The organism is Kribbella hippodromi (assembly GCF_039531045.1).
GTDB classification, from domain to species: Bacteria; Actinomycetota; Actinomycetes; order Propionibacteriales; family Kribbellaceae; genus Kribbella; species Kribbella hippodromi.
Genome location: NZ_BAAAPH010000031.1, coordinates 1 through 55,939, shown reverse-complemented (window position 1 = coordinate 55,939; position 55,939 = coordinate 1). Strand labels below are relative to the sequence as shown.

The following is a 55,939-nucleotide window of genomic DNA, read 5'->3' as shown; positions in this document are numbered from 1 at the left end:
CGCCGTACCCGAGCGCGATCGGCAGGAAGCCCCAGGCCGACAGGCTCAGCGCCCCGCTCGCGATCAGTACCGCGGTCGCCGCCAGCCCGATCGAAAACATTGCTGCCGGCAACTTGTACGCCGGCCCCGCGAGCGCGCCGCCGATTGCCTGCGCGGCGACCGTACCCGCGATCAGCAGCGGGATCGTCCCCGTCGCCGCACCGGTCTCACTGGCCAGCAACGGGAAGTACTCGTCGAACGCCAGGAAGCCGCCGAGCAACGCGACCAGCAGGACCGCGCGCCGAACCAACTGGGTCGACGCCACCTCGGACACCCCGGCTCGAAGCATCTGAAGATAGTTGCCGAAGGCAGCTTTCACCCCCGGTTCGGCCGCCTCGCGGGCGTTTTCCACAGCACGGGTCTCCGGCAGCGACCAGGCGACGGCCGCTTGGGCGAGGCAGCTCAGCACGCTCACCACTCCGGCCAGCACGTACCCGCCGAGGTCGAAGAGCGGTGCGGCCAGCAGGGTTGCCGACAAGTTCATCACGAACCCGGCGGAGCGGGCGCGGCCCAGTAGCGCCGGAAAGTGCTCGGTACGATCGCGGGCGGCGAGCTCGTCGTACGCGAAGGCTTCGTACGTACCGGAGATCAATGCGCCCGACGTACCCCACAGGATGAAGCCGAGCGCGAACCCGGCGAAGGACGGGATCGTGATCCACGCCGCGTACCCGAGTCCGCTCAGCAGCGCACCGAGAATCAGCAGCTTGCGCCGCGAGTACGTGTCCGCCCAGGCGCCCGACGGCACTTCGAGCACGAACCCGGTCGCGGACCAGATCACGAACAGCGTCGAAATCTGGGCAGCCGACAGTCCGTGATCGTGGAAGAGCAGCTGGTACAGCGGGTACAGGGGGATGAAGTCGCGCAGTGCCTCGAACGCGACAATCCGGACCGACAGGCTTCGGTCAGAGCGTCAAAGGTGCGGGCTCGGCAATCTCATGCGTCGACGATACCCGGTAAATGGCGCGCGTACCCGGGTGATTTTCGGTCAGAGTAGAGCGATGGGACAGGTGAGCGAACGGTTCTGGGCGAAGCTGCCGGAGGGCAGCCGGGACGCTCTCGTCGGCGGGTTGAGTCAGTCGGAGCTGCAGTCCGTCCTGCTGGACGTGTCGCGGGAGCGAGCCGCGAAGGTGACGCCGGCGCGGCTGCTGCAGCGCTGGCAGCAGGACCGGTTCGTGCGGCCGTCGGCTATGGATCCGCGGCAGCTGGTGAAGACACAGCGGCGGTTGTGGGAGCTGCTGCCGGAGAAGTTCGCCGGGGTTCAACTGTCGCCGCTCACCCCGCTCGGTACGTCGTCCGCGATCGCCCCAATCAATCAGCACCAGGTGGTCAGTACGGTCCGTGGTACCGAGGTGGCGAGTGATCCGACCAATGAGCTGGCGATCGAGGCGGCTGTACGCCGCCGCGCGGGGAAGGACCGCGTACACCTGGCCGCGTGCCAGCGAGTCGTCCGTGCACAGGCGTTCGACCAGCCGTGGATGACCGCGCATTTCGAGCTGTTCGTGCTGGTGTCGAGCGCCCGCGACACCGGTTCAGGCCGTACGGAGGCGGAGCTGCTGATCGACCACCTCCGCTTCTGGCACTCCGTACTGGGCGAAAAGGCGGAGCTGGCGTTCACGTCCTTCAAGCCGTCAGCCGTCCAGGACCGCATCGAAGACACGGTCCGCCCCGCGCTCGACGTCCCGTTCACCGAAGACACGGAGCGTACGAAGGGCGCCGCGTACTACGCCGGCACCGCCCTTGGCATCGGCCAAGCCGGTACCGAACTCGGCGACGGCGGCTTCACCATCTGGACCGCCGACCTCCTCGGCGACGCGAAGGAACGCTGCCTCACGTCGTGCATCTCCACCGAGGGCCTGACCGCCACCGAAGTCTGAGCGGCCTTTATCGGAGCTTGAAGCGGCCGGGCGTCTAGCGGAGCTTGAGCAGCCCCGCGTCGGTTGGGCGGAAGCCGCACGCGTCGAGGTAGAAAGCGGTCAGGTGCGGCTCGAAGTCGACGTGCAGCCATTCGCAGCCGGCCGCCCGGGCCTCCTCGGCCGCAGTGCGAACGAGCTGCCTGCCGATCCCCTGGCGTTCGTGGTCGGGGTGGACGGCGGTGTCGAGTACGAACGCGTGCGCGCCGCCGTCCCAGCAGACCTGGACGAATCCGATCAGCTGATCGTTGCTGAAGGCACCTACCCAGGTCAGCGCCCATCGCTCCAACCGCTCGCGCCACAGCTGCACTTCCAGCTCGCCACCGAACGCGGCCGCATGCAGCACGGACAACTCCCGATCATCGACCGGGAAGCGCGCAACGTACTTCACAGCGCCTCCACAGCCGCTTGCAGGCGGGCGTTCCACCCGGCGGCCTCTCCCTCGGGCAGATCCGCCATGGTCAGGTAGCCCTGCACCATCACCGACGGCAGGACATGCTTCAGCCCGTCGACCTCGCCGTACGCGTCCAACGCCTCTTGCCAGCGGTCCGGCTCCACCGACGACACCAGGAACCACGCCAGATCGAGCACCCCGGGCGCGGCCGACACGTCCTCCCAGTCGAGGAACGCGACTTCACCGTTCGGTCCGGTGCGGAGATTCTGGGCGGACGCGTCACCGTGCACCAACGTCAGCACGCCGGCCTGGTCGACCGCCCGCTCGGCCTCGGCGACCTTGCCGACCAGGCGCGCACCGAAGTCGCGCACCGGCGCGCTCAGGTCACTTCGCTCGGCCAGCGCCGGCCACGTCTCGTCGTACAGCGCGGCGACCAAGTCCTCGCCGGCTCCGAGCGGGCGCAACCACGGCCAGCGGACGTGCGCTTGCCCGGACCAACGATCGTGCAGGTCGCGCAGCGCGCGTGCACCGGCGTCCGGCTCGGCGCCTTCTGCCCAGGCGGACAGATCTTCCAGTACCAACAGAGTGCCGTCCGCGGACGCCTCGGATTCGTAGCAGGCGGGCACGCGTACGCCGACGACTGGGGCGATCTCCCGGTAGAACCGCACCTCGGACTCGAAGATGTTCAAGACGGCCGGGATCGAACCAGGAGTTGCCGGTGACCGGCGTTTGATGTGGGGCACCCGGTCAGGCTATGCACAACCGCGGAAACCAGCAGGTGGTTTATCCACAGGCTGCTTCGGTGCTGATGAGTACAACGGTGCTGTCGGTGGTCAGATCCAGCCGGTCGCGGGCCGCGCGGACAGCGGCGAGGGTTGCGGCGCCGCTGGGGCCGGAGGAGATGCCGGCAGCCTTGAGGTCGTCCACAGCTTGGAGCGCGGCGTCGTCCTCGACCGTGACGGAGTAGTCCAGCCCGGAGCGCAGGACGGGCCAGGCGAGCGACGAGGGTGTGCCGCAGTTCAACCCGGCCATCACAGTCGCGCCCGTCGGTACGCTGACCAGCTCATCGGCAAGCAGGCTCGTCGTGATGCACGATGCGCTCGCCGGCTCAACGCCCAGAAGTGCAGGCGCGGCTGATCCGCTGCGGTAGTGCGTGACCGCTGCCTGCGCCACCGATCCGACACCCATCGGCACAACCACCAACTCCGGCCGCACCTCGATCTCGCGGAACAGGGTCGAGTATCCGTCCACGATGTGCCGCGGAATCACCTCGTACCCCGGCCAGGCCGAGTCCTGGATCAGCAACCGATCCCCCGCCGCGTACGCCGCCGCTTCCGCCACCGCGGCGTCGTACGAATCCGCCACCACGGTCACCGTCGCACCCTCGGACCTGATCGCCTCCACCGCGACCTCACCCACCACATCCGGTACGAACACGTGCGCCGCCAACCCGAGCATCGCCGCCCGGCGGGCGACCGCGCGACCGTGATTTCCATCGGTCGCGGTGACCAGTTCGGTCGTACCAGGATGATCCCGTACCGCGCGGTGGATCGCCCACCATGCACCCAGCGCCTTGAACGCGGGCAAGCCAAGGCGCTGCGACTCGTCCTTCACGAGCACCTGCCCGACACCGAGCTCGCTCGCCAGCGCGGGTACAGCCGTCAGCGGGGTCGGGCGGTACGACGGGAGGCTCTGGTGAAACGCGAGCACTTCGTCCGGAGCAGCTGTCGTACGCCACGACCTCGCGGCCGGGTTCTCGTACCAGCGGACCAACTAAGCGACCAGCGCGAAAGCCTGTGCGGAGGCGCGTGGGCCGGAGGGGATCTGGAGGTGCGAGCGCTCCTCGACGCGGATCGCCGCTGTCTGCAGGCGTACCGGCAGGGTCTGGCGGACCGCGGTGGCCAGGTCGAACTGCACCTCGGCCAGCAGGTCGGTCAGCTCGAGCTCGAGCGCGCGGCAGATCGCGGCCAGGATCTCCGAGGAGGGCTCCTTGCGGCCGCGTTCGATCTCGGACAGGTAGGGCACCGACACCTGGGCCAGCTCGGCGAGCTCACGCAGGGTGATCCCCCGCTCGCGCCGCAATCGGCGGAAGACGTTCCCGATCACCTGACGTAGCAACACGACTGGCCCTCCTCGCCTCCGATGTCCTGTACCGAGTGTGCCATCCCGATGCCCACGACCCGCCCTCGATCTGCCCTCAGCAGATTCTCCCCCGCACTTTGGGAAGCCACCGCGCGTTCTCGCGGCGTGAATATGCGTGGTGGCTTCACAAAGAGGGTCAGCGGAGGGCGGCGGCTAGGTCGGAGGTGAGGTCTTCGGGGTCCTCGAGGCCCAGGGAGAGGCGGAGGAGGGCGTCGGAGGGCTTGGCTTCGGCGGTGACGAGGCGGTGGGTGAGTGCGGCGGGGTGCTGGATCAGCGTGTCGACGCCGCCCAGCGAGACGGCGTGCGTGATCAGCTTCAGCCGCCCGGCGACCCGGGACGCCGCTTCGTACCCGCCGGCGACGGTGAACGCGAGGACCGCGCCCGGCCCGGACTGCTGGCGGCCGATCAGGCCCTGCGGGTCGGCCAGCCCCGGGTAGTACACGCGCTCGACCGACGGCTGCGCCGAAAGCCAGTCGGCGACCTTGATCGCGGTCGCCTGCTGGGCGCGTACGCGGACCGGCAATGTCTGCAGTCCGCGATGAAGCTCGTACGCCGCCATCGGATGCAGCAGACCGCCCGTGACCGCGCGGATCTGCCGCAGCCGGGCAACCCACTCCACACCGCCCGCGACGACTCCACCCATCACATCGCCGTGCCCGCCGAGGTACTTCGTCGCCGAGTGCAGTACCAGGCTCGCCCCGTGCCGAGCCGGTTGCTGCAGTACGGGCGTGGCGAACGTGTTGTCCACAAGCACCGGTACGTCGCCGGCCGCGGCCGCGATCGCCGCAATGTCGACGAGATCGACGGTCGGGTTGGCCGGCGTCTCGACGATGACCAGGCCGGTGTCCGGCTGGATCGCTGACCGGACCTCGGCGGGCCGGGCGTACGTGACTGTTGTCCCCAGGAGGCCTGTGGACAACAGGTGATCGGTGCCGCCGTAGAGCGGGCGGACGGCGACCACGTGCGGCGTACCCGCGGCGACGGCGGCCAGCAGGCACGCGGTCAGCGCCGCCATGCCGGAACCGAACGCGACCGCGCCGTCGGAGTGCTCAAGCTCGGCGAGGGCGTCCTCGAAGCGGGCGACTGTCGGGTTCCACAGCCGCTGGTAGACCAGGCTGCCGCCGTCCGGAGCGCGGCCCTGCGTGAGCGTGTCGTACGCCGCTCCGCCGGTGTCGACGCTCGGCAGCGGATAGGTGGTGGACAGGTCGATCGGCGGTACGTGGACGCCGAGCGCGGACAGGTCGTCGCGGCCGGCATGCACCGATCGGGTGTCGAGCTGGGTCATGACTGCCTCCTCACCGGGTTGTGCGGTGAGGTTGGAATATTCTGCAACTTTGACGCAATAGTTCCGAAGAAAATTCGTCCACAGGCTCATCCACACGCTGTGGATTCTGTGGATAGGCCCTACAGTGATGGCATGCCGAAGGATCGTCGGACGCCTGGACCGGCGCCACGAGCCACTCCCGGCACGGCTTCCGGGCCTGGCAATGGCACTGGCACCGCCGGGCTGGACGAGGTGGACCGGAAGCTGGTCGCGCTGCTCAGCGCGGACGGCCGGATGCCGAACAACGCGCTCGCCGAGGCGACCGGGATCGCGCCGTCGACCTGTCTGACCCGGGTCCGGGCGCTCCGCGAGCGCGGCGTGATCCGCGGCTTCCACGCCGACGTGGATCTGGCCGCGCTCGGTCAGCCGTTGCAGGCGCTGATCGCGATCCGGATCGGCGCGCACTCACGCGACGAGATCGACCGCTTCCGGAAGAAGGTCCCGCGGCTGCCTGGGGTGCTGTCGCTCTTCCATGTCAGTGGCGCCAACGACTACCTGCTGCACGTCGCGGCGGCGACGCCGGACGCGCTACGGGAGTTCGTGCTGGATCACTTGACGGCGGATCCGGCCGTGAGCCACGCGGAAACGAGCCTGATCTTCGAGCACGTCCGCGGAGGTTGATTACTGCTTCTTCAAGCCCCAGGCCTCGGCGAGGAGCTCGAAGGAGCGGCGGCGCTCGGCCGGGTTGTGGATGTTGGTGGTGATGATCAGTTCGTCGGCCCCGGCAACCTCGGCGCGGCGGCGCAGGTCGGCGGCCACTTGGTCAGGCGTGCCGGTCGAGACCAGCCCGGTCCAGTCTTCGATCGCGGCCAGCTCGGCGTCGGTCCACGGGTACGCCGCCGCTTCCTCGGGCGACGGGAGCGGACCCGGCCGGCCGGAGCGGAGGTTGAGGGTGGACAGCGCGTTGGCGCGGGCGAGCTGCGCGGCGCGCTCCTCGGTCTCGGCCACGATCGCGGCCAGTGCGAGGATCGCGTGCGGCTTGCCGTCGTGCTCGAGCCGCTGGAAGTTCTCCTTGTACGAAGCGATCACGCCGGACGGGTCGAGCGTGCCGAAGTGCCCGGCGTACGCGAATCCGGTACCGAGCGCGGCCGCCGCCTGACCGCCGTACGTGCTGGAGCCGAGGATCCACACCGGCGGCAGCGGTACGTCGTCCGGCTGCGCACTGATCGGCTCGAACGGGTGACCGGCCGGAAAACCTTCGGCGTACGCACGCAGCTCGGCGTACTGCTCGGTGAAATCGTCCGCGCCGAGCGCCTCGCGACTGCGGCGCAACGCGAGCGCGGTGCGCTGATCGGTACCGGGCGCGCGGCCGATGCCGAGGTCGATGCGGTCGGGGTACAAACCACCGAGGACGCGGAACGTCTCGGCCACCTTGAGCGGCGAATGGTTCGGCAGCATGATGCCGCCGGAGCCGACGCGGATCGTGGACGTGGCCGCCGCGACGGCCGCGATCATCACCTCCGGGCTCGTGCTCACCACGCTCGGGATGTTGTGATGCTCCGCCAGCCAGAACCGGTGGTACCCCGCCGCCTCCGCGGTCCGGGCCAGTTCCAGGGTCTCGTGCAGCGCCTGTGAGGGCCGCGAACCCGTCGGCACCGGCGAGAGGTCGAGCACGGACAGGGGCATCGATTCGGCGGTCACGTTCAACTCCCAACCACCACGCCGGCGAACCTATTCCGGATACGGGGTGGCTGCTCGGGCGTCGCGAAGACTGCGCGCCCACCAGGCGAGTTGCCGGAGCAGCGCCGCGGCGGCCGTGGACGTGGTCGGGTCGACCGGTTCGCCATCCACGAAGTCCTCCTCGCGGAAACCGAGGCTGTCGCGGATCGTCACCGCGTGCAGTTCGCCGAAGACCAGTCGGAGCTGCTCGGCCGCGCGCAGCCCGCCGGAGCGTCCGCCGTACACGACGAATCCGACCGGCTTCGCGTACCAGGGTCGCCGGACCGCGTCGATCGCGGTCTTCACATCACCCGGGTACGCGTGGTTGTACTCCGCCGTGACGATCATCACCGCGTCGGCGTCCGCGATCCGCACCGCCAATCCGTCGAGTGGCGCGACGCTCAGATCGACGAGATCGAGCTTGAACTCGTCCGCGCGTTCGGCCTGGCGGGCGAACCAGCGCGTCACCGCCGTACCGAACCGTCCCGGCTCGAGAGTGCGCGTCAGCACGACGAGCCGGAGCGGATGAACAGTCACAGCTCAGGACGTTAATACCTCAACTCGACTTGAGGTCAACCTGTCTCACTGTGACGGAGCCGACTCGGGCGGCGGTGGCGAGACCGGCGGGGACGGGTTCAGCCCACTCTGGGCCGCGTTCATCAACGGCGTCGAGTCGTCGAGCACGCCGACGGTTTGCCAGGCCTTCGTGACCGCCGCCAGCTGTGGAGCGTCGGCACCGAAGAGGGTCTGGGCCGCGGCCTGGGTGGCGGCGGCGAAGTCCTTGAAGCCGGCCGTGGCGGGCAGCGTCCCGGACGTGAGGGTGGCGTACCAGATCTTGCCGGCGTCGTCGTACGCGTTCCCGCCGATCCCGGTCGCGGCCAGGTAGAACGCATGGTTCGGGATACCCGAGTTGATGTGTACGCCGCCGTTGTCGTCGCTGGTGTCGACGTAACCGGACATCGTGGCCGGCTGCGGATCCTTGCCCAGCCGCGGATCGTCGTACGCGGTCCCGGGCGCCTTCATCGATCGCAGCGCGACGCCCTTCACCCCAGGCAGGAAGAGGCCGGCGCCGATCAGCCAGTCCGCGTCCGCGGCACTCTGACCGAGTGCGTACTGCTTGGTGAGCGACCCGAAGACGTCCGAGATGCTTTCGTTCAGCGCGCCCGATTGCCCTTCGTAGGCGAGGTTCGCGGTGTACTGCGTGACGCCGTGCGTGAGCTCATGCCCGGTGACATCGATCGATGCGGTGAAGTTGCCGAAGATCTCGCCGTCACCGTCGCCGAACACCATCTGCGCGCCGTTCCAGAAGGCGTTCGCGTACGCGCGGTCGTAGTGCACCGTCGACGTCAGGACCAGCCCTTTGCCGTCGATCGAGTCCCGGCCGTAGCACTCCTTGTACAAGGTCCAGGTCGCGCCGGTGCCGTCGTACGCCTGGTTGACCGCCTTGTCCTGGACCGGGGCATCGCCCTCGGAGCGGACCAGCGCGCCGGGCAGGTCGGTGCCGTTGTGCGCGTCGTACACCTTGCGTTGCCGGCCGCCGGGTGCGTCGACCGGACCGGCCGAGACGGCCGAAGGTGCCGGCGCGGCAGGGCGGGTACGAAGCACGGCGTCGTGCTGCAGCGACTGCCGATACCGGGCACGGAGGCTGGGGTCTCCCGCGGACCGCTCGAGCTGCTCGAGCAGGTACGGCGGGATGATCGAGTGGAACACCACTACAGCAAAACGCCGCGAGCGGATAAACTCAAGCATTTGTGGCCGCCGCAGCGTGACTTTTACTGCGTGTCATTCAAATGCGGCTGAAAACCAACGGGTGGTATTTTAACACGAGGGGTTGCAATTTGCCGAATCCGGTCGAGGCCGAACAGGCACACCTGATCACGTTCTACGCCGCGCTGGACGCCGAGCGCGCGCGGACCGAGGCACGCACCGACGACGAACAGCAGGTCCGGACCCGGAACGCGCAGGCCCTGCACCAGCGGGACGGCCGGATCCGCGACCTGAAGCTCCGGCAGGCCCGGTTGAATGCCGCCGAGGAAGGCCTCTACTTCGGCCGGCTGGACACCGCCGAGGGCGAAGTCCTGCACCTCGGCCGGCTCGGCCTGCACGACGCCGACTACGAACCGTTACTGGTCGACTGGCGTGCACCGGCCGCCCGGCCCTTCTACATCGCCACTGCCGTGGCGAATCACGGCGTCGTCCGCCGCCGGCACGTCCAGACCCGGTTGCGCCGCGTAGTCGACGTCCAGGACGAGCAGCTCGACCTCGACCGGGAGGCGGCCGACCCGTCCAAGCCCGGCACCGGCGTGATCGGTGAGGCCGTCCTGCTGAAGGCGCTGGAGGCGCGCCGGACCGGGCGGATGGAATCCATCGTCCAGACCATCCAGTCCGACCAGGACCGGATCATCCGCTCCGAACTGCCCGGAATCCTCGTCGTGCAAGGCGGTCCGGGGACCGGCAAGACCGCGATCGCGCTGCATCGAGCCGCATTCTTGCTCTACACCCATCGCGAGCAGCTGGAAAAGCGGGGAATTCTTGTCGTCGGGCCGAATGCGGCGTTCCTGCGCTTCATCGGGCAGGTTCTGCCGTCGCTCGGTGAAGACGGAGTTCGCCTGGTCACGATCGCCGAACTGTTCCCGGGCGTGACCGCGACCCGGCCGGAGAGCGCGGATGTGAAGGGCCGGACGGTGATGGCCGAGGTGATCGCGCAGGCTGTCGCTGATCGGCAGTGGCTGCCGGGCGAGCCGTTGCGCGTGACGGTCGACCGGACCGAGCTCACTCTGGACCCAGCGGTCGTCGCGGCCGCGCACGCGCGCGTCGGCAACCGGAACCTCACGCACAACCAGGCGCAGCCCTTCTTCCGCAAGGACATGGTCGACCACCTGACGGACCAGTACGCCGAGCTGATCGGCACCGATCCGCTCGACGGCGAACAGTTGCTCGATGAGTACGACCTGGCCGAGCTGCGCAAGGAGGTCCTCGCCGAGCCCGCCGTACAGGTCTTGCTCGATCAGCTGTGGCCGTTGCTCAGTCCACAGAAACTCCTCGAGGATCTGTACGGCGACGAGGCCCGGCTGGCGTCCGCGGCGCCGCAGCTGAGTGCACTGGATCGCGAGCACCTGCTGCGGTACGGCGACGACTGGAGCCCGGCCGACATACCGCTGCTGGACGAGGCCGCGGAACTGCTCGGCGACGACGGCACCGAGGCGGCGCGCGAACGAGCCGCTCGGGCGCGCGCGATCGCTTATGCACAAGGCGCTCTGGACGTACTCTCCGGCTCGGGATCGACCGACTTCGACGAGGACGACGACGCGGAGATCCTGACCGCGAAGGACCTGCTGAACGCCGAGGCGCTGGCCGAGCGGTACGAGGCGGACGACGACCGTACGCTGGCCGATCGCGCCGCCGCGGACCGGCGCTGGACGTACGGGCATGTGATCGTCGACGAGGCGCAGGAGTTGTCGCCGATGGCCTGGCGGGCGATCGCGCGCCGGTGCCCGCTGCGATCGATGACCGTGGTCGGCGATGTCGCGCAGACCAGTTCGATCGGCGGCGGTACGTCATGGGCGAGCGCGCTCGGTGAGACGTTCGGCGATCGTTGGCGGCTCGCCGAGCTGACGCTCAACTACCGGACGCCCGCCGAGGTGATGGAGCTCGCGAACGAGGTTCTCCGCGAAGTCGATCCGTCGGCCCGGGCGCCGGAATCGGTCCGGTCGACGGGCGTCAAGCCGTGGCACGTCGACGTACCAGCGGCGGAGCAGGCGCTCTATGTGTACAAACTGGCCGCAGAGGAGACGCACTACGGCGAGGTCGGCGTGATCACGTCACGCAACCGGCTCGAGCTGCTCCAGGAGGCGGTCGACGGGCTCAGCGGAGTCAGCGTGCTGACCGCCCGCGAGGCGAAGGGCCTGGAGTTCGACTCGGTACTGGTGGTGGACCCGGACGGAATCGTGATCGAGTCACCGCGCGGCCTGCGCGACCTGTACGTCGCACTGACCCGCTGCACGCAGCGCCTTGGCGTCATCGGCGAGCTGCCGGACGTGCTGAAGGAGTCAGCTTCCTGGGGATGAGTCCTTCCCGTGCCGGCCGAACAGCCGGGCCAGGTTCACGTCGAAACCCCAGCCGAGCGCCTTCGGCGTGAACAGCCTTGGCTCGTCGGGATTCCACCACCGGGACTTGAGCCGCTCCCTCGTCAGGGGCCGCCAGTCGTAGGGGACACCAAGGAACTTGCCGGTCTTACCGCCCATACTCCGACGATAGCTCGATCAGTGATCCGCGCAGCACTTTTGTTGGTGCTGCAGCTCGAATGGGATCAGGACGTCACCGGCGGCCGGCTGGACCTGCAGGACCAGGCGGCCGTCGCGGCGGACCGGGCGGAGGAAGTCGAGCGTGTCGATCAGCGTGTCGTCGCCGACCGGTACGCCACCGATGCCCTCCAGTTCGTCGATGCCACAGCGGGTACGCAACTCGGCCGCCGGTAGTACGCCGTGGCCTTGTTCGTGACCCGGCCAGCGCACCACGCGGCCCTTCGTACCGAGCGCGGCCTCGACCGCGGCGACGTACGCGCCCCGGACCAGGCGGCTCGGGCCGGCCAGCTCGGGCTCGGTGGCGCCTGGCCTGGTGATGGCCAGACCAACGTTGCGGTCAGCAACCACTTCCCGGATCGGCTCGGCCAGGTCGGCGGTACTGGTGAGCGAGACCGCGACGTGGGGCCGGTCGTCGCCCGACACCAGATGGGTGAGGGCGACGACCGGCTGGTCCACGGCCGCGATCAAGTCGTACAGCAGGTGGTCGGCCGCGGCCAGGTCCGTGCTGCCGGCATCGATCGCGATGATCACAAGGTAGTCCTTACTTCGGCAGGACCCAGATCGGGTTGGTGTAGAACCAGAGGTCGACCCAGGGGTCCGCGTCGCCGACCACGTCCAGTTTGGGGCCGGACGGGTCCACCGCGGCGCCCAGGTACCCGGGCTGGCTGCGGTTTCCGTCGGTACCCCGGACCCGGACGTACTGCGCTTCCTCGGCCCGGCCGAGCGGGTACACCAGCTCGAACGTGCCGCGCTTGCCCGAGGTGTCCCACTGCTTGACGACCTTGGTGTTCGGCGCGGTCATCGTGTCCTTGTCGCTGACCGGACCGGTGACCGATCCCTGGATCACGTCGACGCGGTTCAGCGTGGGCACGAAGTTCGACCAGTTCGGCATCGTCTGGGCGGTGATCCGGACGACCAGCTCGATCGCGCGGCCCTTCTTCACGATCAGTGCGCCACCGAGCGGTTCACCGTACCGTTTGCCGACCTCGCGTACCTCGACCTCGACGCCCTTCACCAGCGCGCCGTGATCGACCCAGACCCGGCCGTTGCGCAGGCCCTCCATCACCGCGAGGTAGTCGCGGCGGTCGGCGCCGACGTGCGTGCGGCTGTAGTACCCCGGCCAGAAATCACCGGCAGTCGTGTTGATCGCGTTGCCGTAGACCGGGTCCATGTACCGGCCGTCGCGATCGAACTGCGCCTGGGTCGAACCGTCCGGGCGGCGGGCGGTCTCGTTCCAGTTCACGTGCGAGTCGGAGTTCGCGGAGATCCACCACGGCTTGCCCTCCGCCAGCAGGCTGTCCCAGAGACCACCGACGGTCGCGGTCATCCAGTCGAAGCCGCCCCAGGTGCGGTAGCTCTCGGGCGGGTAGGCGGCGAACGAGTTCGGGTTCGGCGAGTTGCCGTAGTACCCACGGGCGCTGGCGCCGCCGAGCGGCTTCGGCAGACCGGCCGCCTGGTGACCGGGCGCACCCTCGAAACCGACCGCGATCCGCGGGTCGGCGTCGCGCCAGTTGCGGATCTCGTGCGGGCTGTCGATGCCGTTGCGGGCCGGGTGGTTGGCCAGGAACAGCGCGTCCGCGACGCGGCGCTTGTCGACCTGCTGACCGAGCCACTGGATACCCGACACCGCGAGTGCCTCGTTGGCCGGCGAGTTCGAGCTCGCGTTCTTCACGCTGCCGTCGTAGCTGTTCTCGAACTGCTTGAGAACGTCGACCTCCCGGCTGCCCGGGGCGACGAAGACCGTGCCGTGTTCCGCGGCCGGAATATTCCACTCCAGGCCCTGGAAGATCAGCGTGTCGCGGAGCTCGCTGCGGGCCGCCTTGATCTGCGGATTGACAAGGTCGACCCCGATCCGGGCGTGCGTCGCGCCGCCGTGATCGGTGATCACCAGCCAGTCCAGGCCGTACGCGGCGGCGTGCCGGGCCTGGTCGATGACGCGGTACATGCCGTCGGAGCTGAGCTGGGTGTGGATGTGGTGGTCACCGGCGAGCCAGACGTTCGGCCGGTTCCCGTGCTGTAAGATCCAGCCGTCCTTGATCGACTTGTTCGGTGCGGTCGCGGCGGCGAACTGCGCACCGCTGACGGCGAGCGCGGCCGTACCACCGAGAATGCCCGCGGACCGGAGCAGTCCGCGCCGCGACACCTCCGTCGGCGACAATTCGTGGTCCGGGACCGACTCGTCCAGCGCGGCGAGCGTCGCCTGGTCGAGCTCGTCGTTCGGCCGGTGCTGATCGTGATCGTGCCCATGTCCGTGGCCGTGGCCGTGGCCGTGGCCATGACCGTGACCGGCGGCGGGTGAGTGGTCGTGCGAGTGCCCCATCGGCTGCTGTCCTCCCTTGGCGGATTCGGCCGGATCATCGCCTTTTTCGATGACCACCAGGTGTTGCCGAGATGAACCGTTCCGGCAGAGTGGTCTAGTCACAGCCCGCGGCCCGCCCGTGTCGAAGAACGCCGGCCGGTTCCGACGTACGCGATGTCGGAGGTTGGCGAGAGGAGAGATTGTGACGAAGCCGGTGCTGAACAGCATGTTGCTGGGCACGACGGACCCGGAGCGGTTGAAGGCCTGGTACCGGGACGGGTTCCACGCGGAGGTCGACGGCTATGGGAACCTGGATCTGGGCGGGTTCGGGCTGGTGATCGAGCGGCGCGACGACGTGGCGGCGAAGAACGCCGAGCCCGGGCGGTACATCGTGAATTTCGCGGTCGAGGACATCGAGGTGGCGGCCGCACACTTGCGCACGCTCGGGGTGGAGTGGCTGGTGCAGCCCGAGGATCGCGGGGTGGGCTGGTTCGCGACGCTGGTGGACCCGGACGGGAACTACGTGCAACTGATCCAGATGAAACCCGAGTACTACGCCAATAAATGAGAAAAGTTCGCACCGGACTTGGGGGGCCGGTGCGAACTGGGATATCTCACGGTATTTGTCAGGCGCATTGGTGGAGAAAGTGGCGGCAAGCGAGGGGCAGAACGCCCACACTCGCTTGCCGCCCCTGGCCGGTGCCTTTGCTGGATCGAGGTGAGGCGACTCGACCTGGCCGGGTTCCGCGGTGGGTTGTCTGGTGAGGTACGGAACGAGGAAAGGGACCGGGGTCTTTTCTCAGCGGGGTGCTACGTCCCACATGCGCTCGCCGGGCAGGGGGTCGGGGAGCTTGTCGACGGCGGGCATCGGGTCGTTCGTGACCCAGAGACCGGCGAATCGGCGGCTCATGGCGTCTGCGTACCGCTCGGCCAACGCCGGCTCGGCGTTGTAGTCGGCGATGACGTGCTCACCGAACCAAACCCGCACGCGTCGGCGCTGAACGGTCTGGGTGGCGGTGGCGGTTGTCACTGGTCCTCCTGGCTGTTACTTCGAGGTGGGTCGGCCTGGAAAACGCGGGCGAGCGCGGTGCCGGTGCGCCGTGTTGTGTTCACCGTCACGTCAGATCCAACGGAGAACGCCGAGCCGAGGTCACGCCCGAATTCAGAATTTCTCGGCTTTTTCGGACCGCCCGGATCCGAATTGTTCGTCCGTGTGTTCGATTACTGAAAAGGACCCCGGACGGAGACGCCACCGTCAAGTACGAGCTGCTGCCCGGTGACGTACGCGGCCGCGTCCGACGCGAGGTAAACCACCGCCTGGGCGACCTCCTCGGACCGCCCGTACCGGCCGACCGGGATCTCGTCCACGACGTCCGTGATGGCGGCCGCGTTCGCCACCGCGGTCGCGATCGCGCCGGCCGCGGCGATGTTCATCCGGATGCCGTCGCGGGCGTACTCGGCGGCAACCGTCCGGGCCAGACTGAGCAGTCCGGCCTTCATCACCCCGTACGCGGCCTGCTCGGGTGCCGCCATGAACCCGGTGACCGAACCGACGCTGACGATCGCGCCGCCGGTGCCCTGATCGAGGAAGACACGAAGGGCGGCCCGGACCGCACGGGCGACGTACCGGAGGTTGAGCTCGTAGATCGTGTTCCAGTCCTCGTCGGCCATTTCATGCAGCTTCACCGCCGGTACGAACGCGACCTGCCCGCCGACCACGGTGACAAGTACATCGAGCCCGCCGAGCCGCTGCACCGCGGCCGCGATCATCGCGTCGAGATCCGCCACCGACCGGACATCACCCGACACCGGGTACGCCGTGCCGCCGCCGGAGCGGACCGCCTCGGCCGCTTCCTCGGCGCGGCCCGGATCGAGGTCCGCGACCAGCACGGACGCACCTTCGTTGCCAAGGGCTTCGGTCGTCGCACGGCCGATGCCGCCACCACCGCCGCCGATCACCAGGGCTCGTTTGCCGGTCAGTCGCATGGGTGGAGCGTAGGCCGGGAGAGGACCTGGAAGGGGGCTGAGTTATGTCATGAGATTCACAGGGATTCCTCAGGTAGGACACGCCGAAGCTGTCAGAAGCGGTCCGTACGCTGGAGCTGTGACCATCGAAGACGCTGGAATCAGGCCACTGACCGAAGGACCCGCGGAGGAGCGGATCGAAACGGCTCTGGTGGTGCCTGAGCGGGTCATCGGCGGTGTGGTCGCCTCTCCGGTTCGGCCCGGCCCGGCAGGTCTGACGGCGGTTCAGACCGAGCACCTGATCGGTGACGTCGGCGACGCGCTCCGGCTGCTCGACGCGGTCGAGCGCGTCCGCGGCCACGCCCACCCGTTGATCCTCGGCCTGCAGGACGCGGTCGGGATGAAGATGCCGGCCGCACTCGTACTGAACGCGATCGCCAACGGCCGCAGCACCCCCGGCGAGGTGGCGCAGCAGGTCGGGATCACCGCCGGCGAGGCCGAGCTGGCGATCGCCGACCTGGAAGCACTCGGCATGGTCCGGACCACTCCCGAGCTCGCCGTCACCGGCATGGGCCAGGCGCGGCTCTCCCAGCTCGACGGACTCACCGTCCGCATCCTCGACGTGGTCACCGGCATCCTCGGCCCGACGGACGCCGCCCACCTGGTACGCCTCCTGCACACCGTCGCCGACGGCCTGGAATCCGCCTCGGTAGCCGCCGCCGTCAACACCGCCCTCCCCCAAGCCGCCCTCCACAACTAGCCGCCGCGCCGTCCCGCGCCTCGCCGGGGTGGCTTCTCCACCGTTCTTGTGGGTTCTCTGCTCGTATGCCGGTGGAGAACCCACCACACGGGTGGATAAGCCGTGTCGAGAATCGGGTACTGGCGTCGACGTTCCTGGTACCAGCCAGCGGAGGAGGAACGTGATGTTGCGGGACAGTAAGGCGTTCAGTGGGTTTTCGGTGGGTGACGTCGCGGTGGCGAAGGAGTTCTACACGCGGACGCTGGGGCTCGAGGTCGCGGAGGAGCATGGCATGCTGCACCTGCGGGTCGCGGGCGGTACGCCGGTGCTGGTGTACCCGAAGCCGGATCATGTGCCGGCCGAGTACACCGTGCTCAACTTCCCGGTGCCGGACATCGAGGCGGCGGCGCGGGCGTTGACCGAGCGGGGCGTGACGTTCGAGCGGTACAACGACAAGCAGGACGAGCTTGGGGTGTTCCGCGGCGGTGGGCCGTTGATCGCGTGGTTCAAGGACCCGGCGGGCAACGTGCTGTCGATCATCCAGCAGTGAACGCGATCCCTTCTCCGCCTACGGGTGGAGAAGGGATTTCCATCTCCCCGGCGGACGGGGGTGCGACATAGGTTCGATCGAAGAAGCACACCTGTGTGAAATAGGAGCTCTTCGATGAACCACCTGACCGCAATCCTCGCGACCACAACCCTCCTGACCACCACCGCCGCTGCCCCAAGCACCCGCCACCCATCACCCCCACCACAGAACCGGTTGGGGGCGGCTGCAGCCGGGCCTGTTCCCCGGTTGACGGCGGATGTTGATCGGGATGGGCGGCTCACTCGGGCTGATGATGCGGGTAAAGGCAGTTGGGGTGGTGCTCGTGGGGCGATCTTCCTGCCTAATCTGGATGACGACGAGCATCGGTGTACGGTCGCGCCGGCCGAGCTGGATGCGCCAGGGCGAACCGTCGACGACAAGCTCGCCGCCTGCAACGATGCCGCCGACGACCGCATCAACGGTCCACGTGACGCAGCCGACCTTGCGCCCCTCGCGATCGATGCCGAACGCAACCTCTCCCCCAACGCCACCGGCCACATCACCATCACCCCAGCCGACAAGGCCCGCGTCTTCGTGAACGGCCAAAACTCGGCCGGCGCCGCACCGAACGCTTCGACGCCGGCCAGCTCCGCGCAGACCTTCCTGACAGCGGATCAGCTGCGGCGGGGCGTTCGCCTGCAGCTTGAGGGGCGGGATGTAGTGCGTGATCCGGCGGTGTGGAGCGGACAGATCACCGTCACGGTGACCGTTACCGACAACGGCCGCACCGCCGCCGACTCGGTAAAGATGCGGGTCGCCCCGCTGATGCTCCAGAACGATCTCCAGCGCGCGCAGACAGTACTCGCCGCGCAACCGGCCAAAGGACAAGGCTGGTGGGGCGGCACACCCCCGTACCAGCAAGGTGCTCCCGGCGACTGGCCGCGGTTCGCCAAGACGTTGCGCCAGGCAACCAGTACGACCGGTGCCGGGCTGCGCTTCCTGAAAGGCACGCCGGACGGCTGGAAGGACATGTGGACGCAGGACACGTTCGAGCCGGCCACGGTGAGCATGCCGGCTGTCGGCGGTGCGCACACGATGCGCATCCTGATCCGCTCCGGCAACCTGTGGGACTACCCGGAGAAGAACACCCCGCGCCCGGCCGGACGACTCTTGTACCGCGATCTGCGCGGCCCGGACGTCGGCGTCGTGCAGCAATTCGGCGACAACCAGGCGCCCGGCGTCGACGACCTGCTGAACATGGGCGGCAACCTCGAGCTCCTGCCGCCGTACCCCGGCTACCCGCACGGCCGCGTGTACTACGGATCAGGCGCGCGACGCCCCGACCCGACCTTCCTCAAGCTGATCACCGGCCAGGGCTATCAGTCGCCGCTCTCGTACGACACGTCCTGGCTTCTCGTCGGTCACGCGGACGAGACAGTGCACGTGGTCCGCGCGAACAACGCCCGCGGCTGGACTCTCGCAGTCGCCGACCCGCGCCTCGCCGTACGCCTCCTGCGCGATGTCCAACGCCAAGGTGGTGGCCGTCAGCAACTGTTTGCGGACACGAAGTCGGCGCACAAACCAACAGTCGACCAGCTCCTGAGCACCGGGCTCACCGGCAACGAGGCAGCGGCGAAGCACATCGACGACCAACTGAAGATCCTGCTGAAGGCGACCGGTCTGCGTACGAGCGAACTGGTCCGCCTGCCGGTGTACTTCACCCGCGTACCCGGCTACGACCGACTCAAGGCACTGACTCCGGGCCTGGTGAACGGCCTGTCGCTCACCGACCGGCAATTCGCCGCACCGGACCCGCACGGCCCGCGACTGAACGGACGCGACGTGTTCCGGCAGGCGACCGAGCAAGCACTCGCGAAGAACGGCGTGCGGGTGCACTGGGTCGAGGACTTCTTCTGGGCACACCTCGGTGGCGGTGAAGTGCATTGCGCCACCAACGCCCTCCGGGACACCCGCGGGACTACGCCTTGGTGGTCCGGAAACGCAGCGTCGGGAACGACGTCTCGATAAAGCCGAGTCCGCGGTAGAGGTCGATACCGTCATCGGTCGCGTGCAGCTCGACCTGGCCGACGGCGGTCTCGTCCCGGAACCAGTCCATCAACGCGACCATGCAGGCGCGAGCCAGGCCGCGCCTGCGGAAGTCCGGCTCGGTGCTCACGTTGTACACATGACCGCGGACTCCGCTCAGGTCGTGCGGCCCGGGCGCGTGGGCGTCGACATTTCCGGCCGCGCCCGCGACCACGCCGGCGACCGGGTCCTCGGCGACGTACGCCGCGAACGTGCCCGGCGATTTGAGCTGATCCACGAACCAGTCGCGGGCCGTGAGCTGCCACGGTGCGTCCGGTCCGCCGACCTCGAGGCCCATCGCCGCCAGCATCAGTGCGCGTAACCGGACCAAGGACTCCGCGTCGGCAGGCATCGCCCGCCGTACCTGAATGTCGATCACCTGCTCGATGATGCCAACTTTTTGCCTGCCGAGTTAGTCGTAGCAGCCATGGCCCCGAGCAGAGCCCAGCGAGCCGCGCGTGGAAACCGGGCACGCCGAGCGAGAACGCGGCGACGGTCCGCGATCGCCGCGCTCGCGATCGCGGTCATCGGTGTGCTGGTACCGGGGACGGCATACCTGGCGGCGCGGCGTACGCGGCTCGGCGCGGTGGTGACGGGAATCACCCTCGCGGTGTACTGCGCCGCCGCGTACGTCGCACTGCGCCAACGCGATGCGGTCGTTGCCTGGGGACTCGATGCGAATCGGCTGCTCTGGATCATCGGCGGCCTGATCGCGGTCGGTGTCGTGTCGGTGATCGTGCTGGTCACGTCGTACAAGATGCTCCGGCCGATCACGCTCGCACCCGTATCCCGGTTGTTCGGCTCGCTCGTCGTCGGCGTGGTCTGCTTCGCGCTGGCGGTCAGTACGGCGAGTGGTACGCAGAAACTGCTGGCGCAGCGCGAGCTGGTGCGGGTCTTCGCAGGCGACGGGGCCAAGAGCCAGACCCGGCCGACGATCGCCGCGAACAAGGACGTCTGGCGGCAGCTGCCGCGACTCAACCTGCTGTTGCTGGGCGCCGACGACGGCAAGGGCCGCGACGGCTCGCGGACGGACTCGGTGATGGTCGCGAGCATCGACACCAAGACCGGTGACACCTCGCTGATCTCGCTGACCCGGAACTTCATGCGGATGCCGTTCCCGGCCGATTCACCGCTGCACAAGAAGTTCCCGACCGGTTTCTGGGATCCGAAGCTCGGGGACGTCGAGCAGCCGGAGTTCTACCTGGACGCGATGTACCGGAACATCCCGAAGAAGTACCCCGGCATTCTCGGGCCGTCGGACAACGAGGGCGCGGACGTACTGAAGGTGTCGGTCGGCGAGGCGCTTGGGTTGAACATCCATTACTACGTGCAGATCAATCTGGCCGGGTTCGCGCAGGTGGTGGATGCGCTGGGTGGGATCACGGTGAACATCAACTACCCGGTTCCGGTGGGCGGGAACGACGACCAGAAGATTCCGCCGAGCCGGTACCTGCAGCCGGGGCCGAATCAGCCGCTGAACGGGACCGATGCGCTGTGGTTCGCTCGCGGGCGGTACAACGTGCCGACCGCGGACCTGGCGCGGCAGGCGCGGCAGCGGTGCACGTTCAAGGCGATCGTGGAGCGGGCGACGCCGCAGAACGTGCTCGCGAACTACGAGTCGATCGCGAAGGCGGGTGAGCAGTTGATTCGTACGGACGTGCCGCAGAATCTGCTGAAACACCTGGTCACGCTGGGGCAGCGGGTGAAGACCGGGAAGATCGCGAACATCGATCTGAACAAGCAGAAGAACTTCCCGAACGGACGGAACCCGAACTACGCGGGGATGCGCGCGATCGTGGCGCAGGCGACCGGTCCCAGCCGGCCGGCCGGGTCCGCTGGACCACACAAGACCACGACCGTCCCGCCGTCGACAGTCCCACCGTCCACCGCCGCACAACCGTCGGCAAACCCATCCCCCAAGCCCTCGCCCAAGCCGTCGGCGAAGGACACCGCCGACCTGACCTCGGCCTGCGCCTACAACCCCGGCCCACCCAAGTAGACCCTGGGTAGACCGGGCTGGTGATCGTGCGGTTGAGCAGTCGGAGTTGTCAGGCGTAGCGGACGCCGAGGCCGCCGTCTACTGCCCAGTTCGCGCCGGTGACGAAGGCGGCCGCGTCCGAGGCGAGGAAGCAGACGACCTCGGCGACGTTCTCCGGGGTGCCGATCCGGCCGAGTGGATGCACGCCGAGCGCCTTCTCCCGCTCACCCGGGATGGTGTCGAAGAACTCCTCCAGCAGGTCGGTGGAGATGTACCCCGGGCTGACCGCGTTCACCCGAACGTCATGCGGGGCGACGTCGAGGGCGAGCGAGCGGGTCATCCCGACCAGCCCGGACTTCGCCGCCGCGTACGGGAACATGCCCGCGGTCGTCAGCTGGGAGTGGATCGAGGCGATGTTGACGATCGAGCCGTGCCGGTTGTCGATCATCGGCTGCAGCACCTGGCGGGACATCAGGAACGCGCCCTTCAGGTCGACGTCGAACACATCGTCCCACTCGGCCACGGACATCTTCGCCGGGTCGGCGTACGAGTTCTTGCCGGCGTTGTTCACCAGTACGGTGGCCGGCCCACCGAGGTCGTCGGTCAGCTTGCCGACGGCCTGCCGGACCGACACCTCGTCGGTGATGTCACCGACCGCGGCCGCCACTTTCGCACCACTCTCGGCCAGCTCCGCGGTGGTCGCGGTCAACGCGTCCGGCAGGATGTCGATCAGCCCGACCGCGGCACCCTCCGCCGCCGCCTTCACCGCGACCGCCCGCCCGATCCCGCGCGCCGCCCCCGTCACCAGCACAACCTCGTTCGCCAACCGTCCGCTCACCAACATCTCCCTCACCTAGGCGTCACCAAAACCCTAGTCGGAACCAACGACCCACCGACCGCGCTCCCACACACCGATCACCCAAACCCCCGCACGCCGCCCCGCCCCGGTCGACCCCACGCACAGCACCCTCGTCGCCACCCGCCCACAGCAGCCGTCCGCCGCGTGCACACCTCAACTGCCTGCGCCCTTGGGGACCGAAGGACGGGTAGTCGTGGTCGGCTCCGCCAGTCCCTGAGCGTGCCGCACCGGCGCTCACCTGCCATCAACTCGCCCACCACCCGTTCGTCGGTACCGATCCCGTGGAAGCGCTGAGACGCCGTCCACAAGGTGACACCGCGACGCCACACCTCCGCGTGCACCACCCACCGCCCACACCCTCACCGCGTACGCCCGCCGCCCCGACTGCCTGCACCATTGGGTACCGAAGGACGGGTAGTCATGATCAGCTCCGCCGGACGCTGAGCGTGCGGCACCTGCGTTCGACGGCTCCTGGCCGGACCACTACCCGTCCTTCGGTACCGATCAGCCGGTTAACAGCTGGGATGACTTCAGCCCGCAGCTGACCCCGCCGAGTCCACCGCAACCTCCGCGCGCACCGCCGCCCGCCCGCCATCCATTTCAGAGGTTCACCTCCGAAGTTGTCCGTTCACCATCCGCATGCGGGTGGTGAACAGGTCGTTTGAGAGGTGAACCTCTGAAATGGAGGTTGGAGCCCTGCGGGTCCGGTGCGGAAGATGGCGCGGTCGCAACCTCCGCGCGCACCACCCCGCCCGCCGCCGTCCATTTCAAAGGTTCACCTCCGAAGTTGTCCGTTCACCACCCGGATGCGAGTGGTGAACGGGCCGTTTGAGAGGTGAACCTCTGAAATGGAGGTCGGAGCCCTGCGGGTCCAGTGCGGAAGATGGCGCGGTGGGAGGCGGCGTGGCGCGGCGGTGACGTGGTCGACCGTGGCGGGGCGGCGCGGCGCGAGGTGGCGAGGCGGAGGTGGGCGGGTGGTGTGGGGCGGGGAGCTGGGGTGGCGGGGAGGGCGGCGGCGCGGCGTGGCGGCAGGTGAAGTGGCGGGGGCTGGGGTGGCGGGGGCGGTTGGGTGGTTCTTGAGGTGGGGCGGGGTGGTCAGCGGGGAGTGAGTATGCAGAACTCGTTGCCGTTGGGGGGCGGGTGGTCAGCGGGGGGTTAGTACGCAGAATTCGTTGTTGTCGGGGTCGGCCATAGGGATTGCGTTCGGGGTGTGTTGGCGGGTGGGCAGGCGGCGGGCGCCTAGGGTGATCAGGCGTTTGGCCTCGGTTTCGGGGTTGCCGTCGGGTGGTGGGGCGACGTCGAGGTGCAGGCGGTTCTTCGGGGGCTTCGGGGCGACCGGTGGGCCGCCCCAGCTGATCTTCGAACCGCCGTCGGGCGACTGGATCGCGGTCTCCTCGTCCTGGTCCCAGACCAGCGGCCAGTCCAGCGCCTTGCTCCAGAAGTACCCGACCGCTTGCGTACCGTCCGACGACAGCGCCCCGATCGTCGCGGTGTTGGCCAGGAACTTGTTCCCCGCCGCGATCACACAGAACTCGTTGCCCTCCGGATCGGCCAGTACGACGTGCGTGATCTCCGGCCCCTGCCCGATGTCGAGGTGCCGACCGCCGAGCTCCAGCGCCCGCGCCACCGTCTCTTGCTGTTCCTCCGGCGTCTGGCTGGTCAGATCGAAGTGAATCTGGTTCGGCCGGTCCTTGACCGCGTCGCTCTGCAGGAACTGCACCCGGAAACCCGCCTTCCCCTCGGCCCGCAGGTACACCCCGTCGTCCTCGGCGACCTCCCGCCGCAGCACTCCACCCCAGAACCGCGCCAGCGCGACCGGATCCTTGGCATCAAAGGAGAGGGCGTACAGGTTGAGGCTCATGAGGTCTCCGATCGACTGGGATTCTCACCGTAGGTCGGTCCGGAGGCCCGTCGCAAAGGGAATTAACCGACCGAAGCGGCCGCGATCCGCGCGAAGCGATCGGCTGCCGATCGGGGCAGCGGTCGGCGGAGCAGTACGAGCTGGTGGTACAGCGGAGCGGTCGCGCACAGCAAGACTTGCTGCGGATCCGTACCCGCCGGGATCTCGCCGCGCGCGACGGCTCGGGTGACGACGAGCGCGCTGCGGGCGTACCGGTCCTGCCAGAAGGTGGTGAGCGCGCCGGCGGCTTCCGGCGTACGAAAGGAAGCGGCGATCACCGCCTGGGTAATCGACGGCCGCGCGGTCAGCGCCGCGTGTACCTCACGGTTCAGCGCGACCAAATCACCTTCCAGCGACCCGGTGTCCGGCGGCTCCCAGGCATCGTCCGCACCGGCTCCGAGCAGGTCGACCAGCAGTCCGGCCACCGTCTTCCAGCGCCGATAGACAGTCGTGCGGTGGACGCCGGAACGGGCCGCGACCGCATCGATCGTGAGCGCGTCATACCCGTGCTCGGCCAGCTCCGCCTCGACCGCGGCGAGCACCTCCGAGCGGACCCGGGCGGTCCGTCCACCCGGCCTGGTTGCGGGATCGGTCTCGGTCATGGCATGATCTTAACGCAACATTCGTCGCATTAGGGAGCAGCCAGTGATCTTCTGACCCGCCGTTCGCCAGCCCGAACCCGCGCGTCAGGAGGATTCCTATGTCTACCCAGCTGTCCCTGCACGACCTCACCAAGTCCTACGACCACCGCCTGGTCCTCGATCGGATCAGCTGCGCCTTCCCGCCGGGACAGGTCAGCGGCCTGATCGGCGAGAACGGTTCCGGCAAGTCGACCCTGCTCCGCGTACTCGCCGGGCTCGAAGCACCTACGGACGGTACGGCTACCGCCGCGGGGAGCATCGGCTATCTGGCGCAGGACAACCCGCTGCCGCTCGACCTCGACGTGGACGCGCTGGCCGATCACGCACTGGCCGACCTGCGCCGGATCGAGGCCCGGATGCGCGAGCTGGAAGGCTTGCTTGCCGACGGGCGCACGGACGTTCTGCCCGAGTACGGCGAGTTGCAGACCGTCTTCGAGATTCGCGAGGGCTACGACGCGGACGCACGCTTCGCGCGCGCAACGTACGGGCTGGGGTTGAGCGCGCTGCCCGGGGAACGCCGGCTGGCCGAGTTGTCCGGCGGCGAGCTGGCGCGGTTGCACCTGGCCGCCGTACTCGCGTCGTCGCCGGAGATCCTGCTGCTCGACGAGCCGACGAACCACCTGGACGTGTCGGCCGCGACCTGGCTCGAGGGTCATTTACGGTCCCGGCGGGGTACGACGGTGGTCGTCTCGCACGACCGCGCGTTCCTGGAACGAGTCGCGTCGACGCTGTTCGAGGTCGACGGCGACACGCATCGCCTGACCCGGTACGGGAACGGGTTTCAGGGCTACCTGCAGGAGAAGGCGGCCGAGCGGGCGCGGCTCGAACAAGCGCGGCAGCTGTGGGAGGACGAGGTGGCCGAGACGCGGGTACTCGTCCGCACCACCGCCGACCGGGTCGCGTACGGGCGGCCGATGAAGGACAACAACAAGGTCGCGTACGACCGGCAGACCGGCCGCGTCAACGAAGCGGAACGCAGCAAGATCCGGAACGCGAAAGAACGCCTGCGCCGGCTGGAAGCCGATCCCCCTCCCGTACCCGCGAAGCCGCTGCGGTTCAGTGCGTCGATCCGTACGACCGGTGAACCGGCCGGGCTGGATGCGGTCGGAGTCGCGGTCGCGGATCGGTTGTCGCCGGTGTCGCTTGAAGTGCCCGCGGGTGGTCGTGTGCTGATCACTGGGCCGAACGGGGTCGGGAAGTCGACCTTGCTGGACGTACTCGCTGGGGTGTTGCAGACGGACGAGGGGTACGTCGAGCGGCGCGGGCGGATCGGGTACTTGCGGCAGGAGGAGGACGAGGCACGTCCGGACGAGACGTTGCGTGCTGCGCTGGCGCGACATCCGGGTGCGGCGCGGCTCGGGTTGTTTCGGGCGGATCAGTTGGCGACGCGGGTCGCGGCGTTGTCGACCGGGCAGCGGCGGCGGTTGGCGTTGGCGCGGGTGCTGACCCAGGCGTACGACGTGCTGTTGCTGGATGAGCCGACGAACCATTTGTCACTGGTGCTGGTGGAGGAGTCGGAGGCGGCGCTCGATCAGTACGCGGGTGCGCTGGTGGTGGTCAGTCATGACCGGCGGTTCAGGTCGCGGTGGCGTGGGACGGTTGTCGAATTGGAGGAGAGCGTTCGTGTCGGTTCGTGAGTACGTGGTCGGTGCGGCGGGTGACGGGCCGTACGGGGTGGTGGTCGCGGGCGGAGAGGTGTGGACGACGCTGGTCCATGCCGGACGGGTCGCGGCGCGGGACGGTCGGGTTGTCGAGCTCGGGGCGGCGGAGTCGCGGCCGAGCGTGATCGTGGCGGGACCGGATGGTGCGGTGTGGTTCACGCGCAATGGAGACGACCGGGTGGGGCGGATCGAACTCCCCGGCAGCGGGTCCGGCGGCGACGAGGTGCCGGCGGGGTCGGCGGGAGCGTCGGCGGTTGAGGTTGGCGCGTCGGCGGTTGAGGTTGGGGCGTCGGCGGAGTCGCCTCGTGTGTCGGCGGTTGAGGTTGTGGGGGCGCCGTACGGGTTGTGCGTTGGGCCGGATGGTGCGTTGTGGTGCACGTTGATGAGTGGTGATGCGATTGGGCGGATCTCGGTCGACGGCGAGGTGTCGACGTACCCGATCGGTACGGCCGGAGCGTTTCCGGCGATGATCACGTCCTTCGGCGGTGAGCTGTGGTTCACGCTCAACCAGGCGAACGCGATCGGCCGGATGACGACCGCGGGCAGCGTCACCACCTATCCCCTGCCCACCGACTCGGCCGGTCCGGTCGGGATCAGCGCGGCGCCCGACGCCGTCTGGTTCACCGAGATCCTCGCCGACCGGGCAGGCCGGATCACCGCGGACGGCACGATCCAGGAGTTCGCCCTGCCGGCCGGCTCCAAACCGCATGCCGCCGCGGCCACCTCCGACGGCGGGTGCTGGCTCACGCTCTGGTCCGCCGCCAAGCTCGTCCACCTAGATGCCGACGGCAACCTCACGCGGGAGTACGCCCTCGGGGACGGCGCCGAGCCGCACGGTCTGGCGATCGCTCCGGACGGTTCGGTGTGGGTGGCGCTGGAGAAGGGTTCGTTGGCTCACATCCAGCCGGACGGGTGAGGAGGTTCACTCGGCGGAGGGAGGACGCGGCCACTGGTCCGGGAGGACAGTTGAGTTGTGAGCACCGACGTGCAGCTACGGGGTACGCAAGGCACCAGCGGCAGGACGGGCGATACGCGGCGGACGCGGGTTCGCGATGTGATCTCGATCGGGCGGCCCGCGTTCTGGGTGGTGTCGGTTGTGCCTTATTACACAGGGATTCTGCTCGCGACGCGGCAGCTCGTACCGCCGTTCGAGGAATGGCCGCGGCTGATCGTCGGGGCGGTCGTGCTCGGGCCGCTGGTCTGGCTGGCGGTGCTCGCGGTCAACGACGCGTACGACCTGCCGAGCGACCGGCTGAACCCACGTAAATCCAAGTCTCCACTGCTCGACGGACGGATCACGCTCGGTACGGCGAAGCGGCTGGCCTTCGCGGCCGCGGTTGCCGCCGTTGGGCTGAGCCTGCAGGTCGGGATCGTGTTCGCGCTGGGCGTGCTGCTCGCGGTGCTGCTCGGGTACGCGTATTCGGTGCCGCCCGTACGCCTCAAGACGCGCGCCGGGTTCGATGTCGCGGTGAACGCGCTTGCTCTTGGGGCGTTCGGGCCGCTGGCGGGCTGGGCGGCGATCAACCCGGATCTCAGCGACTTCCCGTGGCTGATGGGCTTGCAGGGCACGCTCGCCGCCATCGGTCTGTACATCCCGACCACGATCGCGGACCTGGAAGCGGACAAGGCGGCCGGATATCACACCATCGCGGTCCGGTTCGGCGCGCGGACGACGTACCTGATCGGGTACGCCGCGTGGATCGCCGCCGCCACCCTCTCGGTCATCCTGGCCGCGACCGCCACCATCATCCCGCGCAGCATGCTCCCGCTGGAGCTGGTGATGGTCCCGGTGCTGATCGCCGCGTACCGAAAACTCATCGGCCCCGACCAGTCCTTCAAGGGCATCATTGTCCTCGCCGCGCTCTTCCTCTTCCCGTGCGGCACCTTCGCCCTCACCTACACAGGAGTCCTCTGAGCATGTACCCGGAGATCGAGCCGTACGACCACGGCCTGCTCGACGTCGGCGACGGGCACCGCGTGTACTGGGAGATCTGCGGCAACCCGGACGGAAAGCCTGCTCTTGTGGTGCATGGTGGACCCGGGTCGGGCGCTGGTGCGTGGTGGCGGCGGTTCTTCGAGCCGGCGAAGTACAAGGTGGTTCTGGTCGATCAGCGCGGTTGCGGGCGGAGTACGCCGGACGCGGCCGAGCCGGAGGCCGATCTGAGCGCGAACACGACCGCTCACCTGATCGCGGACTTCGAGCTGCTTCGGCGGCAACTCGGGATCGGTCGCTGGCTGATCCTCGGCGCATCCTGGGGCGCGACGCTCGGGCTCGCGTACGCGGAGCAGCATCCCGAGGCGATCTCCGAGATCGTCCTGTTCAGCGTCACGAACACGACCCGGCGCGAGGTCGAGTGGATCACGCGCGCGATGGGCCGGATCTTTCCGGAGGAATGGGCCCGGTTCCGCGACGGTGTACCGGCGGAGGAGCGCGACGGGAACCTTGCACTTGCCTACAGCCGGCTGCTCCACGACCCCGACCCCGGTGTACGCGAGCGCGCCGCGCGGAACTGGTGCGATTGGGAGGACACGCACGTCCGCACCGACCCGAACTGGCAACCAGACCCGCGCTACGACGATCCGGCCCTTCGCCTCCGCCTCGCGCGGCTCGTCACGCACTACTGGGGTCACGCGGCCTGGCTGGAGGAGGACGTCCTGCAACGCGACGCCGGGAAACTGGCCGGGATTCCCGGCGTACTCATCCACAGCCGGCTCGACATCAGCAGCCCGCCGGACACTGCCTGGCGGATGGCGCAGGCCTGGCCGAACGCGGAGTTGCACCTGGTTGAGCGCGAGGGGCACGGGGCAGGCGGGGCCAGGACTCGGGAGCTGGTTCTTGACGCGCTGGACCGGTTCGCTTTACGGTCCTGACCGCTATCACGGGATGTGCGGCTGCACGTGCACCAAGAGCAAAGATTTGATCACTGATCTTTACAGCGATGGAACGTGCAGGAACCCTAAGGTCTCATGGCTGAGCTGGATGCATTCCCCGCCCCGCGGTCGACCCGCCTGGAGCTCGAGACCGACTACACCCTGAGCCGGTCCGCGATCAGGCAGTTCGCCGAGAACGGCTTCGTGAAGCTGAAGAACGTCCTCAGCGCCGAGACGATCGCCGAGTACGAGCCGGAGATCACCGGCAAGGTGATCGAGCTCAACACCCAGAACGAACCGCTGGCGGAGCGCGACACGTACGGCAAGGCGTTCCTGCAGGTCACGAACCTCTGGCAGGACAGCGAGCGGGTACTCCAATTCGTGTCGTCGCCCCGCCTGGCGCGGATCGCGGCGCAACTGCTCGGCGTACAGTCGGTCCGCCTGTACCACGATCAGGCGCTGTACAAGGAGTCCGGCGGCGGCGTCACCCCATGGCACGCGGACCAGTACTACTGGCCGTTCAGCACCGACCGCTGCGTGACGATCTGGGTACCACTGCAGGAAACCCCGATGGAAATGGGGCCGCTGTCCTTCGCCACGGGCAGCCACACGTTCGAGTACGGGCGCGACCTGCCGATCAGCGACGAATCCGAGCGCGTCCTGCAGCAGGCACTGGCCGAACAGAACTTCCCGGAGGTGTCCGAGCCGTACGAGCTCGGCGAGGTCAGCTACCACCTCGGCTGGACCTTCCATCACGCTCCGCCGAACACCACCGACATCCCGCGCCGGGTGATGACGATCATCTACGTCGACGCCGCGATGACGATCGCCGAGCCGGTGAACGCCAATCAGGTCGCGGACCTGGCCGGCTGGATGCCCGGCAACGAGCCCGGCGACACCATCTCGTCGCCACTGAATCCTGTCCTGTACTAACCCGGTTCTGTACTGACCCCGTCCGCCGTGCCGGGGTTGCTGGCAATTCGCCGTTCTGTACCTATTAGTATGTACGGCATGAGCGAAGCACCGATCAGCCGCGTCGTCGTCCTCGACCAGCAATTGCCGGAAGCACTCCCGGTCCAGCGCGTCGAGGTCCGGCGGATCACCATCGCCCCGAACACCGCGCTCGGCGCCCACGTACACAACGGGCCGGTGTTCGGCAGCATCGTGTCCGGATCGGCCGTGTACCAGCAGAACGAAGGCGCCGAGGCGCAGGTGCTCCGCCCCGGCGACGTGTTCTACGAGCCCGCGGCCGAGCGCATCGCCCACTTCGACACCGCCGACGAGGGCGTCACGTTCATCGCGTACTTCCCGCTCACCGCGGGCCAGGACGCCACGCTGGACATGCTCTAGAGGGTGCGCTTCTGCGGGTAGACGGTTTCGCCGCGGCTCAGCTGTTCGACGAACTGGGCGATCCGCCGAGCCCGGGTCTCCGGCCGTTTCGCTCCGTTCACCCGGTACACGACGGCGAACCGGTTGGCGCTGGTCAGGATCTCGAACATCGCCTGCGCCTTCGGTTCCGCGGCCAGCGCCGCCGCCAGGTCCTCCGGCACCTCCTGCTTGCTCGGCGCCGCGTACGCCTTCTCCCAGCGCCCGTCCGCCTTCGCCCGCTCCACCTCGGCGCGGCCGGCCGAATGCATCCGTCCGTCTGCTTCCAGCTGCGCGACCTTGCCCACGTTCCGCTGCGACCAGGTGCTCCGCGCGCGCCGCGGGGTGAACCGCTGCACGGAGGTCCGCTCGTCGCGACTCTTCTTCTGCCCGTCGATCCAGCCGTAACACAGCGCCTCGTCGAGCGCCTCCGCGTACGTCAGGCTGGTCGGCGTGGTGAACCCCTTCCGCGCGAGCACCAGCCAGACCCCTTCCGGCTGATCCGCATGCCGCTCGTCGAGCCACGCCCGCCAAGCCGCCGCATCCACCACGATCAGTTCCGAAGTCACGCTGTCCCCTCCCGGTAACGCGCCGCGAGCTGGGTCGCGGCGTCCTTCAACTCTTGTGGACCGACCAACTGCAGGTCGCACTCGAACATGCCGAACGTCGCCGCCAGCGCGGTCCACGACCAGGCGGTGAGTACGAGCCGGCAGCTTGTCGGCGTGAGCTCCTCGACCACTGCGCCGTGGCCGGCCCACTGCGCGATGTCCGACGCCTTTCGTTGCAGGATCGCCTCGCCACGGCACGGTTGCTGGTCCTGGCCGCGGAACCGGTTCGCGATAAAGGTCGCCACGTCCGCGGTCGGCAGGTCGCGCGGTACGAACCTCGGACCGGTCGGTGTCTTCGGCGTCATCCGGTCCACCCGGTACGTACGCCAGTCGTTGCGATCCAGATCCCAGCCGACCAGGTACCACCGGCCGCCCCACGTGACCAGGTGGTGCGGTTCGGTCCGGCGCGGCGGCGGCCACTCGCCGGCAGGCGTACCCGGCGAGGCGTAGTCGAAGCGCAGCACCTCCTGCGCGCGTACTGCCATGCCGATCGCGATCAGCTGATCGGAGTCGATCTGCGTACGGCGATGCGCGTACCGGTCGACCGTGGTCACCTGCAACGCATCGACCCGCTGGCGAAGGCGGACCGGCATCACCTGGCGGACCGTGGCGAGCGCGCGCAACGCACCTTCCTCGATCCCGGTGACCGAGGTGGTCGCGGTCTGCAGCGCGACCGCGACGGCGATCGCCTGGTCGTCGTCGAAGAGCAGCGGCGGCAGGTCGGCGCCCGCGTCCAGGCGGTACCCGCCGTCCGGGCCCTTGGTCGCGCGGACCGGATAGCCGAGCTCACGCAACCGGTCCACGTCGCGGCGAACCGTGCGCGGGCTGACCTCGAGCCGCTCGGCGAGCAGCATCCCCGGCCAGTCGCGGCGGGCCTGCAGCAACGACAGCAGCGCGAGCAGTCGGGCGGACGTTTCGGACATGGCACTCAGCTTGCCACTAGTAGAGGCCGGAATCTGTCCGCTACTTGGATTTGGCCCAATTGAGCCATGGCCCGGCTGCGCCGCTCCCAACGGAAGTTTTCACCTACGGTAGCGCTCAGATCACCCACCGCCCACCTAGGAGATCTGATGAGGCCCCGCCCCGCCGTACTCACCGCCCTGACCTCGCTGGCCGCCGCCGCCCTGGCTGCCTCGAGCGCCGTCGCGATGACACCCTCTTCCGGCCACGTGACCACAACCGTTGGTGCCTCGACCGTCCTGGCCACGGACACCGATGGCGACTCGCTTCCCGACAGCTGGGAGACCAACGGGTACGACGCCGACGGCGACGGCGTGATCGACGTCGACCTGCCCGCCATGGGCGCGAACCCGAAGAAGAAGGACCTGTTCGTCGAGATGGACTACATGAACGGTCTGCTCGCCAGCACGGCGGCGCTGGACCGGATCGTCCAGGTCTTCGCGACCGCACCGGTCAGCAACCCGGACGGCAGCACCGGGGTGAACATCCACCTCGACGCCGGGTCCGCGCGCGGTGCGAAGTACAACCTGGGCGGCGGCAACGAGGTCACGTACGACGCGGATCTCAACCCGTCCGCGACCCAGACGAACGCGATCAAGGCGGCCAACTTCGCGGCGGCGCGCAAGGCGGTCTTCCACTACATGATCTGGGGCGACAGCTACGACGGCGGCTGCAGCAGCGGCCAGGCCTTCAACATCCCGAACGACACGTTCATCGTCACGGTCGGCCCGCGCTGCAACTGGAACGCCACCGACGACACCAACGTCGGCACGTTCGTGCACGAACTCGGCCACAACATCGGCCTGAAGCACGGCGGCGCCGACAACCTGAACTACAAGCCGAACTACCTGAGCGTGATGAACTACTCGTTCCAGCTCGGCGGCGTACTCAAGGCGGACGGCTCCAAGTACTGGGGGTACTCCAGCGTCCAGCCGACGTCGATCTACGAGGGCAGGCCGGACGAAACGGTCGGTCTGGGCAGCCTCGGCGCCGGATACAAGACGAGCTGGAAGTGCCCGGACGGTACGACCCGGACCACCGCCGGCGCGGCGAACCTGCCGATCGACTGGAACTGTGATGGTGACACCAACGACACCACCACCGCGGCGGACATCAACGGTGACAAGGTGACGTCGACCCTGATCGCGCAGAACAACTGGGCGAACATCGTCTTCGGCGGCGGCGCCGTCGGCGGCGGTACGGATCGCCGCGCGAAGGCGCCCGCGTCGGAACTGCGGGAGCTCACGCACGACGAGTGGCTGTCCATGCAGCGCTGAGCCGGATCGCCAGGCCATCACAATTGCCCGGGTGCGCTCGGCAGCACGCTGAGCGGCGCCCGATCGGAGCGACTGTGATGGCCTGGGCATCTGGGGCTACTGGTCCCACACTCCGGTCTTGGCCGTCTCGCGGGCCCAGTCGGTGAAGTCGCGGGCCGGGCGGCCGAGGACCTGCTCGACGCCGTCCGATACGTACTCCGAGCGGTGGTTGCGGATCACCGCGAACAGATCCCGGACCGCCTCGGCATCCTCCTGGATCAGCCCTTGCTCCAGCATTTCGGCGACATGTGCTTCCGGGTTCAGGTCGACGTACGAGATGGTGCGGCCGGCGGCTGTGGACAGTTCGGCCGCGATCTCGGTCATCGTGAGCGTGCGCGGACCGGACAGCGGAAGCACGCGACCCACGTACGCGGGGTCGAGCAACGCCGTGGTCATCACGTCGCCGACGTCATTGGTGTCGATCCACGCCTCGGCGCCGGTACCTGTGGACAACCGGAGCTCGCCCGCCAGCACGTGGTACCGGAGAAAGTCCTCGCTGAAGTTCTGGGCGAACCAGGCCGGTTGCACGATGGTCCAGTCCAGGTCACTCGCCTGCACCACGCTCTCCAGTTCGAGCTGACCGTCGTACACGGCGAAGTCGCGGCCCGGGCTGCCGACGCCGCGGCCGGACAGCAGCACCAGCCGCCGGAGGCCGCGCGCCTGAGCGATGAACTTGCCGGCCTGGGTCAGCCCGGTCGGCCCAACCGGCGGCGCCAGGTACGCGGTGTCCACGCCGGCCAGCGTGTCCGCCCAGGTGCTCTCGTCGTACCAGTCGAACCGCCGCTCGCTGGACCGGGACGCCAGCCGGTACGGGACGCCCCGCCGGTCCAGCTGCGCCGCCACCCGGCGACCGGTCTTGCCCTTGCCACTGAGAATCAGAATCGGTGTCGTCGTCATGTCCACAGTCCATCCCGGATCAGTGAGACAAACCATGGTCGTACGGCGCAATTCGATGTCCGTGACGCTCAGCATCCCGTACGCTCGGCTTATGGACGTACTCGACGAACTGCTGGCCGGAACGCGCGCCCAGGACGGGGTGTTCAACCTGACCATCCTCGATCTGCCCTGGTCGCTGGAGATCCGGGACGAGGCGCCGCTGGCGCTCGCGACCCTGGTCCGCGGTTCCGGCTGGATCACCCGGGACGGCATGGAACCGCTGCGGCTCGAGCAGGGCGACGTCGCGATCTTCACCGGCCCGGAGCCGTACGTCGTGGCCGATACCGCGGATCGGGCGCCGCAACTGCGCATCCATCCCGGCGGCCTCTGCGAACCGTTGCCTGGGGCACCGATTGACTACTCGGCCCGGCTCGGCGTGCGTACCTACGGCAGCCGCAAGCAAGGCGAGGTGATGGTTGCCAGCGGCACCTATCAACTGGCTGGTGATGTCAGCCGGCGGCTCGTGAAGGCGCTCCCGCCGGTGCTCGTCGTTCCGGCCGGTGAGGTCGCGGGCGCCGTGATGGAGATGATCACCAGCGAGATCCAGCGGGACGCGCCCGGGCAGCAAAGCGTGCTGGACCGGTGGCTGGATCTGGCGCTGATCACCACGCTGCGGGCCTGGTTCGCCCGGCCGGATTCGCATGCGCCCGGTTGGTACCAGGCGCAGACCGACCCGGTCGCGGGCACCGCCTTGCGGCTGCTGCACGAGGACCCGGCCTACCCGTGGAACGTCACCGAGCTCGCCGAACGCGTCGGGGTGTCGCGTGCTTCGCTGGCGCGGCGGTTCACTGCGCTGGTCGGTGAGGCGCCGATGAGTTATCTGACCGGCTGGCGGATCACCCTCGCCGCGGATCAGCTTCGCTCGACCAAGGACACGGTCGAGGCGATCGCCCGGCGGGTCGGGTACGCGAACGCGTTCGCGTTGAGCGTTGCGTTCAAGCGGGTGCGCGGTACCACGCCTACCGCCCACCGGCGGGCCGCGTGAAAGCTTAAAGCGCGGTGTCCAACGATACGATTGAGGCTCATGAGCCACCCGGCAATCCCCTTGAGTCTCGATGAGCTGCGCGCGCTGAGCCTGTGGACAGCCGAATGCGCGGAGCAGGCGCTGCCCGTCTTCGAGGCGGTCGCTCCGGACGACCGCCGGCCCCGGGACGCGATCGAAGTGGTCCGTGAGTTCGGTGCCGGAGGCAACAGAACGAAGGCAATCCGGACCGGCGCGTTCGCCGCGTTGAAGGCGGCCGGAGAGATGGTCGACCCGGCGGCTGAGGCGGCTGCGCGGGCAGCCGTTGGCGCGGCCGGTTCGGCGTACTTGCATCCGTTCGCGGCGGCTACACAGGTGAAGCACATCATCGCGGCGGCGCAGTACGCGGCGTACGCGCTTGAGCTTGCTTCTGGAGAACCGGCGGACGGCGATGCGGTGATTCGCTGGGCGATCGAGCGGGTGCCGGTCGTGGTGCGGGAGGTTCTGGCGCGGTACCCGGAAGGTGCGGCTGGGCGTGGCCGGCTCGGTGAGCTGCGCCGCCGGCTGGAGTCAGCGCTCAGGCAACCGTCGACTTCATGAACGCCAACGCCTGCGGCCACGCCAGCCGGTACGCGTCCGCGTTGACGTCCTTGCCGTGCCGCGACTTGTCCGAGAAACCATGGTCCGCGCCGGGGAAGTACTGCGTGAAGGTCGCACCGGTCGTCCGTGCTTGGAGCACGGTCTGCAGGGTCTCGAAGTCCGCGTTTGGTACGGCGGTGTCGGCGCTCGGGTAGCTGACCAGCACCGGGGCCGTGATCGCGGCCGCCTCGGCGATCGCGTCGTACGTGTGATGCGCCGGCAACCGCGAAGGCACCGTCGGGTGGAACGCGATCACGTTGGACACCCGCTGATCCCGCGCCGCCAGCAAGAACGCGAACCGCCCACCCAGGCACCACCCGATCACGCCGGGCTTGGAACACCCCAGCTCGTCCGCCAAATAGTCAAGCAACGCCCCCTGCTCAGCCAGCGCGGCGTCATCATCCATCTCCCGCAACATCCCACTGAGCTCTTCACGGGTCGCGTTGTCAGTACTCCGCCCCTTGAACGGATCCCAAACCAACGCCGTAATCCCCTCCCCCGCCAACTCATCCGCCCAGGCACGAACCTGCTCCCCAATCCCGGTGATCATCGGCAGCAACAACATCCCCACCCGCCCAACCCGCGCCAGGTACGCGTCCTGCTCCCCAACCGCCACAGTCACACCCATACGCGAAATCCTAGACTCCGACGGTCTGGTGTTCTGGTTCGATGACGCCGATGATGCGGGCCTGGTCGCGGCCGTAGGGCTGGCCGATGTACTTCATGGCGATTTGGTCGACGAGGGCCCAGCCTTCTTCGCCGTCGATCCAGTGGGTGACGCGACCGCGGATGATGACTGGCTCGTAGGGGTTGTCGACGGGGGCCAGGGAGAGGGCTACGCGGGGGTCGCGGCGGAGGTTGCGGGCCTTTTGGGAGTCGGGGCCGGTGAGGAAGACGATGTTGTCGTCCAGGGTGCTGACCCAGAGCGGGATCGAGTGCGGGGAGCCGTCGGGGAGGACGGTGGCGAGGTGGGCGATCGAGGCGCTCTCGACGGCGCGGCGGACGGCGGGGTTCAGCATGGTTGTACTCCTTCGGCGTGCGATGTGGTCGAAGTTCGGCGGGTGAAGTCGTGGTGGGAGTTCGGCGGGCGATCTCGTGGTGGAGCGTCAGCGGGCGATCTCGTAGTGGAGGTGGGTGACGCCGGGGGCGGGGACTGCTTCGAGCAGGTTCAAGCGGATGTGCTGTGGGAGTTCCTGGAAGAACGGGCGGCCGGCGCCGAGGAGGATCGGGACCTGGTGGAGTACGAGCTCGTCGACAAGACCGGCTTGCAGGGCGGCCGTCACGGTGCCGCCGCCCATCAGGCCGACGTCCTTGCCGTCCGCGAGTTTGCGCGCCGCGGCGACCGCGTCCTCGATGGTGTTGGCGAGCGTCTGCTGCTCGCTGATCTCGGCGACCGGGCCGTGGCTCAGTACGACCAGCTTGGCGTTCGGGTGCGGACCGCCGCCGCCGAAGTGGCCGGAGTCGTCGTACGTCTTGTGCCCGGCGATGACCGCGCCGACCCGGCCCGCGAGTGCGTCGAACACCCGGGCGCTCGGTGCGCTCAGCTTGAATCCGTCGAACTCCCGGCTCGGGGTGTCACCGTCGAAGTACCAGTCGAACAGCATCGCCGCGTCCCCGAGACCGCGATCCGGGCCCGAGTCGCGGCCGGTGATGTACCCGTCGACCGAGACCGCCAGTGCGCAAATCACCTTGCTCATCCGTCGTCACCTTCCGGTTGGAGTTCCTTGAAGAGACCGTAGCATGATGGAGTTCCCTCAGGGAACCCCAATTGCTAGACTTGTCCTATGCAGCGAACGGATTTCAGTGCGATGGCGTGCTCGATCGCGCGCACCCTGGACGTGATCGGCGAGGCCTGGTCGCCGCTCATCCTGCGTGACATCTGGGTCGGGTTCTCCCGCTTCGAGCAGCTCCAGGCGGACCTCGGCATCTCCCGCAAGGTGCTGACCGAGCGACTGAACCATCTCGTCGACCGCGGCATCATCGAGCGCCGCGCGTACGACAACCGGCCGCGCTACGAGTACGTACTCACCGATCAGGGCATGGAGCTGGTCGACGTACTGATGGTGATGGTTGCCTGGGGCGACAAATGGCTGGCCGGACAAGCCGGTCCGCCCGTCCTGTACCAGCATCACACCTGCGGCGAAATCACCCACGCCACCCTCACCTGCGCCACCTGCGGAAAACCCATCCACGGCAACAACATCAACCTCCTCCCAGGCCCCGGCGCCGCCGCCTAGCAGTACCCGCGAAAGACCTCAAGATCACTGTCCAACCGCCGAATCCGATCGAATCCCCACGTCTCGACCCCTGGCCGATCGACCTCGTTCAGCACCCGAGCCGCCAGATCACGCAGCCCCCGGGCGAGCAACGCGAACTCAAGGTGATCGAGATCGAGGTCGTCGGCGCCGTACGCGTCGAGGAACTCGGACAGCTGGTCGCCGTCCGCCGCGACCCAGAGGTCGAACTCACGCGGACCGATCACCGCCTGCTCCCAGTCGAGGATCGCGGCGACCTCGCCCGCGTCGTCGATCAACAGGTTGAAGCCGTGGAGGTCGGTGTGGCAGACGACCTTTCGTACCGGCTTTGTCGCGAGCCGCTCGCGCACGCCGTCGAGCCGGGTGATCGCCGTCGTCAGTTCGTCGGCGCGGTCCGCGATCCACGGGTGCTGGAGGTTTCGGGTCAGGGTGTCGATCGTGGGTTCGTCAGTCGTCGCGGGTGGCAGGTCGAGTTGCACCTCGTGTACCTGCCGCATCGCCTGGGCGACGACCCGCCAGTCGGACCAGGCGGCCGTACGCCCTTGCACGTAGGGGAAAACGGCGTAAGCGCGGTCGCCGTTCATCGCGAATAATTCGCCACGCATGGTTCGTACCGGCTCAATCACCGGCAGGCCGGCGCGACGGAGCGCGCCGAGCAGTTCCAGGCCCAGCGGATCCGCCCCGGGCTTCCACATCTTCACGAACCAGCGCCGGTCTGCCACCCAGCCGTCGGTGGCGAAGCCGCCCTGGTGTGGTTCGAGCGAGGTGACGGTCAGGCCGTAGTCGCGTTCCAGGTCCACACCTGCATCAGATCACTGCTTGTGGGCGGCGAGCATTCGTAATACGGCGGTGTTGACGAGGATGAGGATGAGGGTGGAGAAGATGAGGAGGGCTACCTCGGCGGGGAGTAGGGCGATGCCTAGGCCGATCAGGAGGACAGGGATTGCCAGGCCTGCGTAGGCGATGAGGAACAGGGCGGCCAGGACTTCGCCTCGGGAGGAGGGGTCGGCCAGGGAGGCGGCGGTGGCTACGGCGCCGCGGAAGACGAGGCCTACGCCTGCGCCTGCCACGATGCCGCCGATGACGAAGAGGTAGAGGTTGGGGATCAGGCCGCCGACGGCTACTCCGACCAGACCGACTGACATCGCGATCAGGCCGAGGCGCAACTGGGCCGGGCGGGACAGGCGGACGAAGACGACCTGACTCCCGGCGCCCGCGATGAACACGGCGAAGGTGACAACGCCCGCGAGCAGCCGCGACGGGTGGTGCAGCACGCCGGCCAGGAACGTCGGCGCGAGCGAAGTGAACAGACCGAAGATCGCGAACGCCGCAAAGGCCCCGATCGCCGACGCGAAGAACAGCGGGCGTACGGACGACGGTACCGCGACACGCTGTGGCCGGTACGCGGGCCGCTCTTCCAGCCGCTCCACCGTCTCCGGCACCATCGCGATCCCCAGCGCACTGATCAACAGCAACACCAAGAACAGCTCGTACGGACGCTGCAGCGGCGCGTCGACGTACGCCGCGAGCAATCCACCCACCAGCGGACCGAACGCGAGCCCGCCCAGGTTCACCATGCTCGCGATCAATGCCGACCGCGCCGGGTCCTCGTCGGGGCGCGCGATCTTGCGCAACTCCGACAAGTGCGCGGTGGCGGTCGCGGTCAGTACGCCGACCCCGACGCCGCAGATGAACCGAGCCAGCAGCAGCCCCGGAACCGCCGGCCAGATCAGGAAGATCGCCGCCGACAGCGCCTCCGCGAGGACGGCGAGCAACGCGACCCGCCGCCGCCCGAGCCAGTCGCTGACATGCCCGGCCAGGTACAGCGAGGCCATCACCCCGACCGCGTAACTGGCGAAGATCACCGTGATCACGTACGTCGGGAAGCCGTCGCGGTGCTGGTAGATCGCGTACAGCGGGGTCGGGATCGTCGAGAAGGCCATCGTGGTGAGGAAGGCCGCCGCGATCACCCAGAACCCTGGGGCATGCGCGAGCCGGACGGCCCGCGTGGACGTCATGGTGGACATGATTCCAGCGTGCCGCGCGCGATCTATCGAGTCCAACGAAAGTTCTCGGATGCTCTTATCGGAAAATCCGATAAATTAGGCCTGTGGACAGCCGACAGCTCGAGTACTTCGTCGCGGTCGCCGAGGAACTGAGCTTCACCCGCGCGGCGCAGCGGCTGTTCACCGTGCAATCCACGGTGTCGGCCGCGATCAGGTCGCTGGAGAACGATCTGAAGACCACCCTCTTCGACCGGTCGACCCGGCGCGTGGTGCTCTCGGCCGCCGGCCAGGCGTTGCTGCCCGAGGCGAAGGCCGCGCTGGAGGCACTCGACCGGGCCCGCGCCGCGGTCGAGGAGGCGTCGTCCGGTCTCCGCGGCAATGTCCGGATCGGTACGCTCGCCCGGCTCAGCCTGGTCGATCTGGCCGACCTGCTCGGTGCGTTCCACCGGAAGTACCCGCTGGTCGAGGTACAGGTCGCGACCTCGCCGACCGGATCGTCCGGCCTCGCGGACGACCTCCGGCACGGGCGGCTCGATGTCGCACTGCTCGGTCTCGCGCGACCGGAGTTGAGCGGTCTCGACGTACGCGACATTGCGACCGTACCGTTCGTCGCGCTGGTCCCGGCGGCGCATCGGCTGGCCGGGCGGGACGGCGTACGCCTCGAGGATCTCGCGGACGAAAGGTTCGTCGACATGCCGCCCGGGTTCGGGAACCGGAAGCAGGTCGACCAGGCGTTCGACGCGATCGGGCGGCCGCGCCGGATTCAGGTCGAGATCCCGGAGCTGACCACGGTCCCCGAGTACGTACGGGCCGGCCTTGGCGTCGCCGTACTTCCCGACGTGCAACTCGACGCCGAGCCCGGCGTCCACAAGTTGCGGATCACCGACGTCACCCTGACCTGGACGTTGTCGGTGGTGACCGCCGACCGCCGGCCGAGCAGAGCAGTGGCCGCCCTGCTCGACCTGATCGGCGACTCGATCCGCACTGAGAGGCAGTACTTCTGAGAATCGGTAGGTTGGGTGCGTGGGTCATTGGGAGAAGGACACACCAGGCGTGATGGAACTGCCCTCGGGCCGGCTTGTGCGCGGGCGGGGTTTGCGGCGCGGTCCGGCCGCGGAGCCGTTCCCGACGTACGGCGTCTATCTGCTCGGCAGCGAACCACCGGACGTACCGTGGGAGACGCGCTGGCTGAAGTGGCCGGATTTCCGGCTGCCGGCGGATCGCGCGCAGGCGCTGACGGTCTTCCGCGAAGCGCTCGAACGGACTGGGACCGGCCGGGTCGAGCTCGCCTGCGGCGGCGGCCGGGGGCGTACGGGCACGGCGCTCGCTTGCCTCGCCGTGCTTGACGGCGTGCCGTCCGACCAGGCTGTGGATTACGTGCGCAGCCACTATGACAAGCATGCCGTGGAGACGCCGTGGCAGAAGCGGTACGTGGTAAATCTGTTGACCCGGAGCTGATGCATCGCGTTGGGTCGGAGTGTGACGATCGAGCGGAGCAATCCCGACCGACTGCATTCCACGCCTGGCTATCACCACGTGACCCGCGTCCAGGCCGACACTCTGATCTACCTGGCCGGGCAGTGCCCGCTGCAACCCTCCGGTGAGCTGGCCGAGGGCGGCCTCACCGGGCAGACCGCCCAGGTGATCTCGAACATCCTGACCGCGCTCGAGGCCGCCGGCGCCACCCCTGAGAACGTCGTCCGCACGGTCATCTACGTGGCCAGCACGAACCAGCCCGACCTCGCCGCTGTCTGGACACAGCTCAACGACTCCCCTCTCGCCCCGGCCTTCACGACCGCGAGCACCCTGCTCGGCGTCGCGCAGCTCGGCTTCCAGGGGCAGTTGGTCGAGATCGACGTGACCGCCGCGCTGTGAGCGCACCCGCCGAGGTCGTCGAGTACGACCCGCGGTGGCCGCTCTGGTTCACGGAGATCCACGCCCGGCTGATGCCGTACCTGACCGGACTTCCCCATCAGGTGGAGCATGTCGGGAGTACATCGGTGCCTGGTCTCGCGGCCAAGCCGATCATCGACCTCGACGTTGTCGTACCGTCGGCCGAGCTGGTGCCCGCAGCGATTGAGCGGTTGACCGCGGCCGGCTACCGGCATGAGGGCGATCAGGGCATCCCGGGGCGCGAGGCGTTCGCGTTACCGGCGGATGCGGCGCATTACCACCATCTGTATGTCGTTGTTGATGGCAACAAAGCGCATCGGGACCACGTACTGCTCCGCGACCATCTGCGGACGAACGCGGCCGATCGGGAGCGGTACGCCGAGCGGAAGCGCGAGTTGGCGCACCTGCTCCACACTGATCGAGCCGCGTACGTCGACGCGAAGGGCGCGCTGGTGGAAGAGTTGATTGCTAAAGCTGATGGTTCGGCCAGAGGCGGCGGCTCGGGTCGTACCGGCGCCTGAGGTCGGTGAGGCGCTTGTAGTCGCCGGGGTCGTACGCCTCGGCCACCTCGTCGGCGGTCAGGTCGGCGAAGCTGAAGTTGAGGGACCGGCCAACGACCTGGGTGCGCCACGGCTCCAGTATCTCTTGATGCAGCTCGGTCGCATCGGTTTCGCGCGGGCTCAGCACAGTGAGCGAGTACGCGGCGTCGCGGTGACCGATCGCGTTCGGGAGCTCCGGTTCGCGGGCCAGTGTGCCGCCGAGGTGGCGGATGCCGATGATGCACATCTTGGCCGCGCCTGGGCCGGCCAGCTTGGGCAAGGTCGCCAGCGCGTCCAGGCCGCTGAGCAGTACGTTGTGTGAGGTGTAGCTGTCGGGGTGATCCGGCTCGGCGAAGATCGCGCCGGACTCGGTGTACGGCAGCTCGCCGACGGTGTCGATGGCCGGCGTACCGATCGCGCGCAGCGGTTCGATCAGCTCTGCGCCGCGGTCCCCGAGGATCGCGAGTTGTACCTGCGCGACGTACTTCCCGCGCACCGGCTCCGGCACCTGCGGGATGTCCGGGATCGGCAGGATCGCGATCGCGGACGTCACCTCCTCCGGCACGTCCTCGGTCCACTTCCGCCACGCTTCCGGTACGGACGGGTGCTCCGCCAGGTCGAAGTACAGGCTGCCGCCGTACAAGGTGGGTACGTCGAAGAGCTCCACCTCGAGGCCGGTGACGATGCCGAAGTTGCCACCGCCGCCGCGCAGTGCCCAGAACAAGTCCGGGGCGTCCTCGGCGTTCCTTCGTACGCCATCCGCCGTCACGATTTCGATCCGCCGGACGTGATCCGCCGCGTACCCGTACCGGCGGGCCATCAATCCGAGACCACCACCGAGCGTGTACGAGATCGCGCCGACCGCGGGCGAACTACCCGACAACGGCGCCAGGCCGTGCGGTGCGGTCGCGGCGATGACGTCACGCCAGGTCGCACCGGCGTCGATCCAGGCTGTCTTCCGCTCCGCGTCGACCGTCACGCCGTTGAAGTCGCGGGTCGCGATCAGTACGCCGCCGTCGATGCCCCTGGTCAGACCATGTCCTGCCGCTTGGACAGCGATCTTCAGGTCATGGTCGATCGCGTACCGGACCGCCTCCTCGATGCCGGCGGCGCTCGTGACCTGGAAGATCGCCTGCGGACGGTGCGGATCGCGGCGTTGGAAGCCGAGTCGCGCGTCGTCGTACTCGGTGCTTGTCGTTGTCAGCATGGCTCTCACGCTATGAGCCCTTGCGGACAGGAGCTGTCCGCAAGCAACAATGGCTGGATGAGCGAGTTGCCTGGTCGCCTGTTCCGGCTGCTGTCGTTGCTGCAGAGCCGCCGGGAGTGGTCCGGTCGTGAGCTTGCTGAGCGGCTCGGCGTCACCGAGCGGACCGTACGCCGGGATGTCGACCGGCTGCGCGGGCTCGACTACCCGGTGACCGGCACGACCGGGACCGCGGGCGGTTACCGGCTCGGCTCGGGTACCCGCCTGCCGCCGCTGCAACTGGATGACGACGAGGCGATCGCCGTTGCACTCGGCCTGGTCGGCGCGGCCGGCGGCGGCGTGACCGGGATGGCCGAGAGCTCGATGAGCGCGCTGGCGAAGCTGGAACAAGTGCTGCCCGCGCGGCTCCGGCCCCAACTCGCGGCGGTCAGTTCGGCCACCGAGGCAGTGCCCCGGCCCGGCATACCGCAGGTCGATCCGGGCGTACTCGCCGTGCTGGCGCGCTGTTGCCGGAACCACGAACTCGTTGCCTTCGACTACCACGGGCGGCAACGCGCGACCACGCGCCGGCGGGTGGAGCCGCATCAGCTACTCACACTCGCCTGGCGGTGGTACCTGCTCGCGTTCGATCCGGAACGGGACGATTGGCGGATCTTCCGGGCCGATCGGATCGGTGCGGTGACGCCGGTACTGCATCAGTTCACTCCACGTGTACTGCCGGCGGCTGATGCGTCGTCGTACCTGGTGGAATCGTTCCTTTCGGCGCAGTACCGGCACAGTGTCCGGCTGGCGGTCGAAGCGCCGGCGTCGGCGGTGACATCGGCGTTCGAGGGGGTCGTACGCGGCGTGGTCGAGGAGACCGGGCCGTCGTCTTGTGTGGTGCGGTTCAGCGCGGATTCGCCGGCGATGCTGCTGACACAGGTGGCGGCGATTGCGGTGCTCGGGCCGTTTGTCGTGGAGCATGCGACGGCGGAGACGGCCGCACTGATCGCCCGGGTGGGCGGCCGGCTCGAGCGGGCGTTTGCTGCCTCAAGTGATTCAGCGGCCGCGGGTGATTCGGTTGCCTCAGGCCACGATCAGGCCGATGCCGAGGGTGAGGACGCCGATGGTCAGTGACGCGGCGCCGAGCCAGAGCACCCAGATGAACTGGTTCGGCTGGGTCCGGTCCTTGCCGGCCGACGAGGCGAAGAAGCCGCCGGACATCAGGATCGCCGCGAGCGGGATCGCCAGCCGCGCGACCCAGAGCAGGAAGCCGCCCAGGTTCGTCTGGTCGACGCAGAGCAGGCCGACCAGGCTCAGGATCACCAGCACGCCGGCATGGGCGTGGCCGGCCCGCGCGAAGTTCTTCTGGAAATCGGTCATCGGCACCTGGCCGCGGACGATCTTGGTCATGAAGTAGCCGCCGAACTGAATCGTCACGACGGTGAGCAGGATGACGCCGGCAAGAATCCGGGATGCGTCGCTCATGAGTACACGCTCTCTTCGACTGGGGTGATGGTGCGGGTGTTCGCCGTCCGCGCTATCCAGAGTGCTACGGCCAAGTACAGGATCTGCTCCGGGATGCGCTGCCAGAGCGGTGTCGCCGCGCCGCCCGCGAACGGGACCTGGGCGACGGCCGCATGGATGTTGGCCGGCAGCAGTGCGACAAAGAGCGCTGCCAACGCGCACCCAGCCGGTTTGCGGGTTGCCGTGCGCAACAGTCCGGCGGCGCCGAGTAGTTCGAGTACGCCGGTGAGGTAGACGAGCGCACTGGCGTACGGGAGGAACGGCGGGACCATCCGGACCATGTCGGCGTGGTTCGGCATCACCGTCACGCTGGATGGGACGAAATGGGCGCTCGCGGTGAACAGGAGCATCAGCGCCATCCCGTACGCCGCGCTCGCCGGCCAGGTCGCGAACCGGCGTACGCCGAGGACGCCCAGCCCGCGAAACCCCAGCGTCGCCAGGATCAGCACCAGGGGAATCATCTGTGTCAACTCCTTAATGGATAGCGAAGGTATCCGCTTATGGATACTGATACTATCCATCAGAGACAACAGGAAGGCAAGCGGATGCGAATCGGGGAACTCAGCAAGGCGACGGACGTCCCGGTGCCGACGATCAAGTACTACCTGCGTGAGGGCCTGCTGCCCGCGGGCGAATTGAGCAGCCCGAACCAGGCGGCGTACGGCGAGGCGCACATCCGGCGGCTGCGCTTGATCCGCGCGCTGATCGACCTGGCTCAGGTCCCGCTGGCGCAGGTGAAGGAAATCCTCGAGTCACTCGACGACGACACCGAGTCCCTGCACGACCAGATCGGCCGCGCGCACCGCGCCCTCACCCCGCCCCGCCGCGTCACCACCACCCCCGAGGCCCGCGCCACCGCGACCGCCCGCGTCCAGGACCTGATCCAGAAACGCCGCTGGTCGGTCGAACCCGACGCCCCCGCCCTGGCCACCCTGATCGACACCCTCGCCGCGATGGAAACCCTCGGCCAAACCAACCTCGCCGACCACCTCGACACCTACGCCGACGCCGTCGAAACCTTCACCAAACTGGAAGTAGCAGCCGTCACCACCAACCCCACCCGCGACCAACTGGCCGAATCAGTAGTCATCGGCACCATCCTCGGCGAAACCCTGATCGCCTCCCTCCGCCTCCTCTCCCAAGAATCAACCTCCGCCACCCTCTGGAAACCCCACTGACCCCAAGCCCCAGGCCTCTCCGCGAGCTCGTCAGGGCCTCGGCGGTTGCAGCAAGTGGCAACGACGCTCGCAACGGAAGCTGGGAACCCGGCCTCCACCTACGATGGTCGAATGGGGACAGTTCCACATCCGCTCCGGGCGTACCTTCTGAAGGTCCAAAGTTCGGTCCGCAGCGTCCAGGAGCGCCTGACCGGGCAACTGGATCGTCCGCACCAGAACTTTGCCGCCGGCAACGTGTGGAGCGGCCCCACCGCCGAGTCGTGGGGAACGCAGCTGAGTAGTCAGCGCACGACCTACAACCTCGCGTTGGCCAACCTCGGTGCCGAGGTCGCTGACCGGCTCGCCGCGACACCCCTGACCTGCAGCGAGGAAGAGGCACAGCTGTGGCAGCGGCGGCTGGGCAATGCCTGAGCCGAAAGAAGAGGGCTTCGCCGGGATCGATCCGGACGCGCTCGACGCCATGAACAGCGACCTGGCCAAAACCCAGGCGATGCTCGACGCGCTGCTCCCCAAGCTGCGATCCGCCTACACCACCGTCAACCTGGATACCGGTGCGATCGACCGCTTGCGAACGGTCAGCAGCTGGATCGCGACCGAGCTACCGATGCTCCGGCGACGCCATGTCATGGCACAGCAACTCATGGGTCAGGCCCTCCAGCTAGGTCAGAACCCGGTTATGGTGCCGACAGAGTGGGCCGGCAACTTCACCAGCACCGCGGCAGCCATCGGCAGGGCAAAGGAACTCGCAGCGCAATACCAAGAACCCGGCCGGCTTCCAGCCGCGGTCTGGGACGAGCTCGCGGCCAACCAGCACGACCCCGACTTCGCCGCGGCGTTCGCGAAGGCACTCGGCCCGCACGCCACCCGGCTGGTCGTAGCCGGGCTCGGAAAGGACAAGCTGAAGGCCGACCGGCTTCCCGCTCTCGCCAACCTGTTCGCCACGGCCAGCTCCCGCCGCGTCTTCGACGACACCTGGTTCACTGGATTCCCAGGTGTTCCTGGCATTCTGCCGCTCCTGCAGTTCGGCAAATGGGACAACGATCTGCTGGTCCACGTCGGCAACCTGGCCCTGGCGCCCGACCGGCGCGGTATCGACAACGAGCGCACAGCCCAGGTCCTCGCCGCCGTTGCGCGCTCACCCATCGCCGCGACCAGACTGTACGAGGAGAACTTCGCCACGATCCAGGCGATGTCACGAGGCCTGAGCCCCGGCTGGGTCAACGGAGCCCGCAGCCAACTCGGCGACCCACTCGGAACCTTCATCCGAGCCGCCACCATCGACGCCCGAGCGATGTACGACAACACCCGCCCGGCCGGCACCACCACCTGGGCCAACCCGGCGGAGGCCCTCACCCGGCGCCTGCTTCTCGACCTCAGAGACAACCCGCACCGAGCCAGGTTCGCCGGCGTCCAAAGCGCCTACGCGGCCATCGCCACCGAGTACTTCGACGACCTCGAGGCCGTCGCCAGCGGTCCACCCGTCCCGGAGTACTACGACCAACCGGACCCAGCCAGGCCCGGAATCGAGGCACCGGCCACCGCCTGGGCCGCCTTGATCCAGCAAGCCATGCGCGACCCCAAGAGCGCCGGCTACTTGAGTACGCTGTTTCGCGCGAGGTACGAGGCGAAGTCCGCCGCGGTGACCGCCGGTGAGACCAAGTTCAAGGACGCCAACAATTTCTCGAATTGGCAGAACGGGCGGTTCAGAAGCTGGTTCCTCGATCAGCTCAACACGACGCAGAGTGCCGCGAACAAGGAAGCCGCCGACTACAACGCGAACGTCAAGCAATGGGTGGATTACTTCGTCGACCCGGCGAGCGCGGCGTTGTTCGCGGAGGGCGGTCCTGCCGGTGCGGCCGCGGCCAAGACGATCACGGGGTTCGTCAAGGCCTCGGGAAAGGGCTCGGTCTCAGCAATGATCGTTGGCTGGCTGGACCGTACCCCCCAGCAGATCGCGGCGGACAGCGTGTGGGCGGGAGACAACAAGGTCTGGCAGACCAAAGCCCGCAACAGCTTGGCAGCCGGCATCACGCCGGTTAGGGACGCCCACGGAACGACCTGGACCGGTGACCCCACCGGCTACGAGAAGAAGTACGGAGCGAAGTTCACCACGGGTAATCCCGAAGATCCGCTGCGGCCGGTCGCCGAGATGTCTCAGGCTGCGCGGCGGGCCTACGCTGCTTGGATGGAGGACCCGGCAGTGCAGCAGGCGGCCTGGGACGACTTCAATGCCGATGTCCTCGGCTCACGCGGCCGATGATCACTTCGGCAGGTCGAACCGTCCGATCACCGCTTCACCGCGGTATCCGCTGCTGATCACCACGTACAGCTTGCCTGCCCGGATCGCACCACCTTCCACGGCCCACGCCGCAGTCGTCAGCGAACCGTCCGGGCGAACGATCCGCAGCAGGTTCTGCAGCTCGTCACCTTCCGCGCCCTTGGCAGCGGCGTCGACGATCCTTTGTGCGCCTGCCGAGAATTGCCCCGTCCATCGGTAGGCCGGCGGCACGGAGTGTGGGCTGTCAACACGGCCGTACTGCACCGGAAGTGTCACGTAGCCGGCGTCCTCGGTGATGCCGGCGTCCTCCTGGAACATCGGGTCGGCATCGGCGGCGTCACCTTCACGGGTGAAGGGGCGGTCCGCGACCAGCGCGGACGATCTGTCGCGACGGCGAGCGGCTGCACGGATGGTGCCATCCGGAACGACGGCGAGCACTCCGCGATCGGACTCGAAGTAGATCGTGCCGTCATCGCCGGTGGTGAGGCTGCGGAGCTGAAACATGCCTGGTAGTGACCAGTCCAGTGCCATGGTCCCGGCCGGCGGATTCACCGATCGTACGATCCCGATCGAGTAGTCGTCTTCCGGTAGCGTGACTGAACGGCCGGCGATCGTGGTGACCCGGCCATTGGCCTCGACGCGCCGGACCAGTCCGATGTTCTGGTTTGCTGTGTCGAAGAAGCGCAACTCGCCGTACACGAGACGGCCCTGACGGTCGACGGAGATGCCCGTGATCCTCGACGCAGGGCCCGTCGCGACGCCTCCGTCGGCGGTGAACCCAAGGCTCCCGTTGCCGACGATCAGTGTTGTTTTGCCTGCAGCGTCGACTTTGGAGACGAGCCCTGCTCTCTTGACTGGGTGGGAGACGTACATCGTGCCGTCGTCCGCGACCGCCAGCTGCGTGGCTGTTGTGATGCTGGGATCGACCTGGATTCGCCGGGCCGCGCCACCAGGCTGGAAAACCCAGATGCTGGCCCGGTTGTTTTCACTGGTCAGCAACCTGACCACGCCGTCACGACCGACTTCGAGATCTCTCATGTAGCCGGTCAATTTGGCGTCCGCGGCTGTCTTGGCAACGGCATCCGTGCCGCCGCCCGCAACGATCTCCAGCGCCAGCCCGTCCGGCTTTTCGGAACTCTTCGCCAAACTACAAGCGCCGAGGGCCAGGCTCATGACCGCCATTGCCGCTACACCCATGACACCGGTCGCTGAGCGTCGCCAAGTCATGGCGGGCATCCTAGTTGTTTCTCGACAGCGATCAGCCGTCGTGGGCCATGTCCACGAAGCGAGAGTAGTGGCCTTGGAAGGCGACGACGACGTCGGCGGTCGGGCCGTTACGGTGCTTGGCCACGATGAAGTCGGCTTCCCCTGGGCGCGTGGACTCCCGCTCGTACGCATCCTCCCGGTGCAACAGGATCACCATGTCCGCGTCCTGTTCCAGACTGTTGTGGAGGGCGATTCCTTCGGCGACGAAGTTGTGGGTGCCCAGGACGGTGGCGTCGTACACCTCTTGCTCGCCGAGCGGCTCGATCGAGGTAATGGTGTCCCAGAAAATGTCGTTGGTGGCGAGTACTTCGAGGTCGGCGTCGTCGAGGATGTCGGCGACCTTGGCGAGGCGCTGGCGGCTCGGGGCGTGCTTCCACATCGTCGACCCGGAGAACTTCGTCCCCATCGCGGTGGCGAACTCGCGGTGCGAAACGTTGCGCTCGGCAAGGACCGCGCGGACCTGGGTCCAGACGTCCTTCGGCACCGTGTCCAGGTTCGTGTTCGCCTTCACGTCGCGGAGTGCGGTCGCGACCTCCAGCACCTTGAGCCCACGCAGCCCGTGGACGCCGATGCCGTCGCAGAACCGCTTCTGGTTCTCGGCGCCGTAGATGTACAGGTGGTAGCCGTCGCGGTACCCCGGCTTCTTCACGGTCTTGATCCGGCTGAAGATGTTGTGGCGGAGGAGGAGGCGGGCGAGGTCGTCGATCAGCCGGCGGCTGGTGCTGGCGTAGTAGATCCGGGCCTGGCCGAGCTTCGCGTCCCAGCGGACCGAGCCGTCGGTGGCCCACAGGTGCCGGATGAAGTGGGCGAGCTGCTCCTTCGGAAGGCCGAAAACACCGTCCGGGATGAACTTCTCGTGGCTGCGCAGGCCGAACAGGCCGAGGCCGTCCAGCCAGGCGGCGATCGGGTTCCGCTTCCCGCGGGCCAGCCGGTACGGCGCCGGCAGCCGGAGCGTGGTCACCCGCGCGGCGGCGTCTTGGCGGATCGCGGTGATGCCGAATCGTCGCCGCGCCGCCTCGGCGACCGCGGTCAGATTCGCCTCGTCGATGCTCGCGTACCGGATCGGCTGACGCTTGACGAACGACCCGTCTCCGAGCAGATGCGCAAGCATCGTCAGCTCGTCCTCGTCCCACGGCTGCACCTGCAGCGGCGCCGGGACATGCCGGAGCGATCCGACCCGGGCGCCGGGCGCCAGCTCACCGAGGGGCTTCCACCCGTCGTACGTCAGGAACGGGTGGTTGGCGGTGGCCTTGATCTCCCGGCCGGAGGCCAGCTTCAGCCGGAAAACCTCCTTCACTCCACTGGGGAAGGCATGCGTGAGCGTACGCGGCACCAGCTTCAACCGGTCGTCGAGCGACCAGACCGGGATGTCGCGAGTGTCCGTCGCCAGCAACTCTCCGAGTGAGATCTCCGCGCCGGTGTCGGCCCGCAGCAACCGGGTGTCCGCGGTCAGGCAGCCCGATTCGCGGAGGTCGGAGGCCATGGGGCGTTTGTCGGAGCGTTGTTCGGAGCCTCGGTTCAGCTGGCAGATGGCTACTACGGGGAGTTCCAGCTCTTTGGCGAGGAGCTTGATGGAGCGGGAGAACTCGGAGACTTCGAGTTGGCGGGACTCGACCTTTTTGCCGGACGTCATCAGCTGGAGGTAGTCGATGATGATCAGTTTGAGGTCGTGGCGCTGTTTCAGCCGGCGGGCCTTGGCGCGGATTTCCATCATGGTGAGGTTCGGCGAGTCGTCGATGAAGAGTGGGGCCTCGGAGACCTCGCCCATCTTGCGGGCCAGCCGGGCCCAGTCCTCGTCGGTCATCTTGCCGTTGCGCATGTGGTGCAGCGGGACCTTGGCCTCGGCCGAGAGCAGTCGCATGGTGATCTCGTTGCGGCTCATCTCCAGCGAGAAGATGCACGAGGTCAGGCCGTGCCGGATCGAGCAGGAGCGGGCGAAGTCCAGGCCGAGGGTGGAGTTGTGGGTCGGGATCATCGTCTTGCCGGCCAGGTACAGATGGTCGGGGTTGTCCACCTCGACGCAGCGCACCGGCACGCTGTCCACCGGGTCGACCCACTCGAGCCGCCGCTCGCCTTCGCCGGTCAGCGCGGCCGGGAAGCCGTGGCCGGTGATCTGCCGCGGCGCCGAGCCGGGGATCGACGGGGTCAGCCCGGGACTCGCCGACATCGCCGTGTACAGGTCGGCGGTCGTGCAGATCACCGGGCGACCGCCGTCCTCGACCCGCCACTGGTGCTCGGCGTCGGCGACGATCGCGCTGCCGTCGGAAAACGACAGCCGGAAGCACGGGCGGTCCACCATCACCTCGGTCGCGGCGACCACCGTGGTCGGCAACCCGTCGGCGTCCAGGAGCTGGTCGCCGACCGCAACCTCGGCCATCGTGGTCCAGCCGGTCGGTGTCGGCAGCGCGGTGTCGAGCGCCAGCGCCTTCCCCATCGCGGGACGCGCGGCGACGATGATCATCTGGCCGGGGTGCAGCCCGTTGGTCAGCTCGTCCAGGTCGGTGAACCCGGTCGGTACGCCGACCATCGCGTCACCACGGGAGTCGATCGCCTCGATCTCGTCGAGGGTGCCCTCCATGATGTCCTTCAGCGGCGCGTAGTCCTCGGCGGTGCGCTTCTCGGTGACCGAGTAGATCTCCGCCTGCGCCTCGTCGACGACGTCGTCGACCTCGCCCTCACCCGCATATCCGAGCTGGACGATCTTGGTGCCGGCCTCGACCAGGCGGCGCAGGATCGCCTTCTCCCGGACGATGTGCGAGTAGTAGCTCGCGTTCGCCGCCAGCGGGACGGACGCGACCAGGGTGTGTACGTACGGCGCGCCACCGATCCGGGCCATGTCGCCGCGCTTGGTCAGCTCGGCCGCGACGGTGATCGCGTCGGCCGGCTCGCCGCGCGCATACAGGTCCGTGATCGCGTCGAAGACGGACTCGTGCGCCGGCCGGTAGAAGTCGGTGCCGCGCAGGGTCTCGATCACGTCCGCGATCGCGTCCTTGCTGAGCATCATCGCGCCGAGCACGCACTGCTCGGCGGCCAGGTCCTGCGGTGGGGTGCGGTCGAAGCCCATCGCCGGACTGCGCTCTTCGTGGCCGTCGTCCTGGCCCCCGCGGAACTCCGCCACGCTCACTTCGCCCGACCTCCTCGTCACGCCGCTGCCCCGGCCACCCGCCGACCGGCCGTCGGCGAGCGGTTCGAACACCTGCTCGAACCATAGTCACACCCCGCCGACAGTTTCCGGCGCTGACTCCGGCACCAGCCTCGCGACCGTACGCCGGACCCGTCGCCGCTGGCCACTCGAACGTCCACAGGGGCTGTGCACGAACCGTGGATAACCCCGGACCAGGCTGTGCACAGGTTGGGCACAACCCTGTGGATAACTGGGGACAACAATGCACAACCAGGCCCTGACCTGCGGTTTCCCGAGTTCACAACTGTGGAGAAGAAAAAGTACGAGACGAATTCCGAAGACCCGCCCACAGCCTGGGTAACCTGCCTCGGTGAGACGTCGACGATGGCTGCCAGCGCAGGACCGGGAGATCCTCCGGCTCGCCGTTCCGGCGTTCTTCGCCCTCGTCTCCGAACCGCTGATGCTGCTCGCCGACTCCGCGATCGTCGGCCATCTGGGGACGCCGCAGCTCGCCGCGCTCGGCGTCGCCGGCACCATCCTGCAGACCCTCGTCGGCGTCTGTGTCTTCCTCGCCTACGGCACCACCTCGGCGGTCGCCCGCCGGATCGGCGCCGGCGACCACAAGGGCGCGCTTGCCCAGGGCATCGACGGTCTCTGGCTGGCGCTGGTCCTCGGCGTCGTACTGGCGATCCTCGGCGTGATCCTCGCGCCGCACGCGATCGCCGCGTTCGAGCCGTCACCGGACGTCGCCGACTACGCGGTCACGTACCTGCGGATCTCCTGCATCGGCATCCCGTCGATGCTGCTCCTGCTCGCCGCCACCGGCGTACTCCGCGGCCTCCAGGACACCCGCACCCCGATGGTCGTCGCGATCACCGCGAACCTCGCCAACATCGGCCTGAACGTGCTGCTCGTGTACGGCGTCCACCTCAACATCGCCGGCTCCGCCCTCGGCACCGCGCTGGCCCAGACCGGCGCGGGCATCGCGCTGGTGATTGTGGTGGTCCGTGGCGCCCGCCGCGACGGTGCCAAGCTGCGCCCCGACCGCGCGGGCATCCTCGCCTCGGCGCAGATGGGCGTACCGCTGATCGTCCGTACGCTGACCCTGCGCGCCGCGATCATCCTGCTCACCTTCGTCGCCACCGCGCTCGGGACCACCTCGGTCGCGGCGCATCAGGTCGCCTTCACGCTGTGGTCGTTCCTCGCGCTGGCGCTGGACGCGATCGCGATCGCCGCACAGGCGCTCACCGGGCGCGCGCTCGGCGCCGGCGACGTGGCCGGTACCCGGGCGATCACCCGCCGGATGATGTGGTGGGGCCTCTTCTCCGGCCTGATCGGCGGCCTCGCGCTGTGGGGGCTGCGCGGTGTGTACGTCCCGTGGTTCACGAGCGATCCGGACGTACGACGTACGCTCGCCGCCGTACTGATCGTGGCCGCCCTTTGGCAACCGGTGAACGGTGTCGTGTTCGTCCTGGACGGTGTACTGATCGGCGCGGGCGACGGCCGGTACCTCGCACTGGCCGGAGTGATCGCCTTGGCGCTGTACGTGCCGCTCGCCCTTCTGGTGCTCTGGCTCGGCGGCGGAATCGTCGCGCTGTGGTGGGCCTTCGGCGCGTACATGCTGCTGCGCTTCCTGACTCTGACCGTCCGCGAACGGCGCGACGGCTGGCTGGTCACGGGCGCTGTTCGCTGACCCCGCGGTGCGGCATCTTTAACCGGTAAGGAAAGGAGCCGTATGCCTGACACCGACGACGACCCGATCGTCTCGCTCGACCCCGCGCAGCAGGAGCAGGGCGACGACGACACGGAGGCCGCCCGGGCGCGGCAGGCCCTTCGGCAGCAGCAGGCGGCGCGGGCGCGGGCCGAAGCGAGCCAGCGTCCGGCGGCTGACCGGACAGAGCTGGATGCGGAAGAACGGCGCTCGGAAGACGAGCAGACGCGGCTGGACGAGGAAGAGGCCGACCAGGCGCGGGACGACGAGCTCGCGCTGATCGCCGGCGAAGAGCAGGAGCTGGCCGAGCAGCGCAACCGCGACGCGCTCATCGACGAGTCGCACCGGGCTCAGCAGATCGCCTTCGCGAACCGGGCCGGCGAGGCGCGGGTCGACAACGAGCGGCTCGGCGCGGCCGAGCAGGTCCGGGAGCGGCTCGACCTGCACCGCGGCTACGACCGGCTCGACCGGGCCGCCGCTGACCCGGACGCACCCGGCGCGGACGCGCTGACCATCAAGGGTCGCGCGGACATGCGGGACAGCCTGGCCGCGCACTACCGGTCCGAGGAGGCGTACGGCCGGGCCGCGCGGGCCGGTGCCGACGAGGCGGACCACCGGGCCGCCGCCGAGGACCGGGAGGCCGACGACGCGCTGCGGCCGGCCCGCGAGGCCGTCCTGAATCCACCGGACGAAGCACCTGAGGCGCTACCGCCGAAGGACCGCAACCACATTCCGGTTCGCGGCAACCGCAAGCAGAAGCCCCAACAGAAGCCGAGCCCGGGTACCGAGTGGGACATAAGCCTCTAGCCCGGCCCCAAACCGGTTTGGGGCGCCGACCACGCGGCGGGTTCAGGGGGTGATTGCAACACCTGTCGGTTGAAGGGGTGTTGTGATG

Annotated in this window: 59 protein-coding genes (1 of these 59 cut by a window edge); 28 read left to right on the top strand and 31 right to left on the bottom strand. The window is 68.4% G+C overall.

Going from position 1 to position 55,939, the window contains the following annotated elements; translation table 11 throughout:
- Positions 1–877, bottom strand: the 5' portion of a protein-coding gene (locus ABD260_RS34015; protein ID WP_344240500.1) for an MFS transporter. Its footprint begins 263 nt before the window's first position; 877 of the gene's 1,140 nt are visible here — the first part of the coding sequence; the start codon lies at positions 875–877; its stop codon lies beyond the left edge, outside the window.
- Positions 878–1,037: 160 nt separating this feature from the next.
- Between ABD260_RS34015 and ABD260_RS34010 the strand changes: the two genes are divergently transcribed.
- A complete protein-coding gene (locus ABD260_RS34010) occupies positions 1,038–1,913 on the top strand; it encodes a hypothetical protein (protein ID WP_344240435.1) in 876 nt (291 codons plus the stop codon).
- 34 nt (positions 1,914–1,947) lie between these two features.
- Here ABD260_RS34010 and ABD260_RS34005 read toward each other — a convergent pair whose 3' ends face one another.
- The 5 genes from ABD260_RS34005 to ABD260_RS33985 form a co-directional block, all read right to left on the bottom strand.
- Positions 1,948–2,340 (bottom strand): GNAT family N-acetyltransferase, encoded by a 393-nt coding sequence (locus ABD260_RS34005; protein ID WP_344240433.1) that lies wholly within the window; start codon positions 2,338–2,340, stop codon positions 1,948–1,950.
- Positions 2,337–3,086, bottom strand: coding sequence for a phosphotransferase family protein (locus tag ABD260_RS34000; protein WP_344240431.1), 750 nt, complete (start codon positions 3,084–3,086; stop codon positions 2,337–2,339). The genes ABD260_RS34005 and ABD260_RS34000 overlap by 4 nt, the downstream gene beginning before the upstream one ends.
- A gap of 40 nt (positions 3,087–3,126) precedes the next feature.
- Positions 3,127–4,116 (bottom strand): pyridoxal-phosphate dependent enzyme, encoded by a 990-nt coding sequence (locus ABD260_RS33995; RefSeq protein WP_344240429.1) that lies wholly within the window; start codon positions 4,114–4,116, stop codon positions 3,127–3,129.
- Positions 4,117–4,464, bottom strand: a complete 348-nt coding sequence (locus tag ABD260_RS33990; RefSeq protein WP_344240427.1) for a helix-turn-helix domain-containing protein — start codon at positions 4,462–4,464, stop codon at positions 4,117–4,119.
- 157 nt (positions 4,465–4,621) lie between these two features.
- Positions 4,622–5,770, bottom strand: coding sequence for a trans-sulfuration enzyme family protein (locus ABD260_RS33985; RefSeq protein ID WP_344240425.1), 1,149 nt, complete (start codon positions 5,768–5,770; stop codon positions 4,622–4,624).
- A gap of 132 nt (positions 5,771–5,902) precedes the next feature.
- Here ABD260_RS33985 and ABD260_RS33980 point away from each other — a divergent pair, with 132 nt between their 5' ends.
- Complete coding sequence (locus tag ABD260_RS33980) at positions 5,903–6,430, top strand: Lrp/AsnC family transcriptional regulator (protein ID WP_344240423.1); 528 nt, start codon at positions 5,903–5,905, stop codon at positions 6,428–6,430.
- On the opposite strand, the gene ABD260_RS33975 is transcribed toward ABD260_RS33980, so the two are convergent.
- Genes ABD260_RS33975 through ABD260_RS33965 form a run of 3 tightly spaced genes read right to left on the bottom strand, consistent with a single transcriptional unit; the run spans position 6,431 to position 9,178 of the window.
- Entirely contained in the window at positions 6,431–7,450 is a 1,020-nt protein-coding gene (locus tag ABD260_RS33975) for an LLM class flavin-dependent oxidoreductase (RefSeq protein WP_344240421.1), read from the bottom strand. It lies immediately after the preceding gene.
- 30 nt (positions 7,451–7,480) lie between these two features.
- Positions 7,481–8,005, bottom strand: coding sequence for an NADPH-dependent FMN reductase (locus ABD260_RS33970; RefSeq protein ID WP_344240419.1), 525 nt, complete (start codon positions 8,003–8,005; stop codon positions 7,481–7,483).
- Between the two features lie 45 nt (positions 8,006–8,050).
- A complete protein-coding gene (locus tag ABD260_RS33965) occupies positions 8,051–9,178 on the bottom strand; it encodes a M4 family metallopeptidase (protein WP_344240417.1) in 1,128 nt (375 codons plus the stop codon).
- Positions 9,179–9,306: 128 nt separating this feature from the next.
- Here ABD260_RS33965 and ABD260_RS33960 point away from each other — a divergent pair, with 128 nt between their 5' ends.
- On the top strand, positions 9,307–11,535 hold the full coding sequence (locus ABD260_RS33960; RefSeq protein ID WP_344240415.1) for a HelD family protein: 2,229 nt from the start codon (positions 9,307–9,309) through the stop codon (positions 11,533–11,535).
- Here ABD260_RS33960 and ABD260_RS33955 read toward each other — a convergent pair.
- Genes ABD260_RS33955 through ABD260_RS33945 form a run of 3 tightly spaced genes read right to left on the bottom strand, consistent with a single transcriptional unit; the run spans position 11,518 to position 14,149 of the window.
- Positions 11,518–11,712 carry a DUF5808 domain-containing protein gene (locus tag ABD260_RS33955; RefSeq protein WP_344240413.1) on the bottom strand — a complete coding sequence of 65 codons (195 nt, stop codon included), beginning with the start codon at positions 11,710–11,712 and terminating at the stop codon, positions 11,518–11,520. The two genes, ABD260_RS33960 and ABD260_RS33955, sit on opposite strands and share 18 nt — an antisense overlap.
- An 18-nt stretch (positions 11,713–11,730) precedes the next feature.
- A complete protein-coding gene (locus tag ABD260_RS33950; RefSeq protein WP_344240411.1) occupies positions 11,731–12,303 on the bottom strand; it encodes a hypothetical protein in 573 nt (190 codons plus the stop codon).
- Between the two features lie 10 nt (positions 12,304–12,313).
- Positions 12,314–14,149 (bottom strand): PHP domain-containing protein, encoded by a 1,836-nt coding sequence (locus tag ABD260_RS33945; protein WP_344240409.1) that lies wholly within the window; start codon positions 14,147–14,149, stop codon positions 12,314–12,316.
- A gap of 124 nt (positions 14,150–14,273) precedes the next feature.
- Between ABD260_RS33945 and ABD260_RS33940 the strand changes: the two genes are divergently transcribed.
- Positions 14,274–14,639: a VOC family protein gene (locus ABD260_RS33940; RefSeq protein ID WP_344240407.1), complete on the top strand. Its 366-nt coding sequence runs from the start codon at positions 14,274–14,276 to the stop codon at positions 14,637–14,639.
- A 231-nt stretch (positions 14,640–14,870) separates the two neighbouring features.
- On the opposite strand, the gene ABD260_RS33935 is transcribed toward ABD260_RS33940, so the two are convergent.
- Both ABD260_RS33935 and ABD260_RS33930 read right to left on the bottom strand, forming a co-directional pair.
- Positions 14,871–15,101: a hypothetical protein gene (locus ABD260_RS33935; RefSeq protein WP_344240405.1), complete on the bottom strand. Its 231-nt coding sequence runs from the start codon at positions 15,099–15,101 to the stop codon at positions 14,871–14,873.
- Positions 15,102–15,292: 191 nt separating this feature from the next.
- Positions 15,293–16,057 carry an SDR family NAD(P)-dependent oxidoreductase gene (locus tag ABD260_RS33930; protein WP_344240403.1) on the bottom strand — a complete coding sequence of 255 codons (765 nt, stop codon included), beginning with the start codon at positions 16,055–16,057 and terminating at the stop codon, positions 15,293–15,295.
- Between the two features lie 118 nt (positions 16,058–16,175).
- Here ABD260_RS33930 and ABD260_RS33925 point away from each other — a divergent pair, with 118 nt between their 5' ends.
- The 3 genes from ABD260_RS33925 to ABD260_RS33915 all read left to right on the top strand — a co-directional run bounded on the left by ABD260_RS33925 (position 16,176) and on the right by ABD260_RS33915 (position 19,332).
- On the top strand, positions 16,176–16,796 hold the full coding sequence (locus ABD260_RS33925) for a MarR family transcriptional regulator (RefSeq protein WP_344240401.1): 621 nt from the start codon (positions 16,176–16,178) through the stop codon (positions 16,794–16,796).
- Between the two features lie 163 nt (positions 16,797–16,959).
- Positions 16,960–17,325: a VOC family protein gene (locus ABD260_RS33920; RefSeq protein ID WP_344240399.1), complete on the top strand. Its 366-nt coding sequence runs from the start codon at positions 16,960–16,962 to the stop codon at positions 17,323–17,325.
- 114 nt (positions 17,326–17,439) lie between these two features.
- Complete coding sequence (locus tag ABD260_RS33915; protein WP_344240397.1) at positions 17,440–19,332, top strand: protein-arginine deiminase family protein; 1,893 nt, start codon at positions 17,440–17,442, stop codon at positions 19,330–19,332.
- Here ABD260_RS33915 and ABD260_RS33910 read toward each other — a convergent pair.
- Positions 19,283–19,768: a GNAT family N-acetyltransferase gene (locus ABD260_RS33910; RefSeq protein ID WP_344240395.1), complete on the bottom strand. Its 486-nt coding sequence runs from the start codon at positions 19,766–19,768 to the stop codon at positions 19,283–19,285. The genes ABD260_RS33915 and ABD260_RS33910 overlap by 50 nt on opposite strands.
- Before the next feature lie 48 nt (positions 19,769–19,816).
- Between ABD260_RS33910 and ABD260_RS33905 the strand changes: the two genes are divergently transcribed.
- Positions 19,817–21,388 carry an LCP family protein gene (locus tag ABD260_RS33905; protein WP_344240393.1) on the top strand — a complete coding sequence of 524 codons (1,572 nt, stop codon included), beginning with the start codon at positions 19,817–19,819 and terminating at the stop codon, positions 21,386–21,388.
- A 49-nt stretch (positions 21,389–21,437) separates the two neighbouring features.
- Here the strand turns inward: ABD260_RS33905 and ABD260_RS33900 are convergent, their stop codons facing one another.
- The 3 genes from ABD260_RS33900 to ABD260_RS33890 all read right to left on the bottom strand — a co-directional run bounded on the left by ABD260_RS33900 (position 21,438) and on the right by ABD260_RS33890 (position 24,728).
- On the bottom strand, positions 21,438–22,211 hold the full coding sequence (locus tag ABD260_RS33900; RefSeq protein ID WP_344240391.1) for an SDR family NAD(P)-dependent oxidoreductase: 774 nt from the start codon (positions 22,209–22,211) through the stop codon (positions 21,438–21,440).
- 1,159 nt (positions 22,212–23,370) lie between these two features.
- The gene (locus tag ABD260_RS33895; RefSeq protein ID WP_344240389.1) at positions 23,371–24,087 is read right to left on the bottom strand and encodes a VOC family protein; all 717 of its coding nucleotides are present in this window, start codon (positions 24,085–24,087) and stop codon (positions 23,371–23,373) included.
- Between the two features lie 62 nt (positions 24,088–24,149).
- Positions 24,150–24,728 carry a TetR/AcrR family transcriptional regulator gene (locus tag ABD260_RS33890; protein WP_344240387.1) on the bottom strand — a complete coding sequence of 193 codons (579 nt, stop codon included), beginning with the start codon at positions 24,726–24,728 and terminating at the stop codon, positions 24,150–24,152.
- A 98-nt stretch (positions 24,729–24,826) separates the two neighbouring features.
- On the opposite strand from ABD260_RS33890, the gene ABD260_RS33885 reads away from it, so the two are divergent.
- From ABD260_RS33885 to ABD260_RS33860, 6 genes are all read left to right on the top strand, one after another.
- Entirely contained in the window at positions 24,827–26,404 is a 1,578-nt protein-coding gene (locus ABD260_RS33885) for an ABC-F family ATP-binding cassette domain-containing protein (protein ID WP_344240385.1), read from the top strand.
- Positions 26,391–27,344 carry a Vgb family protein gene (locus ABD260_RS33880; RefSeq protein ID WP_344240383.1) on the top strand — a complete coding sequence of 318 codons (954 nt, stop codon included), beginning with the start codon at positions 26,391–26,393 and terminating at the stop codon, positions 27,342–27,344. The genes ABD260_RS33885 and ABD260_RS33880 overlap by 14 nt, the downstream gene beginning before the upstream one ends.
- Positions 27,345–27,401: 57 nt before the next feature.
- Positions 27,402–28,343: a UbiA prenyltransferase family protein gene (locus tag ABD260_RS33875; protein WP_344240381.1), complete on the top strand. Its 942-nt coding sequence runs from the start codon at positions 27,402–27,404 to the stop codon at positions 28,341–28,343.
- A gap of 2 nt (positions 28,344–28,345) precedes the next feature.
- A complete protein-coding gene (pip, locus tag ABD260_RS33870) occupies positions 28,346–29,299 on the top strand; it encodes a prolyl aminopeptidase (RefSeq protein ID WP_344240379.1) in 954 nt (317 codons plus the stop codon).
- A gap of 96 nt (positions 29,300–29,395) precedes the next feature.
- Positions 29,396–30,232, top strand: a complete 837-nt coding sequence (locus ABD260_RS33865; RefSeq protein ID WP_344240377.1) for a phytanoyl-CoA dioxygenase family protein — start codon at positions 29,396–29,398, stop codon at positions 30,230–30,232.
- Between the two features lie 78 nt (positions 30,233–30,310).
- The gene (locus tag ABD260_RS33860) at positions 30,311–30,649 is read left to right on the top strand and encodes a cupin domain-containing protein (protein ID WP_344240375.1); all 339 of its coding nucleotides are present in this window, start codon (positions 30,311–30,313) and stop codon (positions 30,647–30,649) included.
- On the opposite strand, the gene ABD260_RS33855 is transcribed toward ABD260_RS33860, so the two are convergent.
- The gene (locus ABD260_RS33855; protein ID WP_344240373.1) at positions 30,646–31,233 is read right to left on the bottom strand and encodes a YdeI/OmpD-associated family protein; all 588 of its coding nucleotides are present in this window, start codon (positions 31,231–31,233) and stop codon (positions 30,646–30,648) included. The two genes, ABD260_RS33860 and ABD260_RS33855, sit on opposite strands and share 4 nt — an antisense overlap.
- Entirely contained in the window at positions 31,230–32,195 is a 966-nt protein-coding gene (locus ABD260_RS33850) for a helix-turn-helix transcriptional regulator (protein ID WP_344240371.1), read from the bottom strand. The genes ABD260_RS33855 and ABD260_RS33850 overlap by 4 nt, the downstream gene beginning before the upstream one ends.
- Before the next feature lie 147 nt (positions 32,196–32,342).
- On the opposite strand from ABD260_RS33850, the gene ABD260_RS33845 reads away from it, so the two are divergent.
- Positions 32,343–33,509 carry a zinc metalloprotease gene (locus ABD260_RS33845; RefSeq protein WP_344240369.1) on the top strand — a complete coding sequence of 389 codons (1,167 nt, stop codon included), beginning with the start codon at positions 32,343–32,345 and terminating at the stop codon, positions 33,507–33,509.
- Between the two features lie 96 nt (positions 33,510–33,605).
- Here ABD260_RS33845 and ABD260_RS33840 read toward each other — a convergent pair whose 3' ends face one another.
- Complete coding sequence (locus ABD260_RS33840) at positions 33,606–34,445, bottom strand: NAD(P)H-binding protein (protein ID WP_344240367.1); 840 nt, start codon at positions 34,443–34,445, stop codon at positions 33,606–33,608.
- A gap of 91 nt (positions 34,446–34,536) precedes the next feature.
- Here ABD260_RS33840 and ABD260_RS33835 point away from each other — a divergent pair, with 91 nt between their 5' ends.
- Positions 34,537–35,469 carry an AraC family transcriptional regulator gene (locus tag ABD260_RS33835; protein WP_344240365.1) on the top strand — a complete coding sequence of 311 codons (933 nt, stop codon included), beginning with the start codon at positions 34,537–34,539 and terminating at the stop codon, positions 35,467–35,469.
- A 39-nt stretch (positions 35,470–35,508) separates the two neighbouring features.
- On the top strand, positions 35,509–36,045 hold the full coding sequence (locus tag ABD260_RS33830; RefSeq protein ID WP_344240363.1) for a putative immunity protein: 537 nt from the start codon (positions 35,509–35,511) through the stop codon (positions 36,043–36,045).
- On the opposite strand, the gene ABD260_RS33825 is transcribed toward ABD260_RS33830, so the two are convergent.
- From ABD260_RS33825 to ABD260_RS33815, 3 genes are all read right to left on the bottom strand, one after another.
- Entirely contained in the window at positions 36,023–36,712 is a 690-nt protein-coding gene (locus tag ABD260_RS33825) for a dienelactone hydrolase family protein (protein ID WP_344240361.1), read from the bottom strand. The two genes, ABD260_RS33830 and ABD260_RS33825, sit on opposite strands and share 23 nt — an antisense overlap.
- Before the next feature lie 10 nt (positions 36,713–36,722).
- Positions 36,723–37,103, bottom strand: a complete 381-nt coding sequence (locus ABD260_RS33820) for a TIGR03618 family F420-dependent PPOX class oxidoreductase (RefSeq protein ID WP_344240359.1) — start codon at positions 37,101–37,103, stop codon at positions 36,723–36,725.
- A gap of 87 nt (positions 37,104–37,190) precedes the next feature.
- A complete protein-coding gene (locus ABD260_RS33815) occupies positions 37,191–37,781 on the bottom strand; it encodes a dihydrofolate reductase family protein (protein ID WP_344240357.1) in 591 nt (196 codons plus the stop codon).
- A gap of 87 nt (positions 37,782–37,868) precedes the next feature.
- On the opposite strand from ABD260_RS33815, the gene ABD260_RS33810 reads away from it, so the two are divergent.
- Complete coding sequence (locus ABD260_RS33810; RefSeq protein ID WP_344240355.1) at positions 37,869–38,321, top strand: winged helix-turn-helix transcriptional regulator; 453 nt, start codon at positions 37,869–37,871, stop codon at positions 38,319–38,321.
- Here the strand turns inward: ABD260_RS33810 and ABD260_RS33805 are convergent.
- Both ABD260_RS33805 and ABD260_RS33800 read right to left on the bottom strand, forming a co-directional pair.
- Complete coding sequence (locus tag ABD260_RS33805) at positions 38,318–39,139, bottom strand: phosphotransferase enzyme family protein (RefSeq protein WP_344240353.1); 822 nt, start codon at positions 39,137–39,139, stop codon at positions 38,318–38,320. The genes ABD260_RS33810 and ABD260_RS33805 overlap by 4 nt on opposite strands.
- 12 nt (positions 39,140–39,151) lie before the next feature.
- Entirely contained in the window at positions 39,152–40,357 is a 1,206-nt protein-coding gene (locus ABD260_RS33800; protein ID WP_344240351.1) for an MFS transporter, read from the bottom strand.
- 92 nt (positions 40,358–40,449) lie between these two features.
- On the opposite strand from ABD260_RS33800, the gene ABD260_RS33795 reads away from it, so the two are divergent.
- From ABD260_RS33795 to ABD260_RS33780, 4 genes are read left to right on the top strand one after another with little or no spacing between them, the layout of a single operon-like run.
- The gene (locus tag ABD260_RS33795) at positions 40,450–41,349 is read left to right on the top strand and encodes a LysR family transcriptional regulator (protein ID WP_344240349.1); all 900 of its coding nucleotides are present in this window, start codon (positions 40,450–40,452) and stop codon (positions 41,347–41,349) included.
- Positions 41,350–41,368: 19 nt separating this feature from the next.
- Positions 41,369–41,803, top strand: a complete 435-nt coding sequence (locus tag ABD260_RS33790; protein WP_344240347.1) for a phosphatase domain-containing protein — start codon at positions 41,369–41,371, stop codon at positions 41,801–41,803.
- Between the two features lie 21 nt (positions 41,804–41,824).
- A complete protein-coding gene (locus ABD260_RS33785) occupies positions 41,825–42,220 on the top strand; it encodes a RidA family protein (protein WP_344240345.1) in 396 nt (131 codons plus the stop codon).
- The gene (locus ABD260_RS33780; protein ID WP_344240343.1) at positions 42,217–42,759 is read left to right on the top strand and encodes a GrpB family protein; all 543 of its coding nucleotides are present in this window, start codon (positions 42,217–42,219) and stop codon (positions 42,757–42,759) included. The genes ABD260_RS33785 and ABD260_RS33780 overlap by 4 nt, the downstream gene beginning before the upstream one ends.
- On the opposite strand, the gene ABD260_RS33775 is transcribed toward ABD260_RS33780, so the two are convergent.
- Positions 42,707–43,984 (bottom strand): FAD-binding oxidoreductase, encoded by a 1,278-nt coding sequence (locus tag ABD260_RS33775; protein ID WP_344240341.1) that lies wholly within the window; start codon positions 43,982–43,984, stop codon positions 42,707–42,709. The genes ABD260_RS33780 and ABD260_RS33775 overlap by 53 nt on opposite strands.
- Before the next feature lie 57 nt (positions 43,985–44,041).
- Here ABD260_RS33775 and ABD260_RS33770 point away from each other — a divergent pair, with 57 nt between their 5' ends.
- Positions 44,042–45,097, top strand: a complete 1,056-nt coding sequence (locus tag ABD260_RS33770) for a helix-turn-helix transcriptional regulator (RefSeq protein WP_344240339.1) — start codon at positions 44,042–44,044, stop codon at positions 45,095–45,097.
- Here the strand turns inward: ABD260_RS33770 and ABD260_RS33765 are convergent.
- Both ABD260_RS33765 and ABD260_RS33760 read right to left on the bottom strand, forming a co-directional pair.
- Positions 45,047–45,448 (bottom strand): hypothetical protein, encoded by a 402-nt coding sequence (locus tag ABD260_RS33765; RefSeq protein ID WP_344240338.1) that lies wholly within the window; start codon positions 45,446–45,448, stop codon positions 45,047–45,049. The genes ABD260_RS33770 and ABD260_RS33765 overlap by 51 nt on opposite strands.
- Complete coding sequence (locus ABD260_RS33760; protein ID WP_344240336.1) at positions 45,445–45,948, bottom strand: DoxX family protein; 504 nt, start codon at positions 45,946–45,948, stop codon at positions 45,445–45,447. Before ABD260_RS33760 ends, ABD260_RS33765 begins: the two co-directional genes overlap by 4 nt.
- Positions 45,949–46,032: 84 nt before the next feature.
- On the opposite strand from ABD260_RS33760, the gene ABD260_RS33755 reads away from it, so the two are divergent.
- The 3 genes from ABD260_RS33755 to ABD260_RS33745 all read left to right on the top strand — a co-directional run bounded on the left by ABD260_RS33755 (position 46,033) and on the right by ABD260_RS33745 (position 48,925).
- Complete coding sequence (locus ABD260_RS33755; RefSeq protein ID WP_344240334.1) at positions 46,033–46,665, top strand: MerR family transcriptional regulator; 633 nt, start codon at positions 46,033–46,035, stop codon at positions 46,663–46,665.
- A gap of 111 nt (positions 46,666–46,776) precedes the next feature.
- Positions 46,777–47,076: a hypothetical protein gene (locus ABD260_RS33750; RefSeq protein WP_344240332.1), complete on the top strand. Its 300-nt coding sequence runs from the start codon at positions 46,777–46,779 to the stop codon at positions 47,074–47,076.
- Complete coding sequence (locus ABD260_RS33745; protein WP_344240330.1) at positions 47,069–48,925, top strand: hypothetical protein; 1,857 nt, start codon at positions 47,069–47,071, stop codon at positions 48,923–48,925. Before ABD260_RS33750 ends, ABD260_RS33745 begins: the two co-directional genes overlap by 8 nt.
- Here ABD260_RS33745 and ABD260_RS33740 read toward each other — a convergent pair whose 3' ends face one another.
- Together ABD260_RS33740 and ABD260_RS33735 are read right to left on the bottom strand one after the other, a co-directional pair.
- Complete coding sequence (locus ABD260_RS33740; RefSeq protein WP_344240328.1) at positions 48,926–50,170, bottom strand: NHL repeat-containing protein; 1,245 nt, start codon at positions 50,168–50,170, stop codon at positions 48,926–48,928.
- Positions 50,171–50,201: 31 nt separating this feature from the next.
- On the bottom strand, positions 50,202–53,333 hold the full coding sequence (locus ABD260_RS33735) for a replicative DNA helicase (RefSeq protein ID WP_425553467.1): 3,132 nt from the start codon (positions 53,331–53,333) through the stop codon (positions 50,202–50,204).
- Positions 53,334–53,703: 370 nt separating this feature from the next.
- Between ABD260_RS33735 and ABD260_RS33730 the strand changes: the two genes are divergently transcribed.
- On the top strand, positions 53,704–55,026 hold the full coding sequence (locus ABD260_RS33730) for an MATE family efflux transporter (protein WP_344240326.1): 1,323 nt from the start codon (positions 53,704–53,706) through the stop codon (positions 55,024–55,026).
- 42 nt (positions 55,027–55,068) lie between these two features.
- The gene (locus ABD260_RS33725) at positions 55,069–55,851 is read left to right on the top strand and encodes a hypothetical protein (RefSeq protein ID WP_344240324.1); all 783 of its coding nucleotides are present in this window, start codon (positions 55,069–55,071) and stop codon (positions 55,849–55,851) included.
- Positions 55,852–55,939 lie beyond the last annotated feature (88 nt).

Bases quoted from the DNA above. Each gene is read 5' to 3' on its own strand.
- ABD260_RS33905 (WP_344240393.1), top strand. From the start codon at position 19,817: ATGGCCCCGAGCAGAGCCCAGCGAGCCGCGCGTGGAAACCGGGCACGC.
- ABD260_RS33830 (WP_344240363.1), top strand. From the start codon at position 35,509: ATGAGCCACCCGGCAATCCCCTTGAGTCTCGATGAGCTGCGCGCGCTG.
- ABD260_RS33825 (WP_344240361.1), bottom strand. From the start codon at position 36,712: ATGGGTGTGACTGTGGCGGTTGGGGAGCAGGACGCGTACCTGGCGCGG.
- ABD260_RS33900 (WP_344240391.1), bottom strand. From the start codon at position 22,211: ATGTTGGTGAGCGGACGGTTGGCGAACGAGGTTGTGCTGGTGACGGGG.
- ABD260_RS33860 (WP_344240375.1), top strand. From the start codon at position 30,311: ATGAGCGAAGCACCGATCAGCCGCGTCGTCGTCCTCGACCAGCAATTG.
- ABD260_RS33725 (WP_344240324.1), top strand. From the start codon at position 55,069: ATGCCTGACACCGACGACGACCCGATCGTCTCGCTCGACCCCGCGCAG.
- ABD260_RS33740 (WP_344240328.1), bottom strand. From the start codon at position 50,170: ATGACTTGGCGACGCTCAGCGACCGGTGTCATGGGTGTAGCGGCAATG.
- ABD260_RS33835 (WP_344240365.1), top strand. From the start codon at position 34,537: ATGGACGTACTCGACGAACTGCTGGCCGGAACGCGCGCCCAGGACGGG.
- ABD260_RS33765 (WP_344240338.1), bottom strand. From the start codon at position 45,448: ATGAGCGACGCATCCCGGATTCTTGCCGGCGTCATCCTGCTCACCGTC.
- ABD260_RS33915 (WP_344240397.1), top strand. From the start codon at position 17,440: ATGAACCACCTGACCGCAATCCTCGCGACCACAACCCTCCTGACCACC.
- ABD260_RS33885 (WP_344240385.1), top strand. From the start codon at position 24,827: ATGTCTACCCAGCTGTCCCTGCACGACCTCACCAAGTCCTACGACCAC.
- ABD260_RS33750 (WP_344240332.1), top strand. From the start codon at position 46,777: ATGGGGACAGTTCCACATCCGCTCCGGGCGTACCTTCTGAAGGTCCAA.
- ABD260_RS33755 (WP_344240334.1), top strand. From the start codon at position 46,033: ATGCGAATCGGGGAACTCAGCAAGGCGACGGACGTCCCGGTGCCGACG.
- ABD260_RS33985 (WP_344240425.1), bottom strand. From the start codon at position 5,770: ATGACCCAGCTCGACACCCGATCGGTGCATGCCGGCCGCGACGACCTG.
- ABD260_RS33840 (WP_344240367.1), bottom strand. From the start codon at position 34,445: ATGACGACGACACCGATTCTGATTCTCAGTGGCAAGGGCAAGACCGGT.
- ABD260_RS34010 (WP_344240435.1), top strand. From the start codon at position 1,038: ATGGGACAGGTGAGCGAACGGTTCTGGGCGAAGCTGCCGGAGGGCAGC.
- ABD260_RS33895 (WP_344240389.1), bottom strand. From the start codon at position 24,087: ATGAGCCTCAACCTGTACGCCCTCTCCTTTGATGCCAAGGATCCGGTC.
- ABD260_RS33980 (WP_344240423.1), top strand. From the start codon at position 5,903: ATGCCGAAGGATCGTCGGACGCCTGGACCGGCGCCACGAGCCACTCCC.
- ABD260_RS33770 (WP_344240339.1), top strand. From the start codon at position 44,042: ATGAGCGAGTTGCCTGGTCGCCTGTTCCGGCTGCTGTCGTTGCTGCAG.
- ABD260_RS33865 (WP_344240377.1), top strand. From the start codon at position 29,396: ATGGCTGAGCTGGATGCATTCCCCGCCCCGCGGTCGACCCGCCTGGAG.
- ABD260_RS33930 (WP_344240403.1), bottom strand. From the start codon at position 16,057: ATGCGACTGACCGGCAAACGAGCCCTGGTGATCGGCGGCGGTGGTGGC.
- ABD260_RS33845 (WP_344240369.1), top strand. From the start codon at position 32,343: ATGAGGCCCCGCCCCGCCGTACTCACCGCCCTGACCTCGCTGGCCGCC.
- ABD260_RS33920 (WP_344240399.1), top strand. From the start codon at position 16,960: ATGTTGCGGGACAGTAAGGCGTTCAGTGGGTTTTCGGTGGGTGACGTC.
- ABD260_RS33890 (WP_344240387.1), bottom strand. From the start codon at position 24,728: ATGACCGAGACCGATCCCGCAACCAGGCCGGGTGGACGGACCGCCCGG.
- ABD260_RS33810 (WP_344240355.1), top strand. From the start codon at position 37,869: ATGCAGCGAACGGATTTCAGTGCGATGGCGTGCTCGATCGCGCGCACC.
- ABD260_RS33760 (WP_344240336.1), bottom strand. From the start codon at position 45,948: ATGATTCCCCTGGTGCTGATCCTGGCGACGCTGGGGTTTCGCGGGCTG.
- ABD260_RS33955 (WP_344240413.1), bottom strand. From the start codon at position 11,712: ATGGGCGGTAAGACCGGCAAGTTCCTTGGTGTCCCCTACGACTGGCGG.
- ABD260_RS33820 (WP_344240359.1), bottom strand. From the start codon at position 37,103: ATGCTGAACCCCGCCGTCCGCCGCGCCGTCGAGAGCGCCTCGATCGCC.
- ABD260_RS33745 (WP_344240330.1), top strand. From the start codon at position 47,069: ATGCCTGAGCCGAAAGAAGAGGGCTTCGCCGGGATCGATCCGGACGCG.
- ABD260_RS33815 (WP_344240357.1), bottom strand. From the start codon at position 37,781: ATGAGCAAGGTGATTTGCGCACTGGCGGTCTCGGTCGACGGGTACATC.
- pip (WP_344240379.1), top strand. From the start codon at position 28,346: ATGTACCCGGAGATCGAGCCGTACGACCACGGCCTGCTCGACGTCGGC.
- ABD260_RS33775 (WP_344240341.1), bottom strand. From the start codon at position 43,984: ATGCTGACAACGACAAGCACCGAGTACGACGACGCGCGACTCGGCTTC.
- ABD260_RS33850 (WP_344240371.1), bottom strand. From the start codon at position 32,195: ATGTCCGAAACGTCCGCCCGACTGCTCGCGCTGCTGTCGTTGCTGCAG.
- ABD260_RS33800 (WP_344240351.1), bottom strand. From the start codon at position 40,357: ATGACGTCCACGCGGGCCGTCCGGCTCGCGCATGCCCCAGGGTTCTGG.